Below are 45,064 nucleotides of genomic sequence, written 5' to 3' on the forward strand. Positions count from 1 at the left end.
ATGAAGCCCGTCCAGCTCGTTTTTGAAAAACGCTTCGAAATCCATCATCTGCTCCTTCTGCATGCCCAAGCGATATATCCGGAGGGCGTCCGCGTATTTGATCTTCGTCAAGTTCAGCAAGGAGGCCGCGACCGCCCATTCCACGCCGCGATCCATCGAACCGCGACTTCATTGCTTTCAATCAAAGAAGAAACCGGCGGCCGGGCTAAGGTCGGCGCGCGAGTCGGGAGTTTCCGTGTCAAGCAGGGAAGTTGACAGACGGCTTGCCCGATCTGGAAGATCGAGCAAGCCTCCTCGTCACGTTAGAATATTTTCGTTTTTCTTCGAATCAGGAAAATGCCCTATCTCTCGTTTCACGCACTTCCCGGCAAAAGCGCTTCGCGCTTTGCCTAGCAAAACCGCGCTGCACACTTTTGCTGGAATTGCTCAAGCGGGATGACGGCGCGCCAATGCGGCCAAGCCTTAATCCTGGCTGTGAGCAGCCGATACGTGCAATTGATCCCGATAGCCGGCAATTCCCCCCAAGCCTTCGACAAGAACCTTGATGGCCTTGCGCTTCAGCTCGGATTCCACCTCGCCGTCAACAGTCACCTGCCCGTTCCTGACGGAGACCTGCACTCGTTGAGAGGTGAGGCCGAGGTCAGATCTCAGCCTGGTGCGCACCGCCAGTCTGATCGCCTCGTCCCCTCGCGGCAAGGCGGTCGCCGGCGCTTCGGCGATGACCCGCAGAATATCCCTCCGGCTGACGATCCCGACCAGACGTCCGTCTTCGACGATCGGCAAGCGTTTGATACGATGTGCCTGCAGGCTTTCGGCGATATCGGACACTTCGCTGTCCGGCCGCGCGACGATCACATCCTGGGACATGACATCGGTGACACACCAACCGTTGCTGCAGATGTAACGTTCGAGATCGATCTCGGAGATGAGCTCCGGCGCCCGCGCAGGGCGGGGCGTGAACCGGACTTCCCGGCGCAGAAGCAGATCGCCCTCCGTGACCATGCCGCAAACGCGTCCCCGATCGTCGACGACCGGAAGACCGCTGACATGGTTCTGCAGCATCATCGCAACCGCATGGCGCACGCTGACCGCGGGGCTGATCGCAACCACCTTTGTGGTCATTATATCCCTTGCCTGCATGGTCGCCGTCTCCCTGGTCGCGGTTATTGTGGGGAATATGCTAAAGGCCGACCGGATGCACCGCTTTGATCTTCGTCAAACGTCCTGATCGCCGGCCAACACATCCGGTCCACGATAGGACGGCATCGCTCATTGCGCCGCTTGGGCTCCCTGCCCCTCCCCTTGAGCCTCGTTCCACAGCCCCTGCTGTTTCAGCCGGTCGGCGACATCCTTCGGCATGTAGGTCTCATCATGCTTGGCAAGCACGGTGTCGGCGATGAAGACGTTGGCCCCCGGCGCAAACATGCCTTCGGTGACGACCCCCTGCCCCTCGCGGAAGAGATCGGGGAGGATACCGGTATATTGGACCTTCACGGCATTGGCGCTGCCGTCGGTGACGGAAAATTCCACCGTCGAGCCGGCGCCGCGCACGACGCTGCCTTCGCCGACCAGGCCGCCGAGCCGGATGCGGGTTTCCGGCGCCACCGGCGTCTTTGCCAGATCGGCCGGCATGTAGAAATAGGCGACCGACTGGCTGAAGGCGAACATAACCAGCAGCACGGCGGCGGCCATGAAGCCCATGCCGCCTGCTATCACCGCCAGCCGCTTCTGCTTGCGCGTCATTTCGGATCTCCTGTAGCTGTCATGGAAGGTCAGCATGCCTTGCGAAGCTGATCGACGCTGTCGACGAGAACGACCTTGCCCCTGATTTCGACTCCTGCGGGAACCAGCGCGGCGAACGCCCGCGAGAGGGCCTCGGGGGCAAGCCCCAGTTTGCCGGCCAGAATCCTCTTTCGGTAGGGAAGGCGGAAAGTAACCTGCGAGGCGGACGCCGGGCATCGGCTCATGAGGTAATTAGCAACGCGTTGCGCGGCCGTGTGCAGCCGGTCTCCCGCAATGCAATCCATTGTGCTGAGCAGATATCGAGCCATGATGCGCATGACGTTTCGATGCATGACGGGGTGCCGTTCGGCAAGTGCCCGCAAGTCCGCAAGTTCGAACAAGGCGACCTCAGCCCCATCGGCAGACCACGCGCTATAGGCATAAGAGCCGCCGCCCGAGAGAAGATATTCGCCGAAGGTGTCGCCCGGCTCACATACGTAGATATCCGCCTCGCGCCCGGCGGATTCCGATTTGGAAAGTCGCACGAACCCGCCGATGACGTAATAGACGAATGACGCCTCCTGGCCTTCGGCGACGATCCGCTCGTCGGGAGCGAAGGTGCGAAGCTTAGCCGTGGCGGCGAGTTGCTGCATGATCGCCTGGTCCAGGCCGTCGAACAGGTCAGACTGCAAAAGCACGGAATTTTTCGCAGGCATTGATCTTCCTTTCGTGTTGGGCCTGTGTGTGATCAAGGTTTATTCCCGTCGGCTTCGTCTTCGCCGAGAATGCGCCAGGCGGCTCCCTCAAGATCGTCGTACTGGCCGCTCTTCAGCGACCAGAGGAAAGCCAGGAGCCCCATGCCTCCCATCAGAAGCGCGATCGGTATGAGATAGATCAGCATGTTCATGCGGCTTTCACCTCCGCTTGCCCGCCGGCCCGCTCCGCAGTCAGGATGCCGGGAGGTTTGGCGAATGCGTTAAGGCGCAGCGCATTCGTGACGACGATGATCGACGATGTCGACATGGCCACCGCAGCGATGAGCGGTGTCGCCAGCCCGGCGATTGCGATGGGCACCGCCAGTACGTTGTAGCCGATGGCCAGCGCGAAGTTCTGCCGGATGAGGCCGGCGGACCGCCGCGCGACGGCGATCGCTTCGGGAACGGCGTCGAGGCGGTCGTTGAAGAAGACGAGGTCGGCGGCCTGCCGGCCGATATCGGAGGCCGTGGCGGGCGCCATCGAGACATGCGCGGCGGCAAGTGCGGGAGCATCGTTGATGCCGTCGCCGACCATGAGCACGCGATGGCCTTGATCGCTCAATCTCTGGCATTCCTCCACCTTCTGCTTCGGCGTCAGGGTGCCCAGGGCCCTGTCGATGCCGAGAGCATGCGCGGTATTGTCGACGACGGTCTGCCGGTCGCCGGATACCATCAGCGTTTCAAGGCCGGCCGCATTGAGCTGGGCGATGGTCTCGGCAGCACCCGGGCGAAGCGTGTCGTCGAAAAAGAAACGGGCAAGAACGACCCCGTTTTTCGACAGGACCACTTCCGAAAACGGAGTGTCAGTGACACTAGTCACGAAGCCGGTTCCGCCGGCGAACGTCGCATTGCCCAGCCGATAGACATCCCTTCCCTTTTCAGCCTCCAGCCCGCCGCCTGGAATTTCCGTCACGCCGTCGAAGGGCGGGAGATGGGCGAGTTCGGTGTCCCGCACCAGCGCCTCGGAAAGCGGATGGCGCGAATGCGCGGCTAACCCGCGAGCGATGGCGGCACTGCCCTCTTCGATCGTCTCGATCCCGACGAGGCGCGGCATGCCCATCGTCAGTGTGCCGGTCTTGTCGAAGGCGACGCTATCCGCCTCGGCCAGCCGTTCCAGCGCCGAACCGTCCTTGACCATGATGCCATTGCGGAAAAGCTCGCCTGCGGCCACGACCTGGACCACGGGAACGGCAAGACCCAATGCGCAGGGGCATGTGATGATCAGGACCGCCACCGCAACCAGCATGGCATGTTTCCAGTCGCCGCCGAGGAAGCCCCAGGCGAGGAAGGAAACCAGCGCCAGCAGATGCACGGCCGGGGAATAAAGCGCTGCGGCGCGGTCGGCGACCCGGCGATAGCGCGCCCTGCCGCCTTCGGCAGCTTCCATAAGGGCGATGATTTCGGAGAGAAGCGAGTTCCTGGCAATTCTCGTCGCCCTGAAGACGAGCGAACCGGTCAGGTTCATCGCCCCGGAATTCACCTCGCTGCCTCCAGCGACGCCGACGGGGCTGCTCTCGCCTGTGACGATGGAGAGGTCCACATCGCTTTCTCCGCTGACGACGACGCCGTCGACCGGGACGCGTTCGCCGGCCGCGATCGAGATTTCATCTCCCACCGCGATCTCCTCCACCGCGATATAGCGCCGCGACCCGTCGGGCATCATCAGCAGCGCCCCGCGTGGGGCCAGCCTTGCGAGCCCGTTGATTGCCGCGCGCGCCTTTTCCCGCATGACATGATCCAATGTCCTGCCGATCAGTAGGAAGAACAGCAGGGAAACCGTGGCATCGAACCAGGCATGTTCGCCATGGTGCGCGGTCTCCCACAGTGAAACGGCATAGGAGAGCGTCACGGCAAGCGAGATGGGAACATCCATGTTGGTGCGCCCGCGCTTCAGCGCATTCCAGGCCGATTGGAAGAAGAAGCGCCCGGCATAGATCAAGGCCGGCGCGGCGATCATCGCCGAGATCCAGTGAAACATGTCGCGCGTCGCAGCATCCGCACCCGACCAGACCGACACCGACAACAGCATGATGTTGGCGGCTGCGAAACCGGAGACTCCGATCGCCAGCAGGAGCTGGTTTCTGATCCTGTCGTTTTCGGGGGCTGCGGGCGTGAAGAGATGCGCGCGGTATCCTGATGCATTGATCGCCGCAAGGATTTCCGACGGATCGGTCGCGCACGCGTCGATCTCCTCCTGATAGACGCAGCTCACCCTGCGCGCGGTGAGATTGACCCGGGCCTTCCTGACGAAGGGCAGCGCTGTCAGTGCTCCTTCGATGGTCGAAATACAGGCGCCGCAATGGGCGTCGGGAACACTGAGGTCGAGCTGGCGCAATCCTGCGCCGAGCGGGTGACTGGCAAGACGGGCCTCCTCGGCGCTGGATGACGTCGCGCTGAGAGCAAGCACGCTTTCCGTGTCCATGGAGCAGCAGCTCATTGGCCGAACTCCGCGGTATCGATGCGTTTGGCCTCGTGCATGACGACCAGTCCATCCTTTTTGGAAATCACTTCGACGATCCAGTCGCCGGCAGCGACCTTATGATCCGCCTCGAACCGCCCTTCCCCCGTCTTCCCGAGCGTCAGGTGGAAATCCTCGTGGTCTCCGACGGGCCGCTTGAAATTCACCACAACCTCATCGACGATCGCGGGCGAACCGCCTTTGTCGTGAATGCCGTAGCGGATCTCGCGCCCCTTGATGGAGAGATCGCCTGTGATGCCGGACTCGGCCATCGCCTTCATTGCCGCCGCCTTGCCGTTAAATTCCTGACTGGCGACGTAGGTGTTTTCAACGACGAGACCGCTCCAGCTGGAGGAGGCATAGAAGGCCATGGTGACGTTGACGGCGATCACCACGGCGAAGAATGCCGAGGTCGCCAGCAGCATATGCAGGCCGGTAAAGCCTTGCGTGGACATCTTCATTTCACCTCTCCCGGTGCATTGAACGCCGCGCGATAGGTTGCCCGATCGGAATGGCCGGTATCTTCGACGACGAAGAGGAACTCATTGACTGCGGCTCCATCGGGCCTGCGCGTGATGAAGACCTTGAGCGTCGTAGCCTGGTCGGGCTCGGCATGGACCGTAAAACTGCGGCCGTCGTGCTTTCCGAATTCAGCAATGCGCATCGTCGCCCCCTCCAGCCCGACGAGGGTAATGGTCACGTCCCTCGGTGTCGGCATCATGTTCAGGACGCGAAGCGTGTAGCCGTTGCGGATCGATCCGTTGCTTTCCAGAACATATTGGGGGTTCCGATCGTGGACGACGTTGAGCTCCAGGCGTTCGCGGAAAGCGAGATGGACGATCATGGCGATGCCGATCGACGCCCAGACGGCGGCGTAAAAGACGATTCTGGGACGAAAGATGATGCGCCAGTCGAAGTGCCGGACCGCCGGGACGAAACTTCCATCCTCGTTTCGCACCCGGGACGGCTGGATGGCCATTCGTCCCTCGTCGGTCGCAAGCGCCATATTGGCCGAATACTCGTTGAGGGTCGCATAGGCGATCAGGCCGCGGGGCTTTCCGATCTTATCCATGACGCCGTCGCAGGCATCGATGCAGAGCGCGCAGGTGATGCACTCCATCTGCTGTCCGTCGCGAATGTCGATCCCCATCGGGCACACGGCCACGCAGGCATTGCAATCCACGCAATCCCCAACCGGCTGGCCCTTGGCCTGGGCCTTCTTCGCATGGCGCGACCGCTGCTCGCCCCGCCAGTCGTTATAGGTGACGACGAGCGAATTTTCGTCGAGCATGGCGCCCTGGATACGCGGCCACGGGCACATATAGGTGCACACCTGCTCGCGCATCAGGCCGCCGAGCACATAGGTCGTCGCGGTCAGAATGGCGACCGTGGCGTAAGCGGCGGCGGGCGCGCCGCCGGTAAACAGCGATACCGCGAGGCTCGGCGCGTCGGCAAAATAGAAGATCCACGCTCCGCCGGTGGCGACGCCGATCAGCAGCCAGATCGAATGCTTGACCACCCTTTTCCTCACCTTGTCGAACGTGAAGGGAGCGGCATCGAGCTTCATCCGCGCATTCCGATCGCCTTCGATCGCGCGCTCGACGACGAGGAAAAGATCGACCCAGACGGTTTGGGGACAGGCGTAGCCACACCATGCCCGCCCGACCGCGGAGGTGACGAGAAACAGGCCGAAACCCGCCATGACGAGAAGGCCCGCGACATAATAGAATTCCTGCGGCCAGATCTCGATGAAGAAAAAGAAGAAGCGCCGCGAAGCGAGATCGACGAGAATGGCCTGGTCGGGCGCATAGGGACCGCGATCCCAGCGGATCCATGGCGCGAGATAGTAGATGCCGAGCGTGATCAGCATCACGATCCACTTGAACCGGCGGAACCGCCCCTCTGCGCGCTTGGGAAAAATCTTCTTGCGCGCCGCATAGAGAGGCTGCCGGTTGCGGCGGGCGTTGACCGGCTCGACGCTGACCCGCTCGACATCATTGGGATCTGGTGCAGTGTAGAGATTCATGGGACCTATCCGGTTTTCACCTGCTCTTCTCCCACCTGCCGGCATTCCGTTCCTTGATGCAGATCAAGAAAGTCGGCCTTGCCAAGGACGGTTTGCCTCCCCGGCAAGAAGAAGGCCACGCCCCGGGGTAAGGGCGTGGCCTGGAGGAACTGCGGGGGAGAGCACCGCTGGGACGTCCTCGACAAATCCAGAACTAGCGGGTCGTCCTGTCGTGATCTTTGAGGCAGGTCAAACTGACGATCGAATTGCCGATCTTTGCCGGATCGTCCTGCTCGGAAGATGATGGCAGCGCCTTGGCGCGCGCCGACACGCGTGACCGGATGACGGCGCGCGGCGTGCCGTAGAGGCCGAGGATCGGATTGTGGTCATGAGCTGTCATGGCTTGCCCCTCACGTGCCGCCGCCAAGCGAATGGACGAAGACGGTGAGTTCCTTGACCGTCGTATCGCCGAGGCGCCCTGCCCAGGCTGGCATGACGCCATGCTTGGGATTGGCCACCTGGCGAGCGATGGCGTCTTCGCCGCGCGCCTTCAACCAGATCGCGTCGGCGAGATCCGGCGCGCCCATTTCCACCTTCCCCTTAGCGTCCTCGCCGTGGCATGCAGCGCAGTTGTCGAGGAAGACCTGTTTTCCCGCAGCCGCGAGAGCGGGATCGGAGGGCGTATTGGTCAGCCCCCAGACATAAGCGGCGACCTGTTTCATCTGGATAGGCTCCAGGACATCGGTAAAGGCCGGCATCTCGGAAGCGTGAGTTTCGGCGTCCGAATCGAAGCGTATCCCGTGCGCGATCGTCGTCTGGATAGCGTCGAGATCCCCGCCCCACAGCCAGTCGTCGTCGTTTAGGTTCGGAAATCCCGGGCCGCCGCTGGCGCCCGAGCCATGGCACTGCGCGCAGTTTACCTTGAAAGCGGATGCACCGCCGGCAATGGCGAATTCCCGAAGAACAGGATCGGTGTCGATCTCCTCAACCGTCTTGGCGGCAATCAGATCATGGAACTTCGTCTGGGATGCCTTGGCGAGATCGAGATCCTGCTGCAGTTCGGCGCGCGTCGAGTAGCCGAAATAACCTTTCGTGGCGGAGGTGATCATCGGAATGGCCGGATAGGCGATGGCATAGCCGATCGCCCACAGGATCGTGACGTAGAACGTCCAGACCCACCAGCGCGGCATTGGGTTGTTGAGTTCGCGAATGCCGTCCCATTCATGGCCGGTCGTTTCGACGCCACTGAATTCGTCAATATGTTTTTCCGACATCTCAATCGTCCTTCAAGGGAATATCGGCGGCCTCTTTCGCCGTCTGCTTGCTGCCGGGGCGAAGGGTGAACGCAACCGCGCCCACGAAGAAGGCCGCCATCGCCAGAAGGCCCCAGCTGTCGGCGAAGTGTCTCATTGCAGTGTAGGTTTCCATGGATCACCTCAGCGGTAGCCGGTGGCGTCGTCATAGGTCGAGAAATCGACCAGCGTGCCGAGCATCTGCAGGTAGGACACCAGGGCGTCCATTTCGGTCAGCCTGGCGGGATCGCCGTCGAGGTCACCGACTTTCGCCTTGGGATAGCGCGCCAGCAGATCTGTCGTATCCGCGTTCGGATCGGCCTGGGCCTTCATGTCGGCCTCGGCATTCGCCAGCATGTCGTCGTTGTAGGGCACGCCCACATCCTCATTGGCCTTGAGGTCCATGCCGATATCCTTAATCGTCACCTCCTGCTCCTTGAGGAAGGCGTAGCTCGGCATGATCGATTCCGGCACCACTGCGCGCGGATCGGAGAGATGCTGGACGTGCCATTCGTTCGAGTAGCGGCCGCCGACGCGGGCGAGATCCGGCCCGGTCCGCTTGGACCCCCACTGGAAGGGGTGGTCGTACATGGACTCGGCTGCGAGCGAATAATGGCCGTAACGCTCCACCTCGTCGCGGAACGGCCGGATCATCTGGCTGTGGCAGAGATAGCAGCCTTCGCGGATGTAGATGTTTCGTCCGGCGAGCTCGAGCGGCGTATAGGGCCGCATGCCTTCCACCTTCTCGATCGTGTTCTGCAGGTAGAAGAGCGGGGCGATTTCGACGATGCCGCCGATGCTCACGACCAGCAGCGAGCCGACGAGAAGAAGCGTCGCGTTCTTCTCGAGGATCTGATGTTTATCAAGTATCGATGCCATGTCTCACCTCATTCGGCAGGCTGTGCTTGGGGCACGAAAGTGGTCGGGATTGCAGCTTCGTCGCGCAGGTGGCCGCGGATCGTCATGAACACGTTCCAGGCCATGACGAGGCCGCCCGCCAGGTAAAGCGCTCCGCCGACCGCGCGCAGCACGTAGTAGGGGATCATCGCCGCGACAGTTTCCGCGAAGGAATAGACCAGGAAGCCCTGGGAATTGTATTCGCGCCACATCAGCCCCTGCTGGATGCCGGCAACCCAGAGCACCGCGGCGTAAATCACGATCCCGAGCGTTGCGAGCCAGAAGTGCCAGTTGACCATCCGCAGACTGTAGAGGCGCTCGCGTCCCCAAAGTTTCGGCGTCAGATAGTAGATCGCCCCGAAGGTGATCATCCCGACCCAGCCGAGGGCGCCGGAATGCACATGGCCGATCGTCCATTCGGTATAGTGGCTGAGCGAATTGACCGTCTTCACCGACATCATCGGGCCTTCGAAGGTCGACATGCCGTAAAAGGCGATGGCGACGATCATCATGCGGATGATCGGATCGGTGCGGATCTTGTCCCATGCGCCCGAGAGCGTCATGAGACCGTTGATCATGCCGCCCCAGGAGGGCATCCACAGCATCACAGAGAAGACCATGCCGAGCGTCTGGGCCCAGTCGGGCAGCGCCGTGTAATGCAGGTGATGCGGGCCGGCCCAGATATACATGAAGATCAGTGCCCAGAAGTGGATGATCGACAGCCGGTATGAATAGACGGGCCGATTGGCCTGCTTCGGCACGAAGTAATACATCATGCCGAGAAAGCCGGCGGTGAGGAAGAAGCCGACGGCGTTGTGGCCGTACCACCATTGGGTCAGCGCATCCTGGACGCCCGAGAAGAGCGAGTAGCTCTTGGAGCCGAGGAACGACGCCGGAACCGCCAGATTGTTGACCACGTGCAGCAGCGCGATGGTGACGATGAAGCCGAGATAGAACCAGTTCGCCACATAGATATGCGGCTCTTTGCGCTTCAGGATCGTGCCGAGATAGACAGCGAGATAAGCGACCCAGACGACGGTCAGCCAGAGGTCGACATACCATTCGGGTTCGGCATATTCGCGGGCCTGGGTGATGCCGAGAACATATCCGGTCGCAGCCATCACGATGAAGAGCTGATAGCCCCAGAACACGAACCAGGCGAGGCTGCCGCCGAAGAGACGGGCTCGACAGGTGCGCTGCACCACATAGAACGACGTCATGATCAGGGCGTTGCCGCCGAAGGCGAAGATGACCGCCGAGGTGTGAACGGGCCGCAGCCTTCCGAAATTCAGATAGGGCGCGATGTTAAGGTCGGGAAAGGCCAGTTGCAGCGCGATGACCACCCCGACGAGGAAGCCGACCACGCCCCAGAACACCGTGGCGATCAGGCCGTAGCGGATCACCTCGTCGAAATAGCCTGACACATCGACCTTTCGCCGCTGGTCCGCCGGTGCGAAGTCGACGTTCCTGACCAGCAGCACCGTTCCCACCGCGAGGCAGAAGCAGAGTATGCCCATATGGACCGCAAAGAGATGATCGTGCGCGAATGCGGCTCCCAGCAGCGCTAGAAACGCCGCGACCGCGACCACCATCGTTTCCGTCGTGTAACTCATGATGTCGTCCCCAATGCAAAGACGACCGCCTCGCGGCCGGCTTTCTCGTCGTTGGAGGCAGGACTGTCACGAAGCCGGCAATTGCTCCTTGATCTACATCAACCAGAAAATGGTAAGGCGGGATCGGGCCGCGGCCGTTACAAACTGTTACACTCTTTCACCCTTTGGCACCGTCCGCTCATTCCTGTGTGACGCAGCGGAGTTCTAGTCAGCCTATCGATCACGAGGGACAAGACGATGCTGATGCAGAACAACCAGGCGTTCGAAAATGCGAAGATGACGGGCGACGCGATCCACGCCGGTCACTCTCTTTCATCGCTTTTTCTAACATCGGCGGCAGAAACCGTCCCCGCCGGGAAGGCTATCTGCTGGGAGGGCGACGAAGCGACCCACCTCTTTCAGGTGGAAGAAGGGGTCGTGCGCCTCCATCGCATTATCGGCGAAGGCCGCCGAGTGATTATCGGGTTTCACTTTGCCGGCGATCTGATCGGCGCGTCGCTGCAAAACGATTTCCTGTTCACGGCGGAGGCTGTTACCGAATGCAGGATCCGCCGCATAGCCCGGAAGAGCTTCCATGAGGAAGTCGCCCGATCGAACGCACTCGGCCCCGCATACGTCTCGCTCCTCTGCCAGGAGGCGGCGGCGGCGCACGAACAGATGGTGCTCCTGTCGAAGAAGAACGCCGAGGAGCGGCTATGCAGCTTCATCGTCAAGCTCGCCTCCCGCCGCAGTCCTCAGCCGCGGCAGGGCCTGGTGCGTGTTCCGATGAACCGCCAAGACATTGCGGACCATCTCGGTCTGACCATCGAAACCGTATCGCGCACAATTACAAAACTTGCGTCGCGAAACATCGTTGTGCCCGAAGGCAGGCACGACCTCAGGATCGTCAATCTCGCCCGCCTTGCACAGTTGTCCGGTGATGCAGATGATTTTTCGGAGAATTCCTGTCATAGGGTCAAGCTGCACTGATGCAACGAACCGCAGGATCGACGTTCATGCCCCATCGCCTCGTTTCTCCGAGAACTGCATCGTACCAGGAACTGGATGCAATGGTGCACGTGCTCGATGGAGCGGACATTCTGATCCATCGTTTCGACGGAACCGTCACGCACTGGTCCATCGGCTGCGAGAACATGTATGGCTGGGCGAGAGAGGAAGCCGTCGGTGAGAAAGTTCACGAACTTTTGGCGACGACCTTTCCCGAACCGGCCGACAACATCCGCGACCAGCTGAAGTCGCGTGGTTTCTGGCAAGGCGAGATCATTCATCGCCACAAGGGCGGACACGACATTCACGTCGCATCCCGATGCGTGCTGGTCAATCTGCCGGATGGGGACTTTGCCGTCATTCAAACGAACAGCGACGTGAGCGCGTTGAGACGCGCCCAGGACGCGGTTAAATCCCGCGAAGCGCATCTGAGTTCGATCCTGGACACCGTGCCCGACGCCATGGTGGTGATCGATCGCAAGGGAATAGTGCTATCGTTCAGCAAGGCTGCCGAAAAGCTGTTTGGGCTGTCTTCCGATCAGATTTGCGGCCGCAACGTCAGCAACCTGATGCCGAACCCCTACCGCGACGCTCACGACGGCTATATCGATCATTATATCGAAACCGGCGAGAAACGCATCATCGGCTACGGCCGTGTCGTCACCGGGCAGCGGGCCGACGGGTCGCAATTTCCCATGGAACTCCATGTCGGCGAGACGACGGTGAACGGTGAGCAGATCTTCACCGGTTTCGTCCGCGATCTTACCAGCCGGTTCAAGATCGAGGAAGACCTTCGTCAGGCCCAGAAGATGGAAGCGATCGGGCAATTGACGGGAGGTATTGCCCACGACTTCAACAACCTCCTCACCGTCATCAGCGGCAATCTCGAAATGATCGAGGACAAGCTGCCGCCCGGCACCCTCCGCGAAATCCTCAACGAGGCCCAATCGGCCGCGCAGGACGGAGCGATCCTCACGGGTCAGTTGCTCGCCTTCGGCCGGCGCCAGCCATTGAATCCGAAGCATGCGGACCTCGGTCAGCTCGTCAGCGGCTTCTCCGATCTGCTCCGGCGAACGCTCAGCGAGGATATCAAGCTGTCGACCGTCATCGAAGGGGCCGGCCTGGACGTGCTTGTCGACAGTTCCCAGCTTCAGAATGCCATCCTGAACATCGCCTTGAACGCAAGGGACGCCATGCCGAAAGGCGGCAGTCTCACGACGACGATCTCGCGCGTCCATCTCGATGCCGATTATGCGAAGATGTACCCGGAGGTGCGTAGCGGCAACTTCGTGCTCATCGCCATGACCGATACCGGTTCCGGCATGAGCGAGGAGGTCAGGAAGCGTGCGATAGAACCGTTTTTCACGACGAAGGAAGTGGGCTCGGGTACAGGTCTCGGGCTCAGCATGGTTTATGGCTTCGTGAAGCAATCGGGCGGGCATCTCCAGCTTTACAGTGAGGTCGAACGCGGCACGACGGTTCGGATATATCTGCCCGCCGTCAACGGGGCGAAACATCAGCAAGCCGCGCCGGACCAAGGCTCAGGCGAAAACAGGCTGCCGGGAGGGGACGAAACGGTGCTGGTCGTCGAAGATGACGCCCGCGTCCGCCGCGTCGCCGTCGCCAGGCTCGCCTCGATGGGGTACACGGTGCTCGAAGCCGAAAGCGGCCACCGCGCCCTCGATCTGCTGCGCGACAATAGCGAGATCGCGCTCCTCTTTACCGACATTGTGATGCCGGGAGGGATGACGGGCGACGAACTGGCGCGGGAAGCGCGCCTCTTGCGGCCCGACATCGCCGTGCTCTTCACATCGGGATATTCCGAGCCGGGCCTTGCGGCCAAAGGCATTGTTCCCGGCGCGCAATGGCTGCGCAAACCCTACACTGCAAAGGACCTTGCGCTGAAGATCCGCGAGCTTCTCGACGCGCAGTGACATCTGCGGCCGCCATCCGGCTTATCATATCGAACCGACCTTCGCCGAGCCGATAATGCTCCGGCGAGAGGCCGGTCGTTTCGTTGTAAATTGACGATCGTCGCCTGATGTCGACGCTCCCCGGAACCCGATAATCTCAGGCCCAATCGCACGCTTTTTCCTATATTTGACGAGCGTCAAAGAACCCCGGCGCCGCATATCTTAAAGCATGTTCACGAGGTCAAATCGCCTCGCAAAACAGGAGATATGCACATGCGCTTGAAATTCGCTCTGATCGCTGCAACGGCAGCCCTGATCGCTTCGGCCATGCCGTCGATGGCTGCCGATCATCAGGTTCAGATGCTCAATAAGGGTACGGACGGCGCGATGGTGTTCGAGCCCAGCTTTCTGAAGATCGCTCCCGGCGACACCGTAACCTTCATTCCCACCGACAAGAGCCACAACGTCGAGACCTTCAAGGGGCTCATTCCCGAAGGCGCTCCCGAGTTCAAATCCAAGCCGAGCGAACAGTATCAGGCAAAGTTCGATGTTCCGGGCGCTTATGTCCTGAAGTGCACGCCGCATGTCGGCATGGGCATGGTTACGCTGATTGAGGTGGGTGACAGCCCGGCCAATCTCGACGCCATCAAGACCGCCAAGGTGCCGAATATGGTGCGCAAGCGGTTGGATGCCGACCTCGCCCAGATCACCCAGTAGTCAACCGACCGGTGCGGATGGCCGCGCTTGCGCGCCATCCCGCACGGTGGAGAGCCATCATGTTGAAGTCCATGGCAATTGCTTTCGCCGCAGCGGTTTGCGCAGCAGGCGCGGCCAGTGCCCACATCACCCTCGAGCAGGGCCGGGCGCCGTCAGGCACGGCATACAAGGCAGTTCTTCGCGTCGGCCATGGCTGTGAGGGCAAGGCGACGATCGAAATCCGCGTGAAGATCGCGGAGGGTTTGCTGTCGGCCAAACCGATGCCGAAATCGGGCTGGTCGGTCGAGAAGATCAACGCCGCCTACGAGAAAAGCTACGATCTCTACGGCAAGCCCGTGAGGGAAGGCGTCAGCGAAATCAGATGGTCCGGCGGCACCCTCGCCGACGACGAATATGACGAGTTCGTTTTCCGCGCGACGGTCGCGAAGGAGATTCCACCCGGCACCCGCATTTACGTTCCTGTCGTGCAGGAATGCACGGAAGGCGCCGTCGAGCGCTGGATTGAAGTTCCGGCCTCCGGCAAGTCGCCCGACGATTACGAAACCCCGGCTCCCTACTTCGACGTGGTCGAACAACCGCGTTCGTGAACCGGCGGGAGCCGTCGACCATGTGGCCCTCGAAAACAGGAAAACGGGTGACGCGTCGTCTTCAGGCGGCTCTTGTTGCAGCCATCATCGCGATGGGCATGCTGGTGCCGACAGGCGCGCTTGCCCACGCCGCTTTGAAAAGCTCGACTCCGGCGGCCGGCGAGACGCTGGACCGCGTGCCGGACGAAATCGAACTGCATTTCAACGAGCCGGTCAGGCTCATCCGGGCTACGGCAATCGACGGCAACGGCACGAACCAGGCCTTGGACGCCGACACATCGGGTGCGGATGTCCGATTGCGCTTCTCCGATCCGAACATCCGCGGCACAGTGATGGTGAGCTACCGCGTCGAGTCCGAAGACGGCCACCCTGTCGGCGGCACTCTGGTGTTCGAAATCGGCACGCCTTCTGCAAAGCCGCCGGTTACGGTTGGCGAGGGCTCCGGTCTCTCTTTGCCGATCGCCATGTGGCTCGTGCACACCGCCACGGTTCTATTCCTGGCCTTCGTGGTTGGCGGCGCGCTGTTCGATCGTTGGTTGGGCGCCCGTAACAACCCAACAGCGAGGGCCGCGACCGTCATGCTGCCGGGAGCCGCGTTGCTGGCGGCGGGGCTTTACCTGCAGGGGCTGGACGAAGCGGGAAGCGGTCTGGTCCTTGCCGGCGCGGCACCGCTCGAGATCGCCGTGCAGGGCAATGCCGCAATTTGCGCCAGCCTGTTCTTCCTGTCGCTGCTGACGATCGCGCTCCCCCTCGCCCGCCGCAAAACCACCGGGCGCGTTCTTGCCGTCGTCGCCCTGATATTGGCGGCGAGCGCTTTTACCTTCAGCGGACACTGCAGCGCGGCGGACCCGCGCTGGCTGGCGAGAACCGCCATATTTCTCCACAGCGCGACGCTGCTGTTCTGGGCGGGAAGCCTTCCGCCGCTCTGGAAGCTCGGCCGGACATCGCCGAACCTGCGCCCGCTGAGCAGCTTCTCGCGGATGATTCCGATCCCGTTCTTCGTCATGATCCTTGCCGGGATCATGCTTGCGATAGTAGAGCTTCCGGCGCTCATCCAGCTCCTGTCGTCGCTCTACGGCCGGATCCTTACCGTCAAGGTCGCGCTCGTGGCCTGTCTTTGCATGGTGGCCGTCTACAATCGCTTCTGGCTCACAGCGCCGACATTGGCCGGAAATCCGGTTGCGAGGGAAAGGCTGCGCCGAAGCATCCTCTTCGAAATCATTCTTGCCGTCGCGATCATCGGCACGGCGGGCCTCTGGCGCTTTGCCGGTCCGGGACAGGTAGAGGCCGCCGAGGTTTCGCAGGTTCTATCGATCCATCTGCATTCCGAAAAAGCGATGGCTCAACTGGAGCTTGGAGCCGAGGCGAGCGGCACGAGGAAGGTTCACGTCGCAATCATGGGTCCCGATTTCGATGCCCTCGATCCCAGGCAGGTCGTTCTTCGCCTGAGAAATCCGGGGTCGGCGATCGAGCCTATCAAGTTCGAACTCACCAAAGCTCCGGAAGGCGGGTGGGAGGTGGAGGGGTGCCCGGTACGGGATCCGAAGGGCTGGCTCGCCGATCTCGAAGTGCTCGTGGATGATTTCCATGCAGTGCATCTCGAAGGTGGACTGTCGGACTGACGGCCGACCTATCACAGCCCTGTCTTGGCTTGCCCGCCCGGTAGCAGGAGGTCGAAGACGTGACCATAAGACGAAGTGGAGCGCCGCAACGATCCATTGTGTAGTTCCGCGATACGCTCCACGATCTTCAGCCCTATTCCAAGACTGTCCGTATTCCGGGTTTGGTGAGGGGGATCCTCTTGTCGAACGTCCCGCTTATCCTCGACGTGAATGCCGTATTCTCCCACCCTGACGATGATCTGCGTCGAATCCGGCGTATGGCGAACCGCGTTCTCGATCAGGTTGCGAAGGGCATCTTTGAGGAGGGCCGGCGCGGCGCTGACACTTGCCGTCTCGGCATCGGCGAACACCTCGAGCGAATGTTTGTTTTCGTAAACCCAAGGCGCAAGCTGCTCTGCAACACCTGTCGTGAGGGCGACGAGATCGACCTCTTCGAACGCGCTGTGATCGAACGTGTCCAGCCGCGCCAGCGCAGTCAGCTGAGCGACGAAATGCATGAGGTCGTCGAGATCTCCTTCGGCTCTCCGCGCCCTCGGATGGTCGATACGGCCGAGTTCGAGTTTGATGGCCGCAAGCGGTGTGCGGACCTCATGTGCAATGCCGGATGTCAATATCCTCTGTGAATTCATGAGGTCACCGACACGCTGAAACGCCCGATTTACGGCCACAGCGAGGTGAGCGATTTCTCGCGGCATTCCCTCGAACGGCAGATGAGATCTGGAATCCATCGGATCGATGAGTTCGGCAGCATCGGCCGCGGCCTTCACGGGCGTCAGAGCGCGGCGCACCGACCACAAAGTCGCCCCGAGAACAAGCCCGAGCAGGATGCTCATCGGCACGATCATATGCTCGAGAATCTCGTTCCAGAAGACGCCGGAGGCGAGATTCTCAGGATCGCCCACGGTGGCGACATCAACGAGAATCCGGTGCTCGCCGATCTTGAAGGCTCGCCCTCCGACCAGCGTGAGAGGTTTTCCAGGCTTGACGGTCCGAAGCCAGAAATCCGGCGGGTTGACCTCCGCGGGCAGAAATCGGCTTTCGCAGGCATCGTCGCAGGATTCGAAAATCAGATCGCCCCGGTCGTTCCGAATGCGGGCGACATAACCTGTTTGCGAATGTGCGTAGCGCCGGCTGATGGTTTCGGGCAGCTGGTAGGTAACTGCGCCGTCCCTATCCCCCACGCCCGAGGCAAGCCGCTCGGTCTCCTGCTCGACATACAGGCGGGAAAGCTCGCCTACATTCCAATAGTAGTCGGAAAAGATGACGCCCAGTTGGACCAACATCGCGACCATGGCGAAAAACGCGATCCTTCGCGTCAGAATGGCCGTCAGCGTGGGATTCGACCGAATCAATCACGTTCCTCGCGCAGCATGTAACCGACACCTCTCACGGTTTCGATGACGGCATCGGCGGGATGTCCCTCCAGTTTCCGGCGAAGTCGGGAGACCGCCAGCTCGACGGCATTGCTGCTGCGCTCGTCGCCGAACTCGGAGAAAGCGTGTTCGATCTTGCGCTTGGAAACCACCTTCCCGCCATTGCGCATCAGCAGTTCGAGCAGCGACTTTTCCGAGGGGGCGAGCGCCATCTCGGTGCCGTTGCAGGTAACCTGGCGGGACGCCATTTCGAACCTGACGTCAGCAAATTCCAATGTCGGCATTGTTGTCACCGGCGAGCGCCGCATCAGGGCGCGAATTCGCGCGATAAGTTCGCCATTGTTGAAGGGTTTGATCAGATAGTCGTCCGCCCCGGCATCCAGCCCGGCGATGCGCTCGTCGACGGCTCCCCGCGCCGTCAGCACAAGCACCGGGATCTGCTGCTTGGCGGCGCGCAGGGACTTCAGCACGGAGAGACCGTCCTCGTCGGGCAGGCCGAGATCGAGAAGAAGGAGATCATAGCCAGCGCCCTCAAGCGCAAGGCGGCCTTCATTCGCCGTCGCAAAGGCGTCGATGCGCCAACCGGCCTCGCGGATGGCTTCGCAAAGAAGTTCGCGAAGCCGGGCACTGTCCTCAATGAGAAGTATCCTCATGCTCTCTTTCGACCCGTCACCATGGACCAGACAAGATTCTCCCTATGTCTCCAGCTCTCAACCAATGCCGCCCCAGCATGGATGAAGGCCAGGATCATAATGCTGTTGGCGAGAGCACCGTGCACCTCCTCAAGCCACTTGTCGCCCCAGAAGGCATCGAGTGTCGTCATCCAGCCGGTTGCCGCGGTCATCGCAAGAAGCGTCATAAGGCTCAGCATCATGATCGATGCCACGGGATTGTGGCCGATGTAGCGCCGCTCCCTGCCGTTGATCATGCCGAGGATCTGCTCCCTGACTTTGCCGGGCGTTGGGAAGAAATCACCGAACCGCGCATGTCTGGTTCCGACGAAGCCCCAGATGATCCGCATGGCGATGGCAGCGGCGACGACATATCCGGTCAAACGATGCCAATATTTTCCTTCCCCCAAAACAAAAAGGTTGAGGATGCAGGCGGCAACGACAGTCCAGTGAAACAGCCTGACCATCGGGTCCCAGACCTTGACGGTATCGTTTACGGTCTCGGAGGGCCGAAGGCCCTCCTGCTCCTGCAACTGAACGGGCGTCATGATCAGTCGCCTTTCTGGACGATTTCGCCCGATACCGGATTGAAATAGACCTCGGCGCGATTGCCGTCCTTGTCCTTGCCGTAGATTTCGTAGCAGCTTCCGGTGATCTCGAAGGTTTTCACCTTGTAGCCCAGCGCATCGATCTTTTCCTTCATGGCTTTCTCCGGCATCCATTTGGACTTCGGCTCCTTGGTGCAGCTTGGGCTGGCGAGTGCCAAGGCTGGAGTTGTGGCCAGGATGACAAGGGCGACGGTCAGTTTCATTTTCATGGTTCGATCCTTTGCTTGTGCCTTCCATAAGGCGGCAAGCGACTGGATAGAGACCGGAAGCTGTCTGTTTGCTGTCGGCGAGATCATTCATGTGCGGCAGGCAGAGACCAGAGCCTGCAGACGACGGCATTGTTCAAGCCGCTTCGGTTTGCTCGATCGCATCCGTCAAGTCCCGCGCCCGTTCAGCCTCCACCGCCCGCTGCATCAATCTGATGATCTCGCGTTCCGATCTGATATGCCCACGCATCGAGCAGAAAAACGAACGCAGCTGGTATCCCACGGCCTCCCAGGAGAGCCGGCAGCGCCCCTCGCCTAGGGTTTCCAGCGTAACGGCGACGTCTTGAGCGGCGCCGCGATCAAACATACGTCCTGCCCGCCGGCGTTCGGCCGCATCGGCCTTGTCACTCGCTTCCATGATCAAGCCCAGTCCCGACGAAATAAGGCGCTCTTCGAGTTCATGCGTCGTCAGCAGGAGCGGGATCAGTCCGCTTGAGATACGGCCGCAGAGGCTTTCGTCGATATGGCAAGGCAGGAAGTCGGCGATTGCCTGGAGCACGTCGCACCATGCCATGAGCTGGCCGTAGCAGCTTTCGAGTTCTGCGAAATCGGTCGGGATCGGGTTTTTCATCATATTACCTCTGCAAGAATTGACCGACGGCGATCGCTATTGTCGCGAGAATCGCGGCGACGGCGCCCGTTCGCTGCAGAACGCCCATCTGATAAAGGGCGATTGCGAACACTGTGATCACGGGAGTGGCTATCGATAGCCCCATCTGCGCATCAGTCATCAGGATCTCCTCTCGGCAGAACCCTAGGCTGTATGACCGGCACGCTCTTTGCGATCGATCAAAGAGATGGCGTGATACCGCCAGCTCTGCCGATCAGGCGGCCTTGCTGTGCGTGCGTCCGAGCGAGCCGAAATAGGCGTCGAATGCCGCCGCAACGGCACGGACCATGAAGCGTGCGTCCTGGGAGACGACGATCCTGTTGTCGCGGATCGTCACGACGCCATCGGTCACGAGTTCGCCGAGACGTTCGTTACGCTCGACGAGGAAGCCGGTGTCGAAACCCAACTCTCTGCTCAGCCTTCCCAAATCGACTTCGAAATCGCACATCAGTCGCTCGATGATTCTGCCCCGAAGCTTGTCCTCTTCGGTCAGAAGATATCCCTTGGCCGTCGGCAGCACGCCGGACGCGACACGCTCCGCATAGAGACCCAGTGGCACGTGGTTCTGCATATACCCGGTCGGCAATCGCCCGATCGCCGAAGCGCCGAGGCCGATGAGGCTATCGCAATCGTCGGTGGTGTAGCCCTGGAAATTCCGCCTCATTTTCCCCTCGCGCGCGGCGACCGCCAACTGATCCTCCGGCAGCGCGAAGTGATCGAGCCCGATGCGCTCATATCCGGCTTTTTCAAGCTCCTGGGCGATGGCTTCGGCCTGTTCGTTGCGCTGCCTGGCATCCGGAAGCGATGCTTCGTCGATGAGGCGCTGATGCTTCTTGAAGGCAGGTATATGGGCATAGCCGAAAACGGCGAAACGTTCCGGACGCAACTGCGCGGCGAGCCGGACAGTTTCGACGCAGGATTGCACGGTCTGCTTGGGGAGGCCGTATATCAGGTCGAAATTGATGCTGGTAACCCCTGCAGACCGAAGCCCGGCGACCGCAGCCTCCGTCTGTTCGAAGGATTGCATCCGATGGATGGCGGCCTGCACCATCGGGTCGAAGCTCTGGACGCCGAGGCTCGCGCGGTCGACGCCGTTTTCGCCCAGCACTTCGATCATGGACGCGGCCAAGGTGCGCGGATCGATTTCGACCGCGACGCTGGCATCCGCCTCGAAAGCGAAGGCGCTCCTGAGCTTCGCCATCAGTGCCGTAAATTCCTGCGGCTTCATGATCGTCGGCGTGCCGCCGCCGAAATGAACGTTCTTGACGGGCACGTCGTTTCCGGCGGCAAAGGAGACGAGTTCGATCTCCTGGCTCATCACATCGAGATATTCGACAACGGGGGCGTCCTGCCGGGTGATGGTCGTGTGGCAGCCGCAATACCAGCACATCGAACGACAGAAGGGCACGTGAAGATAGACGGAAACCGGTCCGGCTTTTCCGATATTCGCGAGGCCCCTGACATATTCATCCGGCCCCACAGCGGCTGAAAAGGCCGGGGCCGTCGGGTAGCTCGTGTAACGCGGGAGCCGCGCATCGCCATATTTGGCGACCAAATTGTCGGACATTGTCGCATCCTTTATCAAAATCAGGATGCTTTATGACCTTCGGCCGCGCGGTCTTCCTTGTCCCAAATCAAAGAGGATGCTTGGCCGGGAATCATCCGGATATTTGTCCGCCGTCAAAGTGGCTTTCCGCAAAGCCCTTTACCGTCTCGTTCTGGCGCGGGACGAGCCGCGATCCCGCCAGTCTGCAAGATGCGGCAAAAGGAAACAGCCAGATGACCGATGCGCAAACCATCCACGCCGAAGCTCCCCACATCGATGTCAGGACGATACATCCTATCGAGCGGCATCCCCGGATTTTTGGCACGCTCAGCGCACTGACCCCCGGCGACGCCATGCTGATCACCAGCGATCATGAGCCCCGGCCCCTGCATTACCAGCTTGAAACCGCATTTCCGGGAAAATTCCTCTGGGAATATCTGGAACAGGGGCCTGACGTCTGGCGCGTACAGATCACCCGCCAGGATTCCGGTTGCGACTGCTGCTGCGGCAGCCACTGAGTTCGGGGCAGCGCGATGATGCCGGTGGGAGCAACACTGTCGCGTTGGACGATGTCATATTTCGGTGCGGCGCTCTTCTTCCTGCTTCTGGCCGAAGGCCTGCTTGCGGCCGGAGCCTGGGCGCCGTCGTCGAATGTCGCCGAACCCCATGCGCTGATTATCGTCCATTGCATCACGATCGGTTGGCTCGGCCTCCTCATGATCGGGGCGCTTCTGCAGTTTACCCCGGTTCTGACAGGCCTCAGCCTGCCGACCGGGCGGCTCGACCTGCCCTGCCTTGCGGGTTCCGTCGCCGGGCTCGGACTTCTCCTCTTCGGCTTTCATCTGATCGATACCGGGTCCGAGGCGGCAGGCCCGGTCATGGTCGCAGCATCATCGGTGCTGCCGGCATCGCTGTTGTCGATCGGATTCGTGCTGCTTTCCGGTCTGTGGCGCGGCAGGGCGGCTCACGCCGCCTCACCGCTCGTCATGATCGGCATGGCATGCCTTGCCGTGACCTTGGCATTGGGAGCACTGTTCGCCGTCACGGTTTCCGGGTTGACGGAGGCCACGGGCATCATCGCCTTCGTCGCGAATGCCGTGCCGTTCCATGCGAGTTTCGGCCTCGCCGGCTGGATGAGCTTCGCCGCGATCGGCGTCAGCTATAAGCTGCTGCCGATGTTCTTGCTTTCCGACGATATGAAGAGGGCGCCGTTCATTCGCGCCACGGGATTGCTTGCGGCGGGCACCCTTGCCGTGGCGATGGTTTCGACGATATTTGCACCCGTCCTGGGCCAGCGCCTTTTCCTGTTCGGATCGCTGCTCTTCCAGCTGCCGGTTGCGCCCTACCTCGCCGACCTGTTTTCGACCTACCGCGCGCGGCGCCGGAAGAGCCTCGAGCTCAACATGGTCGGATCCTTGCCGGCATTCGTTCTGCTGGGGCTTTCGGTGCCGATGTTGGCCATCGCCCTGGCATCGGATGCCGCGCCAGAGGTCTTCACCGCCATAGGCTACCTGTTCGTCTTCGGCTGGCTGACCGGGTTCGGCCTGTCGCAGCTCCTGAAGATCGTTCCGTTCCTCACCTGGATCGAAGCCTTCGGACCGCTGCTCGGACGCCGGCCGACACCGCGCCTGGCCGAGCTGATAAACGGACGCCGGGCGACGGCCTGGCTCTGCATCTTTTACCTCGCCGTCGTTGCGGCGGCGGCCGCGATCACGCTCGGATCGGATGCGGCTTTTCATCTTGCCACGATAGCCCAGACTTTTTCCACAGCAGCTCTTACGATCGAGCTCGCACTTGCCCGCACTCTGGCGAATGTCGATCCGGCCGCCAAGAGCGCACCCTTTCAACCGCCGGCGCTTTTTAGCGCCGCAAACCACAGAGGTAACGCCCATGGTTCAGCTTCGTGAACTCGACGTCAGACAGATCCTGCGCGACGGCGGGATGCCGTTCCAGCTCATTATGGATACTTTCGCAAAGCTCGGCCCCGACGAGGGCGTGCGGCTTCACGCCATATTCGAACCCATCCCCCTGATCCGCCAGCTGGAGCGGCGCGGCTATTCGCATCTCACCAAACGCCTGGCCGACGACGACTGGGAAATCGATTTCGTTCCGCAGGAGAAACCGGACAGCGATCCCATGCCGGCAGCTGCAACCGCGGAGGCGATCTGGCCGGAACCGACCTGGAACCTCGATCTGACCGACCTCGCACCGCCCGAACCGATGGAGCGCATCCTTTCTCGCCTGGAATCGATGGAAAGCGGTGAGGTGTTGTTCGCACTCCTGAACCGTGAGCCCGTCTTCCTGTTCAATGAGCTCAAGGCGCGAGGTCATGAGTGGATCGGCGATTTCGATGCCAGCGGCAAGATCTACAGGATCATGGTCAGGACAACGCCGGCGAATGTTTCCGATGTCCGCGCTTAAGGTCTCCAAACCAACGATCCTGGCGGCATTGCGCGGGATCGAAGACCCGGAACTCGGGACGGATATCGTGACGCTCGGGCTTATATACGGCATCGATATTTCGGATGATGGCGCGCTCAGAATAGAAATGACGACGACGACCCGCTTCTGTCCAGCCTCCGCCTTCATCGCCGAGGCGGTGAAGGCCAGGGCGGAAGAGGTCGAAGGCGTTTCGGCCGCCGTCGTCGACATGGTCTATGAGCCGGCCTGGTCGCCGGAAATGATCGGACGATTGCCGAGCGTGTGAATAGGAGCGCCGCCACCGGAAAACGGGGCGGCGCTCTCCCTCATGGATTGCGCGCGGCCAGAGGTTTGCGGTCCCGGCACAGGAACGGCGCATGTTCGAGCGCGAACAGCCCGAAGGCAACCGTCCAGCCGGCCGCGGACGCCATCAGTATCTGGGTCGTGAAAGCAGGCATCAGCTCCGCTATCGGCCGAAGCAGCGCAGCGGCGGCAAGCAGGATGTAGGATGCATTCGTCACCTGGCTCGACTTCAATTTCCGCCCCGTATGACCTCGGCTTGCTCGCGTCATGACCGCCAGCATCATCATGGACATGGCGCCGATCGCAAAGAGATGAAGAACGGCGACCTGGGGCAGCCCCATCGGCCCGAAGGCGACAGCAGCAAATCCGAGAGGTACGAAACCATAAGCGATGTGAAGCACGAAGAGGATGGGCTCCGGCCAGGTCGTCCATCCCCGCCAGCGGAAGAGCCGTATTCCGTTCATGATTGCAGCAACGGCGGCAGAAAAGCCGGTCGCGACGGATTCAGGCGCAATCGCCCAGGCAGCGAGAGAAATGGCGCCAACGACGATCGTCGCCGCGTCGAAGCCGTTGTAGGCGACGGGAAAATCCGTGCGGCCGCGCTGATTGATCCAGTTTCTGGTAAAGCTCGGCAGGATGCGCCCTCCGACGACCGTGACGAGCAGGATATAGGCGCCGAGGCCGAGACGGATGGCAAGCGCCGGATTGCCGTCTCGGATCACCTCGAGATGAAAGAAGACATTGGCCGCCGACAGAACCGCCAGCCCCGCGATGACCTTCAGGTCCTTCCATTTCCTTCCCGCAATTACCTCTCGCGCCGATAAGGCCAGCATGAGCGGGAGAAAGAGGCTGTCGATCGCGACGGCGGCCATCAAACCGATACTGTTACTGAACAGCATGACGATCCGGCCGATGCACCACACCGCAAAGAGTGCGGCCAGCGGGTGCCCTGAAATGGGAAGGCGGCCGGTCCAGTTCGGGATTGCGGTCAGGAGGAAGCCTGCCAGGACAGCCGGCGCGAAACCGAAGAGCATCTCGTGAGCATGCCAGTAGAGCGTACCGTAATCGCTCGCCACGGCGACGCCGTCGTTCAGGAACGCCACCCAGAGGCCGATACTGACGATCGCCCATAATGCTGCCGCCAGAAAGAAAGGCCGAAAGCCGTAGGAGAACAAGACCATTCCGGAGCGGCTCATTCCCCGCGGCGCCCTGGTCTCCACGTCCTTTATAGTCTGCATGATCAAGATCTCCATTTTGATCATACAGAAATGCCCGGATGGAAGACGGCAGTCGTTGAGATTACGCAAAGAAGATCTTTTGAACTTTGCGCCGGCACAAACAACCAGTTTGCGCCACGTCAAAGATTTCCTTCGGCTTTGTTCTACTCTCCCCTTCGACAGGGCGGCGTCCGCCCGGTCTTCGACTACAGGAGATAAGCAATGACGAATACTCTGCAAATGACCCGGCGCACGATGCTGACGGGTGCTGCTGTTGCCGGAGCGCTGACGCCAATCATCGTATCCAGCACGGTGGCCCATGCCGATGAAGAGGTCGCCGCAGCGGAAGCGCTGAAGACCGTCAAGCCGAGCAAGGTCGACATATCGAAGCTTCCCCGCGAGAAGGTCGAGCTCGTCAAGCCGCCTTTCGTTCATGCTCACGAGCAGAAGACCGCGGACGGGCCGAAGATCAAGGAGTTCACGCTTACCATCCAGGAAAAGAAGATGATCCTGGACAAGGAGGGCACCGAGATCAACGCCATGACCTTCGATGGATCGGTTCCCGGTCCCTTGATGGTGATCCATCAGGACGACTATGTCGAGCTCACGCTGGTAAATCCCGACACCAATGCGATGCAGCACAACATCGACTTCCATGCCGCCACCGGCGGGCTGGGCGGCGGGGCGCTGACGGTCGTCAATCCCGGCGAGAGCACCGTTCTTCGCTTCAAGGCGACCAAGGCCGGCGTCTTCGTCTATCACTGCGCCCCTCCCGGCATGGTTCCGTGGCACGTCACATCGGGCATGAACGGCGCGATCATGGTGCTGCCGCGCGAAGGTCTCAAGGACGGCAAGGGCAAGCCGCTCGTCTACGACAAGGTCTACTACGTCGGCGAACAGGACTTCTACGTGCCGCGCGACGAAACCGGCAAGTTCAAGACCTACGACAGCCCCGGAGAGGCCTATGAAGATACGGTGGCCGTGATGAAAACGCTGACGCCTACCCACATCGTCTTCAACGGCGCGGTCGGAGCCCTGACCGGTGACAATGCGATGACGGCCAAGGTCGGAGAAACCGTCCTGATCGTTCATTCGCAGGCCAACCGGGATACCCGGCCGCATCTGATCGGCGGACATGGCGAATATGTCTGGGCAACCGGCAAATTCCTCAACCCGCCCGACACGGACCAGGAAACCTGGTTCATCCCCGGCGGCACGGCAGGTGCCGCCCTCTATACCTTCGCTCAGCCAGGCATTTATGCCTACGTGAACCATAACCTTATCGAGGCCTTCGAGCTGGGGGCAGCGGCCCACTTTAAGGTGACCGGCGAATGGGACGACGATCTCATGACCTCGGTCCGGGCACCGTCGGCAAGCTGACCTGGCGGAGGGGGCGGTGCGCGGGTCAGGGGTGGCCCGCGCACCAATCTCATTTTGGGGGCGCTATCTGCGTAAAACCATGGCCCGCATTGCAGCCATCGAACCAGTTTCAGGCATATCGATCGCAATTCCTCTTGCGCTGCTCGTGGCACTTTCTGTGGCTGTCGCAGTGCAATCGGGATTGCTCGTGACGGCAAGCCCCGACGGGGCCGTTGCCGCCCCGCAGACCGTCGTGATCGCGCCGCATGGCTTCGCCTACCGCGACGCCACCGAATATTTCCGCAACGGCCTGGCCGTGGATGCGCCCAAGCTGGATAGGGAAGTGACCACGACGCTCGAAATCATGAAATATCAGACCACGCTTCGCGACTATAACCGCTGCGTGGCCGATGCCCGTTGCGAGCCGGCCGAACAGCGATATGACACGCTGTCGCAGGAGAAACTTCCCGCGACCGGCGTGAGCTATGACGATGCGGTCCGCTACGCGGCCTGGCTGTCGGAACGCACCGGCGCCGAATGGCGGCTGCCGAGCGATTTCGAGCTGGCCTATGCCGCGGCCGATCGTTTTCCCGACGATGCTCTCGGAATCGATCCCAACGACAAGAACGCGGCAAACCGCTGGCTTGCGGACTACGAACGCGAAGCCCGCAGGGCTGCAGCGATCGACCCACGGCCGCAGCCGCAGGGCTCGTTCGGAATCAGCCAAACCGGACTGGTCGATTTCGCCGGCAACGTCTGGGAGTGGACTTCGACCTGCAACAAACGGATCGATCTCGATAGAAACGATCCTGCGGCGGAGCCGGACCCCAGGAATTGCGGCATCATGATAGCAGCAGGCAAACACCGCGCCCCGATGAGCAGTTTCGTGCGAAATCCCAAGGGCGGCGGATGCTCGGTCGGAAGTCCGCCCGACAATCTCGGCTTCCGCCTCATTCGCAGGCCGGGTTTTCTGGAAAGCGTGAAAGACTTTGCGCAAAGAGCAATGGCGGAAATGTTCGCACCGGCGACGAGTGCCCAGGGCAGAGCAGGATGACGATGAAAATTGACCGGACGATTTTGAAATCATTGCCGCTCTTCGAGCGCATGACCGACGCGGATCTCGATTCGATGCTGCAGCACGCGTCGCCGCGTCGCATCGTCCCGGGAGACGCGGTTTTCGAGCAAGGCGCTCGGGCAAAGTCGTTCTTCCTTCTCCTGCACGGCCGTCTCAAGGTGACGCAAGTGACGCAGGACGGACAGCAGATCATCGTTCGGATGGTTCATCCCGGCGACCTGTTCGGCTTTGCAATGGCGCTCCGCCGGGAGGATTACCCGGGAAAAGCCGTTGCGGCGGCCGAGAGCCTCGTCATTGCCTGGCCGACGGACATGTGGCCGCGGTTCGTCGAACAGAACCCGCGCCTTGCCGTGACCGCGATGCAGACGATAGGCCAAAGATTGGAGGAAGCGCACACGCGCATCCGGGAAATGTCGACAGAGGAAGTGGAAAAGCGGGTGGCCCACGCCGTCCTCAGGCTTTCCAAACAGGCTGGCCGGCCGGTTGAAACGGGCATCCGCATCGATTTCCCGATATCGCGCCAGGATATCGCCGAAATGACCGGAACGACGCTGCACACGGTCTCGAGAATTCTCAGTGCATGGGAGGCGAAGGGAATGGTGGAGGGCGGCCGCCAGAAGCTGACGGTGACCGATCCGCAAAAGCTCCTCAATCTCGCCGATGGCATACGGGATTGATGCCGATCGGGAATTGCCTGCAAAACCGGGAGAATGAGCTTGATAGAGTTCCTTGCCGCCTTTGCGCTTTTCGTAGCGCTTCACTCCGCCCCGGCCGTACCGGTCATTCGCTCCGGGATCATTCACCGCGTCGGTCGGCCGATCTATTTCGTCGGCTATTCTACAGTTTCCATTCTGGCGCTGATCTGGGTTTTCTCCTCGGCGCTCGCAATGGAGTACATGCCCCTGTGGGAGTTGCAGCCATGGCATGCCGCGGTCACTTTTGTACTCGCACCCCTGCGCATCTTCCTCGTCATCGCGGGACTTTTGAGCGCCAACCCTCTTTCTATCACGCTGAACCCATCGCCCACACTCGGCTCCGTCACCAAAATCACCAGACATCCCGTCCCTTGGGGATTTGCCGTCTGGGCAGGCGGCCATATCGCCGCAAACGGCGATCTGCGCTCCCTATTGCTGTTCGGAGGGTTTGCCGGGTTTGCATTGGCCGCGATTCCGATGATCGAAAAAAGAGCGAAACGGCGCCTTGGCAGCACGTGGACTGATCTGGCGGAACATACTTCGATCTGGCCGCTTGCCGCCTGTTTCAAAGGAGAGCAGCCGATGATCGACATGCCGATGTTGCTCGCGGTCCTCGTGACTGCAAGCCTGACAGCGTGGCTCCTATTCGCAGGAGGTCACAGCGCGATGTTCGGTGCCGATCCCGTCGCCATCTTTGCCTGACCCAACGCGCTGCCGCCCCGCCGCGAGACAATGACCGGCACGCGCCGCCGTGGCCACGCGGATATACCGGCATCGCATTGATCGAGGTCAAAGTGTCTTTGCGCTGGCGTCGTAACGTTGAAGAAAATCTGGAAGCAACCGCGACCAGCCTATGAGCGGAGCAATAGAATGCCGTACGATGTCATTGCAGCGAGCCTGAACGCGAGGGATAAGTCCGGGCGCATCGAGGTGCGTTTCGGCGCCGACAAAAAGACCGTTGTCGTCTCGCGACGCGCATTGCTGTCTATAGCCTCGCCACCTCGTGCCACCGAAGTGCGCCTTCTTCAGCACATCGACACGTTCTGTGAAATTGCGGCAAGCTGCCTCGCATCGGAGGGAATGGACGGGGATACGATTCTGATCACCGCAAACGACGTCCGCAGGTGGTGCCATGCCTGGGAAACATCCGGCTTGGCGGCCGAAGCGCCGGCAGCACCCCGCCTTCTGCCGATTTGAGGCCGGATTCCGAATCCGGATCTGAATCGAAGCAGTAGACCATGAAACGCCGCTCGCTTTTCGGCATCATTCCCTCCCGATCCCGATGAGGACAACCGACCGGCTGCTGGTGACATCGGGACAGCGAGCGTGTTAAAGACGATGCCATTGGACACGATCTGTAACGAGCAACGGCTTGACGGATGGACGATGGCAACAGCTCAGAATGACGCGCATCTTCTCGTCGTTGACGACGACCCGCGCATTCGCCAGATGTTGACGCGCTATTTCGAGGGCGAGGGCTACTCAGTCTCCGCCGCCTCCGACGGGACCGAGATGCGGGTACGCCTGCGCCAGCAGACTTTCGATGCCATACTCCTCGATCTTGTCCTTCCCGGCGGCACTGATGGTCTCGATCTTGCCCGTGAAATTCGAGCCACCTCGGATGTCCCGATCATGATGCTGACCGGCCGGGACGATGTCGTCGACCGAATCGTCGGCCTGGAGGTCGGCGCCGACGACTACATCGCCAAGCCTTTCCATCTCCGGGAAGTCCATGCCCGCCTGAAGTCGATCCTGCGCCGCCGGCAATCTTCGCCGCGCAATGCCGAAGCCGCGAGCGAGGAGATCGTCGGCTTCGAGGATTGGAAGCTCAATCTCAGCCGTCGTCAGCTTCTCGACCCCGATGGCGCGGAGGTCGAGTTGACGACCGGCGAATTCGACATGCTGGCGACCTTCGTGCGGCATGCCGGCCGGGTCCTCACGCGCGATGTGCTGATGGATCTCACTCGGGGACGAAATCTCGAAGCCTTCGACCGGACGATCGACGCTCAGATCGTCCGCCTGCGCCGCAAGATCGAAACCGATCCGAAGAAGCCGCAATTCATCAAGGCCGTGCGCGGCGTCGGCTACGTCTTCACCGCCAGGCTCGACTGACGTTTCAAAACCGCCATGCCCAGACCAGCCATTTCCTCCGTGACGAGGAACTGGTCAGGCAGAGTTTCTCCGAGAGACCGGATCCTATTCGGGATTACGTCTGTCACTCCCGGTTTATCACGGCATTGGAGGACTGCCGGAAGGCGGCGTCTCCTGATTAACGTCAGGTCCACAGGGTTATTTAGGGCTCTCGACAGGCGGTGCCCCTTTGACCCAAGGAGATTTCAGCGATGCTTGACGGAAATCAACGATAGTCGCTCAAGACGGCACCATCATGACGTCTGACCTGAAAGAGGTTCGTCGTGAGCGATATTGAGCTTCAAAGACACATCTCGATGCGCTGCAATTCAAGCCGAGCGCCGATGCCGCCCATATCTGGCCGGCGACAGCGGCGTCGTGCCTGTGACGGACCGCACCAAGCGTGTCGCGCACTCGACGACCGGCTGTCGGTCGGGCAACGGCCGGCAAACGGCGGCCAGGAGGATGTCAATGACGAACGAAGAGATGGAAAACAAACTGAAAGTCTTGAAGACGGACTTGCAACGCCGGCTATCGGCGATTGACGCCGATCTCGGTGCTGCGCTGGATCCAGATAGCGAGGATCGTATCACGCAGGTCGAGAACGATCAGGTGCTGACGGAAATGAGACGGGAAGCGCGTGAACAGATCGCATCGATCGACGCTGCTCTCGAGCGCCTTAAACGCGAAACGTTCGGTCGTTGTGTCAGATGTCTCCGCCCAATCGAGACAGAACGGCTGAATGCTCTCCCCTACACACCCTTTTGCGTGGCATGTGCTCACCTGGCGGTCTAGCGAGTGACATCGCAGACTGCCTGCAGAGATCGCGTGAATGACGCTGTCGGGTAGTGTGCCCCGATGGCGGGGCACGCCCATTCGCTGACAAGCTTGTCGTCCGCGACCGAAAGCGACGGGATTGTGGCACGCTCGATGAAGAGGCGTGCGGGGCAACGGCACTTGCCGGGGCGTTTGCGATTCATCAATGCGTGAAACGGGCATCGGCCTATCATGACATCGCAAACATGAGCGAAAGGAGCGCGTCATGTCATTGGGATTACGCGAATACACGCAGGCCGAGTGCTATTCGGCCCTGGAAGAGGCGCGTTTTGGGCATCTGGCCTGCTGCAAAGACAGCCAGCCATATGTCGTGCCGATCTATTTTTCATACGAAAATGGCGTGGCCTATTGTTTCTCGATGCCTGGCCGCAAGCTGGAATGGATGCGAGAAAACGATAAGGTTTGCCTGCAAGTGGATCAGCGGGTGGGCGGCGGCTGGGCGAGCGTCATTGTCGAGGGAAAGTTCGAGGAGTTTCCCGATGCCGATGTCGGGAGGAGCCAACGTCTGCACGCATGGGAGCTGTTGCAGAAGCACTCGGATTGGTGGGAAGTTGGTTCGCTCAAGCCGAAAGAGCTTCCGGTCCTGGCCGAGTCGCCGCACGTATTCTTCGGAATTTTTGTCCACGCTTTATCGGGCCGCGTTGTTTTCAGAAGTGACTAAAGGCTGGAGCCGGGAGATGCCGAGAGCGTAAAACTGCACATGATGCAGCGCGCGATGTTTGGCGCCACGCTCGAGATCAATTTTTCCAGCGGCCGGGCTCAGCAGCGGCAGGAGCCCTGATGCCTTCGTCACAAGGTCAGATGCCAAGTGGATCGTCTGATCCCGCCAGAAGAGGATTGATGATACATGTCATCCAATTGCAAAGGCTTTTGGACGACATGCACAAGGACAGGACCCGGACACGCCGCTCCGGAGAAGGCCGATCCCTATAGGGCGGTCTCGCAGCCGAACGTGTCGAAACGTAAGGCCCGGCAATTTCAATGGGCCATGAATATCGGCATCTTGCTTTCCTCGATCATGCTGCGGGTCACCCCGCCAAAGATCGTTTGCTGCCAGCGGGGATGATTGTAGGCGCCCATGACGATGAGATCGGCGGATACGTCGACCGCGTGCTGCCGCAGGACCTCGTCTGCCGGCTGTCCGCCGCTGGCGACGCGGTCCACCTGGACCTTGACGCCGTGACGCGCGAGATAGGCGGCAATGTCTGCGCCTGGCTCTTCCCCGTTCACGCCTGCCCTTGCCACCGGATCCACCATGGTTACGTAGACGGTGTCGGCCTGCTTGAGCAGGTCAAGCGACTGGCGAGCGGCCCGGGAAGCTTCATCGCTCGAATCCCATGCGAGAAGAACCGATCTCGACGATGAATTCATTGCTCGCGTTCCGCGGTTGATGAGGATCGGAGTGGGCGTTCGGAAGAGAGCACCGTCGATGATACGTTTGCGAAGCTCTTCGTCGCGGGCCGCCTGCCGTCCGATCAGGACCACATCGGCATAGAGAGCCCTTTCGGCGATATCCTCGTCTGCCAAAGCGAATTCGGTATAGACGTCCTGAACCTCGTAGGAGATATCGCTTCGGCCGAGAATTTCCTTGATCTCTTCAGTCTTGTGGGAAAGCGCATTGATCTCGCGCTGCCGCTCCTCGATCCAGACGGGCGAGATGGCATTATAGTCCCCGATGATCGGAGACGCTCCCAGCGCGATTACGAGCGCATTCAGATGCGCGCCCTGAGCGCCGCAAAAGTCGATTGCGGTTTTCAGATCTTCCTCGAACTGGTTGACGCCGAGGATGCTTAATACCGTCCTGATTGTCATGTCGATATACCTCTCTGATTGGTGTCAGAAGGATAACCAGCCTGGCGGCCCGTTCCTTGACCTTCGTCAAAGCGATGTCGATTTTGGCGGTATAGCCTGTCTAAAGGATGTAGCCGACAGCAAGAGCCGCGCCGTCATTCTGCGCAGGCTTGAGCGGGGTGCGGGATGCTGGAACCGATGAGAACGAAGATGGGAGGTCCTAGATGCTGTCGACGGAACGAGACTTCAGACGAGGCGGCGAACGGTTCCCTATCCCTTCACAAGGCGAAGTCGAAGGCAGGCTTCTGATGTTCGAAGTGGTTGCCGTCACCTGCTTGCAGGAGCTTCTCGCCAAGCGGGACTCGCATCTTGTCTCTAGACTTCGCCAGAAGCTCCTTCGAAACCTGAAGGTAAAATGCGCCCCTTTGAAGCTATGTGCGGATGACGAAAGATCCGCGAAGGAATTCGCGCTTCAGTTGTTGAAGGCGGCCTTGCAAGAGGCGGAAAACGAGAGGCAGGCGGGTTAGCGAAGATCTGCGGGAGGTCCCATGAGCAGAATTGCAGTTACCTTCAATGCCGGATCCTCAAGCTTGAAGATCGGCGTCTTCGAGATTGGCGCCGGTGGCGCTGCCCGGCCGCTGGCCAGAGGTGCGGCGACTGTTGATAAAAATAGCCGCCTCGCCTGCGAGATCGCCGGTGAGCCTCATGACGCCGACTTGCCAGATATCCAGGAAGTCGGTCCGGCTTTGATTGCCGAGGTCCTCTCCCGGCTCCTGCCGCAAGGTTCAGCGCCGACGGTGGTCGGGCATCGCATTGTTCATGGGGGTTTGGCCTTCACCGGCCCTGTGTTCTTGGACTTGGATATTCAGGCACGGATCGAGGAACTTGTGCCACTGGCGCCTCTGCACCTGCCCCCGGCTCTGAAGGTGATCCGCGCTGTTCGGGCGACATATGCTGATGTGCCGCAGACCGCGTCGTTCGATACAGCGTTTCACACATCTCTATATCGTCTTGCCGCACGTTTCGCGATTCCGCGCGAAATGCATGAAGCGGGAATCCGCAGGTATGGGTTTCATGGACTTTCCTACAAGTCCGTTTCTGAAAAGCTCAAAAAAATCGCTCCCGATGTCGGCAGCAGCAGGGTCGTATGCGCGCATCTGGGAAGCGGTGCGAGCCTTTGCGGGATGGTGGACGGCGTCAGCATCGATACCAGCATGGGCTTTTCCACGCTCGACGGGGTACCCATGGCCACCCGCCCGGGATCGATCGATGCGGGCGCCCTGATCCATCTTCTCCGCAACGAATTCCATGACGCCGACCGGCTCGAAGATTTCCTCTACCACAGATGCGGCCTGCTCGGCGTCTCCGGCGTGAGTGGAGACGTGCGGGTGCTCGTCGACGATTTCCACCCGGCGGCGCGGGAAGCGTTGGACCTCTTCTGTTTCAAGATCGCCGGCGAGATAGGCAGGCTGACGGTGTCGCTGGGCGGCGTCGACGCCATCGTCTTTACCGCCGGTATCGGAGAGCATCAGCCGGAAGTCCGGAAGGGCGTGGCACGTCATCTCGCGTGGATGGGCCTCGACCTCAGCGAGCCTGCCAACAAGGCGAACGCGACGGTCATCAGTGCTCGGGACAGCGCGATAACTGCCTTCGTCATTCCGACCGACGAGGAGCAGGTGATAGCCGACGAAGCGCTTGCCGTTATTGGCAGACACGGTCTCTGACGATTCGGGGAAACGAACTTTCGCAAGCGGCATGGCGGAATGAACCGAACTTTCGCCGCTCCGTATCGACTGTGGCAAGATTGTTCAACCGGCTTCCAGCGAGCGGTAGATTTCTTCTTCCTGCGCAAAATGAAGGCGCGTGATAGCCTCCAGGCCGTGCAGCAGTCGCTGGACCTCATAGAGCTGCGCATCTGTCGGCACCTCGGCGGCAAACGCCTTGCACACATCGCTGAGGTTATGGATCTGCCGTTGGATCTCCATGTGAGTCCGGCTCATGCCGGCCAGAACGTCGGGTGCTGCCCTGTGCTGGCGCAGTCGCGCATAAACCTTCTCATCCTGTTTCTCGTGTGGAAGCAGGCGCTCACGGAGTTCGCGATCCAGCTTTTCGAGTTCGTTTTTTGTCTGCTCGCTGGGGAGGCGATGTATGCGATCCGCGGTGATGCGGATGTCGTCGATGACATCAGCCAGAGCCGCATGTTCCGCCTCCAATTGCAGCAGGTCTGCGTTGCTCAGTCGAGCGGATGCGGTACCAAACGACAAAGGCGGGCCAAGGGCGCGTAGCGCATTCATGATGGTGACGACGTCGATCGCTTCCTGAAAAAGCGCTCCTTCCACCGGTGTCAGATGACCAAGTGCGGCCGCGACCATACCTGCCATCGAGAGGGCCATGCCGGCACTGACGCTCTGCAGCGCAATCCTGCGCGACCGTCGCGCGACGTGGATGGCGTCGACCAGCCGGTCCAGCCGGTCGACCAGGATCACGACATCCGCTGCTTCGGATGAGGCAGCGGCCCCCCGCGCACCCATGGCAATGCCGACGTCGGCGGCCGCAAGCGCCGGCGCATCGTTGACGCCGTCACCAATCATCAGGACTGGGCGGCTTCTTGCTTGCTCCTTTTGCACGGCGATCGTCTTATCTTCGGGCTTCATTTCGCTGATGACCTCATCGACCCCGACAAAGGCGGCGACATCTTCAGCGACGTCGGCGCGGTCGCCGGTCGCAAGGACAATGCGCGCGATGCCGGCGTCCCGCAGATGCCGCAGCACATAACCGGCTTCCGGACGAATTTGGTCAGCCAGCAGAATGGCTCCGGCCAGTGCGCCGTCGATTGCGACGATGACCGCGACCGTTCCGTCGCGCCGTATCCAGTTTTTGATTTCTTCACGAAAGTCCGAATTTTGAAGCTTCGCACTCGCGAAGTTCCATCCGCCGGCCAGAACGTCATGCCCGCCGACGCGGCCCGTCAACCCGGAGCCGGGAGCCTCGCGCACATCCGAGGGCGTGTCGAGCACGAGCCCTCGCCCGCGGGCCGCGGTCACGAGAGCCTGCGCCACCACATGGGGAGAGCTCTGATCCAGCGACGCCGCCAGTCTGAGGACCTCGAGTGCGTCGAGATCGCCGCGCGCCTTTATCTCAATCAGCCGCGCACGGCCGTCGGTCAACGTTCCGGTCTTATCGAGGAGAGCGGTCCTTGCGGCTGCAAGCGCTTCAAGAGCGCCGCCATCCTTGACCAGGATACCTTTCTTCGCACAGCGGGAGATGCCGGACACGATGGCGACCGGCACGGCCAGTATCAGCGGACAAGGTGTCGCCACGACAATGACGGCCAGGGCCCGCGTCGCATCTCCGGTGAATGCCCAGGCGGATATCGCGATCGCCAAGGTCAGAGCCAGGAATAGCATGCCGAACCGGGCGGCCAGCCGCACCATCGGCGCTTTGTTCTCCTGTGCCGCCTTGACCAGCCGGATGACTCCCGCGTAGGTGCTGCCCGCCGCGGCACGCGTCGCCTGCAGGTCGAAAGCATCGCCGGCATTCGTTGAGCCGCTCATCACCGCCTGCCCGGATTTTCGCCGCACCGGCAGCGCCTCGCCCGTCAGGGCGGATTCATCGAGCACAGCGGCACTCCCGGCAACGATGCCATCGACGGGAACAACTTCACCGCGGCGGACAAGAATGCGATCGCCGGGCACGATGGCCGACAAGGCGACGTCCTGGATGCGGCCGCATTCATAACGGGCTGCGGTGTTCGGCACCCTGCCGAGCAGCGCCGTCATCTCCCGGCCCGCCCGGTTTTGGGCAAAGTTCTCCAGGAACTGCCCGCTGGTAAACATGAGCGCAACAATAATTCCGGCAAAATACTCGCCGAAAATAATGGCTCCGCCCATCGCCAGCGCCGCGATGAGATCGAGGCCGAATTCTTTCTTGTGAAGGCTGATCCCTACATCGATCAGGAGGGCAGCAAGGACAGCCGCCGTTCCCGTCGTCCACAATTGCGTGGCAACATGCGGTTGCCCCGCCAATCTGGCGAGCCCACCGGCGACCAGCGCCAATGTGACCAGGGGCAGCATCCATGTTTTTGCGCCACGCCAACCCCGTATCAGCATGCGGTGTTTCTCCTACCCGAGACCGACGTGCAGAACGCGCCGGCAAGCCATCTTCGGCGTGCGCTAAAAAGGCCACGCCGGCGCCATGCAGGCGTCGCAGACCCGTTGAGCCTTGAGAATGCTCCTCCTGCGGAGGAGAATGTTTGAGCCAAATCAAGAAGAGGCCGGAAAGTGAGCCCGGGGAGCACATTCGGCGTGCGGCATCAGTCAGCAGCACCTGTATTTCCGCGGAGAGCTCATTCCAAAACCTGCACCGATTGCAAGGCCATATTTGACGCCGATCAAAGCGGTCCGCCTGCAGCGCGCTACCTTGGTTCCGTCGGCTCGGGTAACGGCCGGCCCGTTCAAAGATTTCGGTACACCGCGCTCATAGACGTGATGCGGTGTCCACTTCGTCATGGAGTCGAAAATGCTCGTTCAAACCATCATGACTGCGCCGGCGATCACCGTAGCGGCGTCCTCTTCCATTGCGGAAGCCGCCAAACTGATGCTCGACAACAGGATCAGCGGCCTGCCGGTCGTCGACGCCAACGGAACGCTCGTCGGCATCGTCAGCGAAGGCGATTTCCTGCGCCGCAGCGAATTGAACACCGAGCGTAAACGCCCATGGCTCCTCGAGTGGCTGGCCAGCCCCGGAAAGATTGCCGACGAATATGTTCGTACCCATGGGCGACGGGTCGAGGAAGTGATGACCTCGCCGGTCAGCGCAATTGCGCCGACAGCCGCCATTTCCGATGCGGTCAGATTGATGGAGCGCCAGGATATCAAGCGCCTTCCCGTCGTGGCCGATGGCAGGCTCATCGGCATACTCGCCCGCTCCGACGTGCTGCGGGCACTCTCGCAGGCCCTGCCGCCCACCTCGGCTTCCACCAGCGATGCAGAGGTCCAGGCGGCGATCGAGGCCGAACTGGCAAAGCAGAGCTGGAGCCGCAATGGCTTCATCCACTGCCATGTCGCCAACGGCGTTGCCGAACTGACTGGCACGATTTTCGATGAACGCGAGCGTCTTGCCGCAAAAATCGCGGCCGAGAATGTGCCGGGCGTCACGTCGGTCAGGGATCTCCTCGTCTGGGTCGATCCCTACTACGGCATAGCGCTTCCGCCACCGGACGCAGAGGCCAGACAGGCTTGAAACTTCAGGGAGACAAACCATGGGACATCCCTCGCCCGTCATTCGCAATGGTGCCGGCCGTTCCGGTTCGGTGAGGTCGCCGTGGCGGCAGAGCCGAGGCGCTGCCGAATATCTTCGAAGCGCAAACACGAGGACGGGACGCTGAAATGCCGAAAAGTCTGTTCGGTTTCGTGTTCCTGATGGGCCGCCATCACCAGATCGCGATCGCGGCTCTTTCTGTTGTTCTCTTTCTCGCCGCCACCGCGCCGCTGGAAGTCCAGAGGCGCATCATCAACGCCGCCACAGATGCGACCCCCTACCAGACCATCCTGATCCTCGTCCTTGCTTATCTCGGCCTTGTCCTTCTGGAAGGTCTGACCAAATTGCTGTTGAACATCTACCGTGGCTGGGTTGGCGAGGTCGCGGTCCGCTGGCTGCGCAAGTCGGCGCTTGCCGCTTCGGAACCCTCGAGCGGGGCTCCCATCGATGCCGTTGCCGAAGGCGTGCAGCTCTCGATCATCATTGCCGAGGCCGAACCGGTCGGCGGTTTCGTCGGCACCAGCATCTCGGAGCCGCTGCTGCAGGCCGGCATCCTTATAGCGGTCGGCGGCTACATGATCTTCCTGCAGCCCCTGATGGCGCTTGCCGTCGCCGTCGTCTTTCTTCCGCAGGTCGGTTTCGTGCCACTGATGCAAACGGCGATCAACCGCCGGGTCGAAACCAAGATCACCGTCATGCGTCATGTCAGCCAAAGCATGGTTCGGCATGTGGCAACGAATGATGCGCTCGATGCCCAGGGCGCCCGGGTGGAGAGGCTCTTTTCCCTGAACATGAGCATCTACAAGATCAAGTTCACGATGAATTTCATGATGAACCTGATGACGCAGCTGGGTTACGCCGGCATCTTCGCGCTCGGCAGCTATTATGTCGTCACCGGCAAGACGGAGATCGGAACCGTCGTCGCCTTCATTTCCGGGCTCTCCAAGATCAGAGATCCGTGGGGAGAACTTATCGATTGGTACCGCGATGTGAGGGTTACGCAGGTCAAATATGCCATGATCCGCGATGCGTGTGCTGTTCCAGAAGCGCGAAGCGGGGCGTCCATTGATGACGCGACGACTGCCACTGGCGCCATGAAGGCTTGAAGACTTGCGGCGGCTACCGCGGGCCGAGGCGGCATCGAGGATATAATCCCGGAGCTTGTTGCTCCGAAGCCGATTTGAACATCGCCCGCACGCTCTCAATGTGACAACAGGACAGGCAGGGTGATGCTCGTCAGTATTGATAGGGTGGCGCCGCCGAGCACGAATTCGCGCAGGCGAGAATGGCCGAAGCCGCCCATCACCAAAAGATCGGCCCGCACTTCGAAGGCTTTGCTTTGTAGCACCTCGCCGACCGGTTCACCACGCGCGCGCACTCGTGTCGTCTCTGCCGGCACCCCGCTCTTCAGCAGGTTCTCGACGAGATCGTCGGCCGTTTCATCTGCCATCGGCTTTTCGTCGATGACGGAAAGTACGAAGACCTTGGAAGCCTTCTCCAGGAAAATGGAGGCGTCATGGGCTGCCCGAGCGGCTGCGCGGCTGCCATCCCAAGCGATGGCAACATGATCTATCCGGCCGCCGAAAGGCGCCGAGGGATAAAGGATGAGCGGCCGCCCGGACCCGAACAGAACCGCTTCGACGACCGGACGCGAGATCCCGGTCGATTCCAAAAGCACGAGATCGTAGGCGCGCGCCGCTTGCGCGAGCGCTTCGACGACGAAAGGCTCTTCAATCTTGATCTGCCGCGTGCGCGCATCGACAGAAGCCGCCTTTGCCTCGTCGACTGCCAGCCGGGTCAGTGCCGAGGCGCGCTTGCGGCTCAGCGCCTGCGCATCACGCGCCATCTTCGCCGCATCGATGATCAGCGACGACAGCGCGTTGGAGACATTGGGAATAGTGATCTCCACGGCACAGACGGTCAGTGTTGCCTGCATGTGGTGCGCGAGTGCAACGGCATTGGAGATGATGAATTCCGAAGTCGCATCCGGATAGGTGAGGAGCGGAAGAAAGATATGCCGTTTCATGATTTACTCCGAATGAGGATCGGGACCTGATGCTGGCATTTTGAAGCCTGCCGGGAGGCGCGCATTGACATGCCTCAAAAGGAGCTTTGCGATCTCGAACGGTCAGAGAGGGGCTTGCATAGACAATCACATCTACGCCGGGGCGCTCTGGTGTTTCGCGATCGCAGTCAATCACCGATTTGTCCAGCTTGTTGATCGTGGAGAAAACGCCATTCCGCTGATCGGGATCACTTCAAGTGGGCATCGGGTGGCCAGCCTCATGTTCGGTCCTTCCGGCTTTCCGGACGGTGCTGACGTTCGGCGCGATCCGGTAGCGAGATTTAGGAGATCATCACTGCCATCCGGGCCAACGGTTTCTGCGCTGTGCAACGAACTGGCGTGCGCGGAAGGGACTTAAGGCTGGGGCCGAGATTGCGGCGTCGGCGGGATCGAAGCAGCTTTGCGTCCAGAGGGCGCATGCTCACTCGGCGGCCGGGCTTATCTCAGGCCTCAGATGGCGCCGGCGCCAGGTGGCGGGCGCCTCGCCGGTGCGTTTACGGAAGAAGCGGGAAAAATAGGCCGGATCCTCGAAGCCGATCTCTCGCCCGATGTCTTCCACCGAACGGACGGTGAACATCAAAAGGCGCTTGGCTTCCAGCAACCGCCGCTCCAGCGTCAATTCCTTGACGGACAACCCGAACACTTCGCGGGCCGCCTTGTCGAGGAGATGCGGCGTCGGCGCACCACGCCCGATCTGCACCAGCTCGCCATAGGCTTCGCGCCGCAACCGCGGCTGATGAAACGTCCGCCGCTGCTTGCGCGATAGCCAAAGGCCGGCATCCAACATCCAGCTGCGCAATGTCTCGCGCGACACACACAATCCATCGCGTTCGGCAAGCCTCTCGGCGGCCACCGTCGGACCGAAATCCGCATAGTGCTGATCCGATTGTTCGATGGTCGGCCGATCGCCTTGTGGCGGATCGATGCCGCACCGGTCGTTCTGATGCGATCCAACAGCCGCCGCACCTGGCGCTCGCTGAGAGCAAGCACATGCGACGCCAACACCATCGTCATACGCCCGTCGGCAACCTTCGACAAAACCTCGATCCGCTGCAGGTCACGCTCGCTCATCGCAATCAATCCCATCAGCAATCTCCGCCGTCATCAAAAAGCGGGGAGAGTGTGACATTCTAACTTTGCAGAAACAGGACATTCTAACTTTGCGGCTAATGGGAATTATGGAACTATTTCGGCAGTTCAGCCATGCCGACCTGCCACTATGGATAGGCGGGTTTGATTGATAGCAGCCCGTCTGCAGACACCACCGGTACGATATTTGTATAGTCATTTATTGTTGGGTTGCTGGTACACTCGAAATCATGCCCGGCGGCGGTGACAACCACTACATGCGCTCCCGCCGTGCGTCCGGCTTTGATTCCTGCCTCAACATCCTCAAAAACAAGGCAAGTTGCAGCCGAGACCCCAAGCCGTTTTGCCCCCAGTATAAAGCACTGAGGATCCGGTTTTCCGAGCGCGACATCTTCGCCAGTGACGATAACGCGTGGGATGGGCAGCCCTGCGGCCTCAAGGCGCCTCTGAGCGAGCTTCTTTGACGCAGACGTAACAATCGCCCAGCGGTCGACGGGTAGAGCAGCCAAGAAGCCTGCCGCTCCGGCGATTGCGAAGACGCCTTGAACATCCTCGATCTCTGCTTGAGTGATCTTTGAAGCTTCAATTTCCGGATCCACGCCTGGAAGATTCAGTCGATGAATGGTGTCGATCGCTCTTTGTCCATGCATTGTCGGCAAGAACGTTACTGGATCCAGGCCTTGCCGTTGCGCCCAAGCACCCCAAACCCGCTCGGCGGCTGCTATGGAAGTGAGAATTGTCCCGTCCATATCGAACAGGAAGGCCGAGAATTGCTTATTTGGATCGAGTTTCAACAGAGGAAGTATCCTTGTCTGAGGGCGCCGAGCTGTGAGGTGAGCCGCCATGGAGAGGCGGCCAACCCCGGCTAGGCTGCCTTTTCGGTATCATCTAACGGAGGTTCATTCAGTGCAAAGGACCCTACCAACTGGACGAGGTCGTCGACCTGTTCCGCAAGCCGGCGAGTGGCCGCGCCCGCCTCCTCGGCCATTGCGGCGTTGAGCTGGGTCACGCTTTCCAGGGTGCTGACGGCGTCGTTTATCTCGTTGAGGCTCTTTGCCTGGCTTTGGCTCGAGAGTGCCAACTGACCGACATCCCGGGAAACCTCGCCGATCTTCAGCGCGATATCGTCCAAGGCATGGCCGGCTTGCTGGACAAAGTCCACGCCCGCGTCGACCTCGGTCGTCGAATGATGGATAAGAGTTCCGATTTCTTTCGCAGCCACAGCGGCGCGTTGGGCAAGTTCTCTGACTTCATGCGCGACGACAGCAAATCCCTTTCCTGCTTCTCCAGCTCGGGCGGCCTCAACTCCAGCGTTTAACGCAAGAAGATTTGTTTGGAATGCTATTCCGTCGATCACGGTGACGATACTCGTTATGCGGTCGGATGCCTCCTTGATCCGGGACATCGCACCGATGGCATTTCCCACGATAACCAGCGAGCCATCGGCCTCGAGCTTGACGCGCTGTGTGATGTCGGCGGCACTCGCTGCACGCTTTGAGGCCTCCGCGACAGTTATGGTGATCTCTTCGATCGCCGCCGCGGTCTGTTCGATCGAACCGGCTTGCTGTTCATTTCTACGAGAGAGTTCTTCTGAGACATCCGCCAGGAGCCGGCCATTGGTGTGAATTTCGGCTGACGTCGCACGGACGTCCAGCATGGTCGAGCTGAGGTCGCTGACGGTGCTGTTGAAGTCCCGTCTGAGAGTATCCAGATCCCCGGCAAATGGGACCTCGAGGGTTTTCCGCAGATCTCTGCCCGCCAGATTCCTGAGACCGTCCGCAAGTGACGTTACTGCCAATTCAATGTTTTTCTGGGTGGAGGCTCGTTCGCGTTCGTTTGTGTCCCGCTCAGACTCGGCCAGTCGATGGAGTTCTTCCGTATGCGCCTGTATGGCAATCTTCTGAACGGCGTTTTCCTTGAACACTGCAAGTGCACGCGCCATCTCGCCGATTTCGTCTTTTCGCCGGTCTCCGTCGATCGCAATGTCCAACGAACCGCCGGCCAAACGCCGCATGATGTCTGTGATTGAGCCGATCGGCCGCTTGAGCGTGATCACCAATGCAGCGCCTGATGCTATCGCGACGAGAAATCCAATCGCCATCGATGTCAAGGAGACCGAATTCGTCAACGACCGCTCGGTCGATGCCATGTGCCGCTGAGCGTCCGCAAATGCGTCCATCAGCCCCCAGATCTCGTTGATTTTATCAGTCGCGTGGCGGTACTGCTCCTCGCCACTTGCCCGATTGGCTTCCAGTCCGGCGGCGCTGTCGCGCAACTCATCGGCGATTTCCTCCACCTTTCCCGGGATCTCGCCGAAGTAGGGATCGATTGCCACCAACTCGGTCAGCAAGCTTACCTCGCCCGTATAGACAAAAAGGGTTCGCTCCACCGCCTTGACGTTATCCTCAGTCGGTTCACCCAGGATGCTGGCGAAGGCGATTTTTACGTCGCTGCTGTTGCTTACAATCGAGCGGAGCTTTTTCGTCACCTTGTCGGCGTCAAGTGAGCCACTGCTCGAACCATTCAGATCCGCAGCGGCCTGATCGACGGCTGCCACACTTTGCGTCTGCAATCTTTCCGATAAACCAGCCAAGTCATTTGCGATGGCCAGCTCCTCAGGCTGCCCCCCTGCTCCCTGGTTCCCAATTTGGTTGAGGAACGCCAAAATCCGCTCGGCTGTCAAGGATCCGTCTCGCACACCTAATGAATTGAGAAGACGGTCGGATTTCGAGAGTTTGTGTGCGAGGTCTTCCAACGATGCTCGCACGGCTTTTCCTTCCGGACGCAAAGACCAGCCATCCGCCGACCGCAGTCGAGCCTCGAGATTTTCGCAGCTGTTAAGAATCGATTGAAGCGCCAGCGTCTCGGAAAGCCTTGATTTTCTTTTATTATCAAGCTGAGCAGCTTGGGCGACGATTTTGAAGGCGTGCTTGCCAAGTTCCATTTGGAGGGAATTCAGCGCGTTGAGTTGCGCGGCAATGTTGTTCGTCAGCCGCGAACGGTCCTGTCGAAGTGTCCATATCTCGTTGATGTGCTGCAGGATCGTGCGCGTAGCTTGCTGCGCTTTCCGTAATTCGCCAGCAGCCTGGGCGTCCGGAATCTTTTCGACCATATGGTCGAGTTCGTCGTAAGCGATGTTCTCAGGCCACGGGCCGCAGATAGGTTTGGAGCGATTACTGGC

The 45,064-nt window shown here is 60.7% G+C and carries 47 protein-coding genes and 2 pseudogenes; 22 read left to right on the forward strand and 27 right to left on the reverse strand.

Annotation, left to right across the window (positions count from 1 at the left end):
• A partial coding sequence (locus tag AF337_RS43220) for a hypothetical protein (protein WP_160320271.1) occupies positions 1-255 on the forward strand: 255 nt, incomplete at its 5' end.
• Between the two features lie 207 nt (positions 256-462).
• Here AF337_RS43220 and AF337_RS10580 read toward each other — a convergent pair.
• The 12 genes from AF337_RS10580 to ccoN all read right to left on the reverse strand — a co-directional run bounded on the left by AF337_RS10580 (position 463) and on the right by ccoN (position 10,742).
• Positions 463-1,140: a CBS domain-containing protein gene (locus tag AF337_RS10580; RefSeq protein ID WP_049732164.1), complete on the reverse strand. Its 678-nt coding sequence runs from the start codon at positions 1,138-1,140 to the stop codon at positions 463-465.
• Positions 1,141-1,269: 129 nt separating this feature from the next.
• Positions 1,270-1,743, reverse strand: a complete 474-nt coding sequence (gene ccmE, locus AF337_RS10585) for a cytochrome c maturation protein CcmE (RefSeq protein WP_049732165.1) — start codon at positions 1,741-1,743, stop codon at positions 1,270-1,272.
• Between the two features lie 29 nt (positions 1,744-1,772).
• On the reverse strand, positions 1,773-2,438 hold the full coding sequence (locus AF337_RS10590) for a Crp/Fnr family transcriptional regulator (protein WP_049732166.1): 666 nt from the start codon (positions 2,436-2,438) through the stop codon (positions 1,773-1,775).
• 32 nt (positions 2,439-2,470) lie between these two features.
• Positions 2,471-2,629 (reverse strand): cbb3-type cytochrome oxidase assembly protein CcoS, encoded by a 159-nt coding sequence (gene ccoS / locus AF337_RS10595; protein ID WP_049732167.1) that lies wholly within the window; start codon positions 2,627-2,629, stop codon positions 2,471-2,473.
• Positions 2,626-4,914: a cation-translocating P-type ATPase gene (locus AF337_RS10600; RefSeq protein ID WP_049732168.1), complete on the reverse strand. Its 2,289-nt coding sequence runs from the start codon at positions 4,912-4,914 to the stop codon at positions 2,626-2,628. Before AF337_RS10600 ends, ccoS begins: the two co-directional genes overlap by 4 nt.
• Positions 4,911-5,396, reverse strand: a complete 486-nt coding sequence (locus AF337_RS10605) for a FixH family protein (protein ID WP_049732169.1) — start codon at positions 5,394-5,396, stop codon at positions 4,911-4,913. Before AF337_RS10605 ends, AF337_RS10600 begins: the two co-directional genes overlap by 4 nt.
• Complete coding sequence (ccoG, locus tag AF337_RS10610; RefSeq protein ID WP_049732170.1) at positions 5,393-6,961, reverse strand: cytochrome c oxidase accessory protein CcoG; 1,569 nt, start codon at positions 6,959-6,961, stop codon at positions 5,393-5,395. The genes AF337_RS10605 and ccoG overlap by 4 nt, the downstream gene beginning before the upstream one ends.
• Positions 6,962-7,154: 193 nt before the next feature.
• Positions 7,155-7,340 (reverse strand): hypothetical protein, encoded by a 186-nt coding sequence (locus AF337_RS10615; protein WP_049732171.1) that lies wholly within the window; start codon positions 7,338-7,340, stop codon positions 7,155-7,157.
• 10 nt (positions 7,341-7,350) lie between these two features.
• Positions 7,351-8,214: a cytochrome-c oxidase, cbb3-type subunit III gene (gene ccoP / locus AF337_RS10620; protein ID WP_049732172.1), complete on the reverse strand. Its 864-nt coding sequence runs from the start codon at positions 8,212-8,214 to the stop codon at positions 7,351-7,353.
• A gap of 1 nt (position 8,215) precedes the next feature.
• On the reverse strand, positions 8,216-8,368 hold the full coding sequence (locus AF337_RS10625) for a CcoQ/FixQ family Cbb3-type cytochrome c oxidase assembly chaperone (RefSeq protein ID WP_049732173.1): 153 nt from the start codon (positions 8,366-8,368) through the stop codon (positions 8,216-8,218).
• A gap of 8 nt (positions 8,369-8,376) precedes the next feature.
• Positions 8,377-9,111 (reverse strand): cytochrome-c oxidase, cbb3-type subunit II, encoded by a 735-nt coding sequence (gene ccoO, locus AF337_RS10630; RefSeq protein WP_049732174.1) that lies wholly within the window; start codon positions 9,109-9,111, stop codon positions 8,377-8,379.
• 8 nt (positions 9,112-9,119) lie between these two features.
• Positions 9,120-10,742 (reverse strand): cytochrome-c oxidase, cbb3-type subunit I, encoded by a 1,623-nt coding sequence (ccoN, locus tag AF337_RS10635; RefSeq protein ID WP_049732175.1) that lies wholly within the window; start codon positions 10,740-10,742, stop codon positions 9,120-9,122.
• 237 nt (positions 10,743-10,979) lie between these two features.
• Here ccoN and AF337_RS10640 point away from each other — a divergent pair, with 237 nt between their 5' ends.
• From AF337_RS10640 to AF337_RS10660, 5 genes are all read left to right on the forward strand, one after another.
• Positions 10,980-11,711 (forward strand): Crp/Fnr family transcriptional regulator, encoded by a 732-nt coding sequence (locus tag AF337_RS10640; protein ID WP_049732176.1) that lies wholly within the window; start codon positions 10,980-10,982, stop codon positions 11,709-11,711.
• 26 nt (positions 11,712-11,737) lie between these two features.
• Entirely contained in the window at positions 11,738-13,663 is a 1,926-nt protein-coding gene (locus AF337_RS10645; RefSeq protein WP_049732206.1) for a PAS domain S-box protein, read from the forward strand.
• Between the two features lie 252 nt (positions 13,664-13,915).
• Positions 13,916-14,359, forward strand: a complete 444-nt coding sequence (locus AF337_RS10650) for a pseudoazurin (protein WP_049732177.1) — start codon at positions 13,916-13,918, stop codon at positions 14,357-14,359.
• Between the two features lie 59 nt (positions 14,360-14,418).
• Positions 14,419-14,946 carry a YcnI family protein gene (locus AF337_RS10655; RefSeq protein ID WP_049732178.1) on the forward strand — a complete coding sequence of 176 codons (528 nt, stop codon included), beginning with the start codon at positions 14,419-14,421 and terminating at the stop codon, positions 14,944-14,946.
• Positions 14,947-14,993: 47 nt separating this feature from the next.
• Entirely contained in the window at positions 14,994-16,568 is a 1,575-nt protein-coding gene (locus AF337_RS10660; RefSeq protein WP_244471214.1) for a copper resistance CopC/CopD family protein, read from the forward strand.
• Positions 16,569-16,579: 11 nt separating this feature from the next.
• Here the strand turns inward: AF337_RS10660 and AF337_RS10665 are convergent, their stop codons facing one another.
• The 7 genes from AF337_RS10665 to hemN all read right to left on the reverse strand — a co-directional run bounded on the left by AF337_RS10665 (position 16,580) and on the right by hemN (position 21,663).
• Positions 16,580-17,920, reverse strand: coding sequence for a sensor histidine kinase (locus tag AF337_RS10665; RefSeq protein WP_049732180.1), 1,341 nt, complete (start codon positions 17,918-17,920; stop codon positions 16,580-16,582).
• Positions 17,917-18,594 carry a response regulator gene (locus AF337_RS10670; protein WP_049732181.1) on the reverse strand — a complete coding sequence of 226 codons (678 nt, stop codon included), beginning with the start codon at positions 18,592-18,594 and terminating at the stop codon, positions 17,917-17,919. Before AF337_RS10670 ends, AF337_RS10665 begins: the two co-directional genes overlap by 4 nt.
• Positions 18,591-19,160, reverse strand: coding sequence for a cytochrome b/b6 domain-containing protein (locus AF337_RS10675; RefSeq protein ID WP_049732182.1), 570 nt, complete (start codon positions 19,158-19,160; stop codon positions 18,591-18,593). Before AF337_RS10675 ends, AF337_RS10670 begins: the two co-directional genes overlap by 4 nt.
• 2 nt (positions 19,161-19,162) lie before the next feature.
• Positions 19,163-19,429: a PepSY domain-containing protein gene (locus tag AF337_RS10680; RefSeq protein WP_049732183.1), complete on the reverse strand. Its 267-nt coding sequence runs from the start codon at positions 19,427-19,429 to the stop codon at positions 19,163-19,165.
• Between the two features lie 133 nt (positions 19,430-19,562).
• Positions 19,563-20,057, reverse strand: a complete 495-nt coding sequence (locus tag AF337_RS10685) for a hypothetical protein (RefSeq protein ID WP_049732207.1) — start codon at positions 20,055-20,057, stop codon at positions 19,563-19,565.
• Positions 20,058-20,061: 4 nt separating this feature from the next.
• Positions 20,062-20,217 carry a hypothetical protein gene (locus AF337_RS43610; RefSeq protein ID WP_167347738.1) on the reverse strand — a complete coding sequence of 52 codons (156 nt, stop codon included), beginning with the start codon at positions 20,215-20,217 and terminating at the stop codon, positions 20,062-20,064.
• Between the two features lie 93 nt (positions 20,218-20,310).
• Positions 20,311-21,663: an oxygen-independent coproporphyrinogen III oxidase gene (gene hemN, locus AF337_RS10690; protein WP_049732184.1), complete on the reverse strand. Its 1,353-nt coding sequence runs from the start codon at positions 21,661-21,663 to the stop codon at positions 20,311-20,313.
• Between the two features lie 212 nt (positions 21,664-21,875).
• Between hemN and AF337_RS10695 the strand changes: the two genes are divergently transcribed.
• Genes AF337_RS10695 through AF337_RS10710 form a run of 4 tightly spaced genes read left to right on the forward strand, consistent with a single transcriptional unit; the run spans position 21,876 to position 24,349 of the window.
• A complete protein-coding gene (locus AF337_RS10695) occupies positions 21,876-22,160 on the forward strand; it encodes a DUF2249 domain-containing protein (protein WP_049732185.1) in 285 nt (94 codons plus the stop codon).
• A gap of 15 nt (positions 22,161-22,175) precedes the next feature.
• Entirely contained in the window at positions 22,176-23,549 is a 1,374-nt protein-coding gene (locus AF337_RS10700) for a hypothetical protein (RefSeq protein WP_049732186.1), read from the forward strand.
• Positions 23,533-24,063 (forward strand): DUF2249 domain-containing protein, encoded by a 531-nt coding sequence (locus tag AF337_RS10705; RefSeq protein WP_049732187.1) that lies wholly within the window; start codon positions 23,533-23,535, stop codon positions 24,061-24,063. Before AF337_RS10700 ends, AF337_RS10705 begins: the two co-directional genes overlap by 17 nt.
• Positions 24,050-24,349, forward strand: a complete 300-nt coding sequence (locus AF337_RS10710) for a metal-sulfur cluster assembly factor (RefSeq protein ID WP_082336786.1) — start codon at positions 24,050-24,052, stop codon at positions 24,347-24,349. The genes AF337_RS10705 and AF337_RS10710 overlap by 14 nt, the downstream gene beginning before the upstream one ends.
• Positions 24,350-24,389: 40 nt before the next feature.
• Here the strand turns inward: AF337_RS10710 and AF337_RS10715 are convergent, their stop codons facing one another.
• Positions 24,390-25,604 carry an NnrS family protein gene (locus tag AF337_RS10715; RefSeq protein WP_082336789.1) on the reverse strand — a complete coding sequence of 405 codons (1,215 nt, stop codon included), beginning with the start codon at positions 25,602-25,604 and terminating at the stop codon, positions 24,390-24,392.
• 201 nt (positions 25,605-25,805) lie between these two features.
• Between AF337_RS10715 and nirK the strand changes: the two genes are divergently transcribed.
• From nirK to AF337_RS10755, 8 genes are all read left to right on the forward strand, one after another.
• A complete protein-coding gene (nirK, locus tag AF337_RS10720; RefSeq protein WP_049732190.1) occupies positions 25,806-26,963 on the forward strand; it encodes a copper-containing nitrite reductase in 1,158 nt (385 codons plus the stop codon).
• Positions 26,964-27,042: 79 nt separating this feature from the next.
• Positions 27,043-27,996: an SUMF1/EgtB/PvdO family nonheme iron enzyme gene (locus tag AF337_RS10725; protein ID WP_049732191.1), complete on the forward strand. Its 954-nt coding sequence runs from the start codon at positions 27,043-27,045 to the stop codon at positions 27,994-27,996.
• A 2-nt stretch (positions 27,997-27,998) separates the two neighbouring features.
• The gene (locus AF337_RS10730) at positions 27,999-28,694 is read left to right on the forward strand and encodes a Crp/Fnr family transcriptional regulator (RefSeq protein ID WP_049732208.1); all 696 of its coding nucleotides are present in this window, start codon (positions 27,999-28,001) and stop codon (positions 28,692-28,694) included.
• Positions 28,695-28,727: 33 nt separating this feature from the next.
• Entirely contained in the window at positions 28,728-29,414 is a 687-nt protein-coding gene (locus AF337_RS10735; protein WP_082336787.1) for an NnrU family protein, read from the forward strand.
• Between the two features lie 168 nt (positions 29,415-29,582).
• Positions 29,583-29,909 (forward strand): hypothetical protein, encoded by a 327-nt coding sequence (locus AF337_RS10740; protein WP_049732193.1) that lies wholly within the window; start codon positions 29,583-29,585, stop codon positions 29,907-29,909.
• A gap of 189 nt (positions 29,910-30,098) precedes the next feature.
• Positions 30,099-30,824, forward strand: a complete 726-nt coding sequence (locus AF337_RS10745; protein ID WP_049732194.1) for a response regulator — start codon at positions 30,099-30,101, stop codon at positions 30,822-30,824.
• A 489-nt stretch (positions 30,825-31,313) separates the two neighbouring features.
• A complete protein-coding gene (locus AF337_RS10750) occupies positions 31,314-31,637 on the forward strand; it encodes a TraR/DksA family transcriptional regulator (RefSeq protein WP_049732195.1) in 324 nt (107 codons plus the stop codon).
• A 247-nt stretch (positions 31,638-31,884) separates the two neighbouring features.
• Positions 31,885-32,340, forward strand: a complete 456-nt coding sequence (locus AF337_RS10755; RefSeq protein ID WP_049732196.1) for a pyridoxamine 5'-phosphate oxidase family protein — start codon at positions 31,885-31,887, stop codon at positions 32,338-32,340.
• 317 nt (positions 32,341-32,657) lie between these two features.
• Here AF337_RS10755 and AF337_RS10760 read toward each other — a convergent pair whose 3' ends face one another.
• Complete coding sequence (locus AF337_RS10760) at positions 32,658-33,491, reverse strand: universal stress protein (RefSeq protein ID WP_049732197.1); 834 nt, start codon at positions 33,489-33,491, stop codon at positions 32,658-32,660.
• Between the two features lie 203 nt (positions 33,492-33,694).
• On the opposite strand from AF337_RS10760, the gene AF337_RS10765 reads away from it, so the two are divergent.
• Together AF337_RS10765 and AF337_RS10770 are read left to right on the forward strand one after the other, a co-directional pair.
• A complete protein-coding gene (locus AF337_RS10765; protein ID WP_049732198.1) occupies positions 33,695-33,997 on the forward strand; it encodes a hypothetical protein in 303 nt (100 codons plus the stop codon).
• Positions 33,998-34,018: 21 nt separating this feature from the next.
• The gene (locus AF337_RS10770) at positions 34,019-35,194 is read left to right on the forward strand and encodes an acetate/propionate family kinase (RefSeq protein WP_049732199.1); all 1,176 of its coding nucleotides are present in this window, start codon (positions 34,019-34,021) and stop codon (positions 35,192-35,194) included.
• 84 nt (positions 35,195-35,278) lie between these two features.
• On the opposite strand, the gene AF337_RS10775 is transcribed toward AF337_RS10770, so the two are convergent.
• Entirely contained in the window at positions 35,279-37,579 is a 2,301-nt protein-coding gene (locus AF337_RS10775; protein ID WP_193393596.1) for a heavy metal translocating P-type ATPase, read from the reverse strand.
• Between the two features lie 409 nt (positions 37,580-37,988).
• On the opposite strand from AF337_RS10775, the gene AF337_RS10780 reads away from it, so the two are divergent.
• Entirely contained in the window at positions 37,989-38,711 is a 723-nt protein-coding gene (locus AF337_RS10780) for a CBS domain-containing protein (protein ID WP_049732200.1), read from the forward strand.
• Positions 38,712-38,857: 146 nt separating this feature from the next.
• Positions 38,858-39,835, forward strand: a complete 978-nt coding sequence (locus tag AF337_RS10785; protein WP_049732201.1) for an ABC transporter ATP-binding protein — start codon at positions 38,858-38,860, stop codon at positions 39,833-39,835.
• Between the two features lie 95 nt (positions 39,836-39,930).
• Here AF337_RS10785 and AF337_RS10790 read toward each other — a convergent pair whose 3' ends face one another.
• The 5 genes and pseudogenes from AF337_RS10790 to AF337_RS10810 form a co-directional block, all read right to left on the reverse strand.
• Complete coding sequence (locus AF337_RS10790; RefSeq protein WP_049732202.1) at positions 39,931-40,755, reverse strand: universal stress protein; 825 nt, start codon at positions 40,753-40,755, stop codon at positions 39,931-39,933.
• 460 nt (positions 40,756-41,215) lie between these two features.
• Positions 41,216-41,476: pseudogene (locus tag AF337_RS43975) on the reverse strand (helix-turn-helix transcriptional regulator); the annotation flags it as partial.
• A gap of 9 nt (positions 41,477-41,485) precedes the next feature.
• A pseudogene (locus tag AF337_RS40090) lies at positions 41,486-41,880 on the reverse strand (helix-turn-helix domain-containing protein); the annotation flags it as partial.
• A gap of 131 nt (positions 41,881-42,011) precedes the next feature.
• Positions 42,012-42,677 carry an HAD-IA family hydrolase gene (locus AF337_RS10805; protein ID WP_280138840.1) on the reverse strand — a complete coding sequence of 222 codons (666 nt, stop codon included), beginning with the start codon at positions 42,675-42,677 and terminating at the stop codon, positions 42,012-42,014.
• A 71-nt stretch (positions 42,678-42,748) separates the two neighbouring features.
• Positions 42,749-45,064, reverse strand: a 2,316-nt coding sequence (locus AF337_RS10810) for a methyl-accepting chemotaxis protein (protein ID WP_210168049.1), incomplete at its 5' end; no start/stop codon positions are given.

Origin of the sequence: Rhizobium ecuadorense (assembly GCF_001187535.1) — a bacterium.
Lineage (GTDB): Bacteria > Pseudomonadota > Alphaproteobacteria > Rhizobiales > Rhizobiaceae > Rhizobium > Rhizobium ecuadorense.

What these genes read in the sequence shown, in the direction of transcription:
- AF337_RS10775 (WP_193393596.1), bottom strand. Translation starts at nt 37,579, where the DNA reads ATGCTGATACGGGGTTGGCGTGGCGCAAAAACATGGATGCTGCCCCTG.
- AF337_RS10710 (WP_082336786.1), top strand. Translation starts at nt 24,050, where the DNA reads ATGTCCGCGCTTAAGGTCTCCAAACCAACGATCCTGGCGGCATTGCGC.
- AF337_RS10675 (WP_049732182.1), bottom strand. Translation starts at nt 19,160, where the DNA reads ATGACGCCCGTTCAGTTGCAGGAGCAGGAGGGCCTTCGGCCCTCCGAG.
- ccoP (WP_049732172.1), bottom strand. Translation starts at nt 8,214, where the DNA reads ATGTCGGAAAAACATATTGACGAATTCAGTGGCGTCGAAACGACCGGC.
- AF337_RS10780 (WP_049732200.1), top strand. Translation starts at nt 37,989, where the DNA reads ATGCTCGTTCAAACCATCATGACTGCGCCGGCGATCACCGTAGCGGCG.
- ccoG (WP_049732170.1), bottom strand. Translation starts at nt 6,961, where the DNA reads ATGAATCTCTACACTGCACCAGATCCCAATGATGTCGAGCGGGTCAGC.
- AF337_RS10730 (WP_049732208.1), top strand. Translation starts at nt 27,999, where the DNA reads ATGAAAATTGACCGGACGATTTTGAAATCATTGCCGCTCTTCGAGCGC.
- AF337_RS10580 (WP_049732164.1), bottom strand. Translation starts at nt 1,140, where the DNA reads ATGCAGGCAAGGGATATAATGACCACAAAGGTGGTTGCGATCAGCCCC.
- AF337_RS10790 (WP_049732202.1), bottom strand. Translation starts at nt 40,755, where the DNA reads ATGAAACGGCATATCTTTCTTCCGCTCCTCACCTATCCGGATGCGACT.
- AF337_RS10670 (WP_049732181.1), bottom strand. Translation starts at nt 18,594, where the DNA reads ATGAGGATACTTCTCATTGAGGACAGTGCCCGGCTTCGCGAACTTCTT.
- AF337_RS10640 (WP_049732176.1), top strand. Translation starts at nt 10,980, where the DNA reads ATGCTGATGCAGAACAACCAGGCGTTCGAAAATGCGAAGATGACGGGC.
- AF337_RS10725 (WP_049732191.1), top strand. Translation starts at nt 27,043, where the DNA reads ATGGCCCGCATTGCAGCCATCGAACCAGTTTCAGGCATATCGATCGCA.
- AF337_RS43610 (WP_167347738.1), bottom strand. Translation starts at nt 20,217, where the DNA reads ATGACTGATGCGCAGATGGGGCTATCGATAGCCACTCCCGTGATCACA.
- AF337_RS10770 (WP_049732199.1), top strand. Translation starts at nt 34,019, where the DNA reads ATGAGCAGAATTGCAGTTACCTTCAATGCCGGATCCTCAAGCTTGAAG.
- hemN (WP_049732184.1), bottom strand. Translation starts at nt 21,663, where the DNA reads ATGTCCGACAATTTGGTCGCCAAATATGGCGATGCGCGGCTCCCGCGT.
- AF337_RS10695 (WP_049732185.1), top strand. Translation starts at nt 21,876, where the DNA reads ATGACCGATGCGCAAACCATCCACGCCGAAGCTCCCCACATCGATGTC.
- AF337_RS10705 (WP_049732187.1), top strand. Translation starts at nt 23,533, where the DNA reads ATGGTTCAGCTTCGTGAACTCGACGTCAGACAGATCCTGCGCGACGGC.
- AF337_RS10750 (WP_049732195.1), top strand. Translation starts at nt 31,314, where the DNA reads ATGACGAACGAAGAGATGGAAAACAAACTGAAAGTCTTGAAGACGGAC.
- AF337_RS10625 (WP_049732173.1), bottom strand. Translation starts at nt 8,368, where the DNA reads ATGGAAACCTACACTGCAATGAGACACTTCGCCGACAGCTGGGGCCTT.
- AF337_RS10615 (WP_049732171.1), bottom strand. Translation starts at nt 7,340, where the DNA reads ATGACAGCTCATGACCACAATCCGATCCTCGGCCTCTACGGCACGCCG.
- ccmE (WP_049732165.1), bottom strand. Translation starts at nt 1,743, where the DNA reads ATGACGCGCAAGCAGAAGCGGCTGGCGGTGATAGCAGGCGGCATGGGC.
- AF337_RS10700 (WP_049732186.1), top strand. Translation starts at nt 22,176, where the DNA reads ATGATGCCGGTGGGAGCAACACTGTCGCGTTGGACGATGTCATATTTC.
- AF337_RS10765 (WP_049732198.1), top strand. Translation starts at nt 33,695, where the DNA reads ATGCTGTCGACGGAACGAGACTTCAGACGAGGCGGCGAACGGTTCCCT.
- AF337_RS10740 (WP_049732193.1), top strand. Translation starts at nt 29,583, where the DNA reads ATGCCGTACGATGTCATTGCAGCGAGCCTGAACGCGAGGGATAAGTCC.
- AF337_RS10785 (WP_049732201.1), top strand. Translation starts at nt 38,858, where the DNA reads ATGCCGAAAAGTCTGTTCGGTTTCGTGTTCCTGATGGGCCGCCATCAC.
- AF337_RS10755 (WP_049732196.1), top strand. Translation starts at nt 31,885, where the DNA reads ATGTCATTGGGATTACGCGAATACACGCAGGCCGAGTGCTATTCGGCC.
- AF337_RS10605 (WP_049732169.1), bottom strand. Translation starts at nt 5,396, where the DNA reads ATGAAGATGTCCACGCAAGGCTTTACCGGCCTGCATATGCTGCTGGCG.
- AF337_RS10715 (WP_082336789.1), bottom strand. Translation starts at nt 25,604, where the DNA reads ATGCAGACTATAAAGGACGTGGAGACCAGGGCGCCGCGGGGAATGAGC.
- ccoN (WP_049732175.1), bottom strand. Translation starts at nt 10,742, where the DNA reads ATGAGTTACACGACGGAAACGATGGTGGTCGCGGTCGCGGCGTTTCTA.
- nirK (WP_049732190.1), top strand. Translation starts at nt 25,806, where the DNA reads ATGACGAATACTCTGCAAATGACCCGGCGCACGATGCTGACGGGTGCT.
- AF337_RS10745 (WP_049732194.1), top strand. Translation starts at nt 30,099, where the DNA reads ATGGCAACAGCTCAGAATGACGCGCATCTTCTCGTCGTTGACGACGAC.
- AF337_RS10600 (WP_049732168.1), bottom strand. Translation starts at nt 4,914, where the DNA reads ATGAGCTGCTGCTCCATGGACACGGAAAGCGTGCTTGCTCTCAGCGCG.
- AF337_RS10590 (WP_049732166.1), bottom strand. Translation starts at nt 2,438, where the DNA reads ATGCCTGCGAAAAATTCCGTGCTTTTGCAGTCTGACCTGTTCGACGGC.
- AF337_RS10685 (WP_049732207.1), bottom strand. Translation starts at nt 20,057, where the DNA reads ATGAAAAACCCGATCCCGACCGATTTCGCAGAACTCGAAAGCTGCTAC.
- AF337_RS10645 (WP_049732206.1), top strand. Translation starts at nt 11,738, where the DNA reads ATGCCCCATCGCCTCGTTTCTCCGAGAACTGCATCGTACCAGGAACTG.
- AF337_RS10655 (WP_049732178.1), top strand. Translation starts at nt 14,419, where the DNA reads ATGTTGAAGTCCATGGCAATTGCTTTCGCCGCAGCGGTTTGCGCAGCA.
- ccoO (WP_049732174.1), bottom strand. Translation starts at nt 9,111, where the DNA reads ATGGCATCGATACTTGATAAACATCAGATCCTCGAGAAGAACGCGACG.
- AF337_RS10735 (WP_082336787.1), top strand. Translation starts at nt 28,728, where the DNA reads ATGAGCTTGATAGAGTTCCTTGCCGCCTTTGCGCTTTTCGTAGCGCTT.
- AF337_RS10680 (WP_049732183.1), bottom strand. Translation starts at nt 19,429, where the DNA reads ATGAAAATGAAACTGACCGTCGCCCTTGTCATCCTGGCCACAACTCCA.
- AF337_RS10650 (WP_049732177.1), top strand. Translation starts at nt 13,916, where the DNA reads ATGCGCTTGAAATTCGCTCTGATCGCTGCAACGGCAGCCCTGATCGCT.
- AF337_RS10760 (WP_049732197.1), bottom strand. Translation starts at nt 33,491, where the DNA reads ATGACAATCAGGACGGTATTAAGCATCCTCGGCGTCAACCAGTTCGAG.
- ccoS (WP_049732167.1), bottom strand. Translation starts at nt 2,629, where the DNA reads ATGAACATGCTGATCTATCTCATACCGATCGCGCTTCTGATGGGAGGC.